Annotated in this window: 53 protein-coding genes and 1 riboswitch (2 of these 54 only partly in view); of the genes, 21 read left to right on the top strand and 32 right to left on the bottom strand. The window is 68.0% G+C overall.

The features are described from left to right. Window positions 1-344: the 5' portion of an FAD/NAD(P)-binding oxidoreductase gene (locus tag GC146_RS16170; protein ID WP_291841020.1), read on the bottom strand. It extends 865 nt beyond the left edge of the window; only the first 344 of its 1209 coding nucleotides appear in the window; it begins with the start codon at window positions 342-344; the stop codon falls past the left edge of the window. 84 nt (window positions 345-428) lie between these two features. On the opposite strand from GC146_RS16170, the gene GC146_RS16165 reads away from it, so the two are divergent. After that, entirely contained in the window at window positions 429-914 is a 486-nt protein-coding gene (locus tag GC146_RS16165; RefSeq protein WP_291841018.1) for a peroxiredoxin, read from the top strand. A gap of 93 nt (window positions 915-1007) precedes the next feature. Here GC146_RS16165 and GC146_RS16160 read toward each other — a convergent pair whose 3' ends face one another. The 8 genes from GC146_RS16160 to GC146_RS16125 form a co-directional block, all read right to left on the bottom strand. After that, the gene (locus GC146_RS16160; RefSeq protein WP_291841016.1) at window positions 1008-1502 is read right to left on the bottom strand and encodes a hypothetical protein; all 495 of its coding nucleotides are present in this window, start codon (window positions 1500-1502) and stop codon (window positions 1008-1010) included. 165 nt (window positions 1503-1667) lie between these two features. Next, window positions 1668-2513: a mechanosensitive ion channel domain-containing protein gene (locus GC146_RS16155; protein ID WP_291841014.1), complete on the bottom strand. Its 846-nt coding sequence runs from the start codon at window positions 2511-2513 to the stop codon at window positions 1668-1670. A 77-nt stretch (window positions 2514-2590) separates the two neighbouring features. After that, window positions 2591-2965, bottom strand: coding sequence for a 4a-hydroxytetrahydrobiopterin dehydratase (locus GC146_RS16150; protein WP_363241749.1), 375 nt, complete (start codon window positions 2963-2965; stop codon window positions 2591-2593). Then, on the bottom strand, window positions 2962-4143 hold the full coding sequence (locus GC146_RS16145; RefSeq protein WP_291841012.1) for a GNAT family N-acetyltransferase: 1182 nt from the start codon (window positions 4141-4143) through the stop codon (window positions 2962-2964). Before GC146_RS16145 ends, GC146_RS16150 begins: the two co-directional genes overlap by 4 nt. 31 nt (window positions 4144-4174) lie before the next feature. Next, a complete protein-coding gene (locus GC146_RS16140; RefSeq protein ID WP_291841010.1) occupies window positions 4175-4927 on the bottom strand; it encodes a glycerophosphodiester phosphodiesterase family protein in 753 nt (250 codons plus the stop codon). After that, complete coding sequence (locus GC146_RS16135; RefSeq protein WP_291841008.1) at window positions 4924-5388, bottom strand: RidA family protein; 465 nt, start codon at window positions 5386-5388, stop codon at window positions 4924-4926. The genes GC146_RS16140 and GC146_RS16135 overlap by 4 nt, the downstream gene beginning before the upstream one ends. 62 nt (window positions 5389-5450) lie before the next feature. After that, on the bottom strand, window positions 5451-6767 hold the full coding sequence (locus GC146_RS16130; protein ID WP_291841006.1) for an HlyD family type I secretion periplasmic adaptor subunit: 1317 nt from the start codon (window positions 6765-6767) through the stop codon (window positions 5451-5453). Then, complete coding sequence (locus GC146_RS16125) at window positions 6764-8512, bottom strand: type I secretion system permease/ATPase (RefSeq protein ID WP_291841004.1); 1749 nt, start codon at window positions 8510-8512, stop codon at window positions 6764-6766. The genes GC146_RS16130 and GC146_RS16125 overlap by 4 nt, the downstream gene beginning before the upstream one ends. A gap of 150 nt (window positions 8513-8662) precedes the next feature. Between GC146_RS16125 and GC146_RS16120 the strand changes: the two genes are divergently transcribed. Genes GC146_RS16120 through GC146_RS16110 form a run of 3 tightly spaced genes read left to right on the top strand, consistent with a single transcriptional unit; the run spans window position 8663 to window position 10457 of the window. Beyond that, on the top strand, window positions 8663-9406 hold the full coding sequence (locus GC146_RS16120; RefSeq protein WP_291841002.1) for a VacJ family lipoprotein: 744 nt from the start codon (window positions 8663-8665) through the stop codon (window positions 9404-9406). Window positions 9407-9434: 28 nt separating this feature from the next. Then, window positions 9435-10061 (top strand): ABC transporter substrate-binding protein, encoded by a 627-nt coding sequence (locus GC146_RS16115; protein ID WP_291841001.1) that lies wholly within the window; start codon window positions 9435-9437, stop codon window positions 10059-10061. A 3-nt stretch (window positions 10062-10064) separates the two neighbouring features. Beyond that, entirely contained in the window at window positions 10065-10457 is a 393-nt protein-coding gene (locus GC146_RS16110) for a hypothetical protein (RefSeq protein ID WP_363241745.1), read from the top strand. A gap of 7 nt (window positions 10458-10464) precedes the next feature. Here GC146_RS16110 and GC146_RS16105 read toward each other — a convergent pair whose 3' ends face one another. Beyond that, window positions 10465-12729 (bottom strand): PBP1A family penicillin-binding protein, encoded by a 2265-nt coding sequence (locus GC146_RS16105; RefSeq protein WP_291840999.1) that lies wholly within the window; start codon window positions 12727-12729, stop codon window positions 10465-10467. A gap of 267 nt (window positions 12730-12996) precedes the next feature. On the opposite strand from GC146_RS16105, the gene GC146_RS16100 reads away from it, so the two are divergent. The 3 genes from GC146_RS16100 to GC146_RS16090 all read left to right on the top strand — a co-directional run bounded on the left by GC146_RS16100 (window position 12997) and on the right by GC146_RS16090 (window position 15300). Next, window positions 12997-13335, top strand: coding sequence for a P-II family nitrogen regulator (locus tag GC146_RS16100; protein ID WP_291840998.1), 339 nt, complete (start codon window positions 12997-12999; stop codon window positions 13333-13335). A 32-nt stretch (window positions 13336-13367) separates the two neighbouring features. Further along, window positions 13368-14696, top strand: a complete 1329-nt coding sequence (locus tag GC146_RS16095) for an ammonium transporter (RefSeq protein ID WP_291840996.1) — start codon at window positions 13368-13370, stop codon at window positions 14694-14696. A 190-nt stretch (window positions 14697-14886) separates the two neighbouring features. Further along, the gene (locus tag GC146_RS16090; protein WP_291840994.1) at window positions 14887-15300 is read left to right on the top strand and encodes a hypothetical protein; all 414 of its coding nucleotides are present in this window, start codon (window positions 14887-14889) and stop codon (window positions 15298-15300) included. A gap of 15 nt (window positions 15301-15315) precedes the next feature. On the opposite strand, the gene GC146_RS16085 is transcribed toward GC146_RS16090, so the two are convergent. The 3 genes from GC146_RS16085 to smpB form a co-directional block, all read right to left on the bottom strand. Beyond that, window positions 15316-16500, bottom strand: a complete 1185-nt coding sequence (locus tag GC146_RS16085) for an amino acid aminotransferase (protein WP_291841299.1) — start codon at window positions 16498-16500, stop codon at window positions 15316-15318. Continuing rightward, window positions 16500-17360 carry a 3-mercaptopyruvate sulfurtransferase gene (gene sseA, locus GC146_RS16080; protein ID WP_291840992.1) on the bottom strand — a complete coding sequence of 287 codons (861 nt, stop codon included), beginning with the start codon at window positions 17358-17360 and terminating at the stop codon, window positions 16500-16502. Before sseA ends, GC146_RS16085 begins: the two co-directional genes overlap by 1 nt. 79 nt (window positions 17361-17439) lie before the next feature. Further along, complete coding sequence (gene smpB / locus GC146_RS16075; protein WP_291841298.1) at window positions 17440-17916, bottom strand: SsrA-binding protein SmpB; 477 nt, start codon at window positions 17914-17916, stop codon at window positions 17440-17442. 96 nt (window positions 17917-18012) lie between these two features. Here smpB and GC146_RS16070 point away from each other — a divergent pair, with 96 nt between their 5' ends. Genes GC146_RS16070 through GC146_RS16055 form a run of 4 tightly spaced genes read left to right on the top strand, consistent with a single transcriptional unit; the run spans window position 18013 to window position 21754 of the window. Next, entirely contained in the window at window positions 18013-19356 is a 1344-nt protein-coding gene (locus tag GC146_RS16070; protein ID WP_291840990.1) for a phospholipase D-like domain-containing protein, read from the top strand. Beyond that, complete coding sequence (locus GC146_RS16065) at window positions 19353-20078, top strand: endonuclease/exonuclease/phosphatase family protein (RefSeq protein ID WP_291840988.1); 726 nt, start codon at window positions 19353-19355, stop codon at window positions 20076-20078. Before GC146_RS16070 ends, GC146_RS16065 begins: the two co-directional genes overlap by 4 nt. A 33-nt stretch (window positions 20079-20111) precedes the next feature. Beyond that, on the top strand, window positions 20112-20555 hold the full coding sequence (locus tag GC146_RS16060) for an ion channel (protein WP_291840986.1): 444 nt from the start codon (window positions 20112-20114) through the stop codon (window positions 20553-20555). After that, window positions 20552-21754 (top strand): crosslink repair DNA glycosylase YcaQ family protein, encoded by a 1203-nt coding sequence (locus GC146_RS16055; RefSeq protein ID WP_291840984.1) that lies wholly within the window; start codon window positions 20552-20554, stop codon window positions 21752-21754. The genes GC146_RS16060 and GC146_RS16055 overlap by 4 nt, the downstream gene beginning before the upstream one ends. A 1-nt stretch (window position 21755) precedes the next feature. On the opposite strand, the gene GC146_RS16050 is transcribed toward GC146_RS16055, so the two are convergent. Further along, a complete protein-coding gene (locus GC146_RS16050; protein ID WP_291840982.1) occupies window positions 21756-23753 on the bottom strand; it encodes an MDR family MFS transporter in 1998 nt (665 codons plus the stop codon). A gap of 28 nt (window positions 23754-23781) precedes the next feature. Then, on the bottom strand, window positions 23782-24678 hold the full coding sequence (locus GC146_RS16045; RefSeq protein WP_291840981.1) for a DMT family transporter: 897 nt from the start codon (window positions 24676-24678) through the stop codon (window positions 23782-23784). A gap of 91 nt (window positions 24679-24769) precedes the next feature. On the opposite strand from GC146_RS16045, the gene GC146_RS16040 reads away from it, so the two are divergent. After that, window positions 24770-25567, top strand: a complete 798-nt coding sequence (locus GC146_RS16040; protein WP_291840979.1) for a hypothetical protein — start codon at window positions 24770-24772, stop codon at window positions 25565-25567. Here the strand turns inward: GC146_RS16040 and GC146_RS16035 are convergent. Beyond that, window positions 25564-27180 carry an amidohydrolase gene (locus GC146_RS16035; protein WP_363241796.1) on the bottom strand — a complete coding sequence of 539 codons (1617 nt, stop codon included), beginning with the start codon at window positions 27178-27180 and terminating at the stop codon, window positions 25564-25566. The two genes, GC146_RS16040 and GC146_RS16035, sit on opposite strands and share 4 nt — an antisense overlap. Before the next feature lie 44 nt (window positions 27181-27224). Further along, entirely contained in the window at window positions 27225-28097 is an 873-nt protein-coding gene (gene dapA, locus GC146_RS16030) for a 4-hydroxy-tetrahydrodipicolinate synthase (RefSeq protein WP_291840975.1), read from the bottom strand. A 161-nt stretch (window positions 28098-28258) separates the two neighbouring features. On the opposite strand from dapA, the gene GC146_RS16025 reads away from it, so the two are divergent. Then, complete coding sequence (locus GC146_RS16025; RefSeq protein WP_291840973.1) at window positions 28259-30442, top strand: lytic transglycosylase domain-containing protein; 2184 nt, start codon at window positions 28259-28261, stop codon at window positions 30440-30442. A 45-nt stretch (window positions 30443-30487) separates the two neighbouring features. Here GC146_RS16025 and GC146_RS16020 read toward each other — a convergent pair whose 3' ends face one another. Further along, window positions 30488-31366 (bottom strand): DMT family transporter, encoded by an 879-nt coding sequence (locus GC146_RS16020; RefSeq protein ID WP_291840971.1) that lies wholly within the window; start codon window positions 31364-31366, stop codon window positions 30488-30490. Next, window positions 31366-32040, bottom strand: coding sequence for a tRNA (5-methylaminomethyl-2-thiouridine)(34)-methyltransferase MnmD (gene mnmD, locus GC146_RS16015; RefSeq protein WP_291840969.1), 675 nt, complete (start codon window positions 32038-32040; stop codon window positions 31366-31368). The genes GC146_RS16020 and mnmD overlap by 1 nt, the downstream gene beginning before the upstream one ends. Before the next feature lie 48 nt (window positions 32041-32088). Here mnmD and GC146_RS16010 point away from each other — a divergent pair, with 48 nt between their 5' ends. Continuing rightward, entirely contained in the window at window positions 32089-33114 is a 1026-nt protein-coding gene (locus tag GC146_RS16010) for an FAD-binding oxidoreductase (protein WP_291840967.1), read from the top strand. Between the two features lie 43 nt (window positions 33115-33157). Here GC146_RS16010 and GC146_RS16005 read toward each other — a convergent pair whose 3' ends face one another. Then, a complete protein-coding gene (locus GC146_RS16005; protein WP_291840965.1) occupies window positions 33158-33949 on the bottom strand; it encodes a MaoC family dehydratase N-terminal domain-containing protein in 792 nt (263 codons plus the stop codon). A gap of 35 nt (window positions 33950-33984) precedes the next feature. Between GC146_RS16005 and GC146_RS16000 the strand changes: the two genes are divergently transcribed. Then, entirely contained in the window at window positions 33985-34377 is a 393-nt protein-coding gene (locus GC146_RS16000) for a VOC family protein (RefSeq protein ID WP_291840963.1), read from the top strand. On the opposite strand, the gene GC146_RS15995 is transcribed toward GC146_RS16000, so the two are convergent. After that, window positions 34368-34904, bottom strand: coding sequence for an NAD(P)H-dependent oxidoreductase (locus GC146_RS15995; RefSeq protein ID WP_291840961.1), 537 nt, complete (start codon window positions 34902-34904; stop codon window positions 34368-34370). The two genes, GC146_RS16000 and GC146_RS15995, sit on opposite strands and share 10 nt — an antisense overlap. A 122-nt stretch (window positions 34905-35026) precedes the next feature. Between GC146_RS15995 and GC146_RS15990 the strand changes: the two genes are divergently transcribed. Further along, window positions 35027-36688, top strand: a complete 1662-nt coding sequence (locus tag GC146_RS15990; protein WP_291840960.1) for a thiamine pyrophosphate-binding protein — start codon at window positions 35027-35029, stop codon at window positions 36686-36688. A gap of 60 nt (window positions 36689-36748) precedes the next feature. Here GC146_RS15990 and bluB read toward each other — a convergent pair whose 3' ends face one another. The 6 genes from bluB to cobN form a co-directional block, all read right to left on the bottom strand. Next, entirely contained in the window at window positions 36749-37372 is a 624-nt protein-coding gene (bluB, locus tag GC146_RS15985; protein ID WP_291840958.1) for a 5,6-dimethylbenzimidazole synthase, read from the bottom strand. Window positions 37373-37377: 5 nt separating this feature from the next. Then, complete coding sequence (cobO, locus tag GC146_RS15980; protein ID WP_291840957.1) at window positions 37378-37998, bottom strand: cob(I)yrinic acid a,c-diamide adenosyltransferase; 621 nt, start codon at window positions 37996-37998, stop codon at window positions 37378-37380. A 13-nt stretch (window positions 37999-38011) separates the two neighbouring features. Beyond that, complete coding sequence (locus GC146_RS15975) at window positions 38012-38743, bottom strand: LrgB family protein (protein WP_291840956.1); 732 nt, start codon at window positions 38741-38743, stop codon at window positions 38012-38014. Next, window positions 38740-39099 (bottom strand): CidA/LrgA family protein, encoded by a 360-nt coding sequence (locus GC146_RS15970; protein WP_291840955.1) that lies wholly within the window; start codon window positions 39097-39099, stop codon window positions 38740-38742. The genes GC146_RS15975 and GC146_RS15970 overlap by 4 nt, the downstream gene beginning before the upstream one ends. A 101-nt stretch (window positions 39100-39200) precedes the next feature. After that, window positions 39201-39749 carry an adenylate kinase gene (locus tag GC146_RS15965; RefSeq protein WP_291840954.1) on the bottom strand — a complete coding sequence of 183 codons (549 nt, stop codon included), beginning with the start codon at window positions 39747-39749 and terminating at the stop codon, window positions 39201-39203. A 322-nt stretch (window positions 39750-40071) separates the two neighbouring features. Beyond that, window positions 40072-43779 carry a cobaltochelatase subunit CobN gene (gene cobN, locus GC146_RS15960; RefSeq protein WP_291840952.1) on the bottom strand — a complete coding sequence of 1236 codons (3708 nt, stop codon included), beginning with the start codon at window positions 43777-43779 and terminating at the stop codon, window positions 40072-40074. A 70-nt stretch (window positions 43780-43849) separates the two neighbouring features. Between cobN and GC146_RS15955 the strand changes: the two genes are divergently transcribed. Further along, complete coding sequence (locus GC146_RS15955) at window positions 43850-44014, top strand: hypothetical protein (RefSeq protein WP_291840950.1); 165 nt, start codon at window positions 43850-43852, stop codon at window positions 44012-44014. 2 nt (window positions 44015-44016) lie between these two features. Here the strand turns inward: GC146_RS15955 and GC146_RS15950 are convergent, their stop codons facing one another. From GC146_RS15950 to GC146_RS15940, 3 genes are all read right to left on the bottom strand, one after another. Then, window positions 44017-44466 (bottom strand): GNAT family N-acetyltransferase, encoded by a 450-nt coding sequence (locus tag GC146_RS15950; RefSeq protein ID WP_291840948.1) that lies wholly within the window; start codon window positions 44464-44466, stop codon window positions 44017-44019. Continuing rightward, window positions 44463-45524, bottom strand: coding sequence for a cobalamin biosynthesis protein CobW (gene cobW / locus GC146_RS15945; protein ID WP_291840946.1), 1062 nt, complete (start codon window positions 45522-45524; stop codon window positions 44463-44465). The genes GC146_RS15950 and cobW overlap by 4 nt, the downstream gene beginning before the upstream one ends. Before the next feature lie 73 nt (window positions 45525-45597). After that, window positions 45598-46275, bottom strand: coding sequence for an energy-coupling factor ABC transporter permease (locus tag GC146_RS15940; RefSeq protein WP_291840944.1), 678 nt, complete (start codon window positions 46273-46275; stop codon window positions 45598-45600). A 35-nt stretch (window positions 46276-46310) separates the two neighbouring features. Then, window positions 46311-46528, bottom strand: a riboswitch (cobalamin riboswitch). A 188-nt stretch (window positions 46529-46716) separates the two neighbouring features. Here GC146_RS15940 and GC146_RS15935 point away from each other — a divergent pair. The 4 genes from GC146_RS15935 to GC146_RS15920 all read left to right on the top strand — a co-directional run bounded on the left by GC146_RS15935 (window position 46717) and on the right by GC146_RS15920 (window position 53125). Beyond that, on the top strand, window positions 46717-48399 hold the full coding sequence (locus GC146_RS15935; protein ID WP_291840942.1) for an aconitase X: 1683 nt from the start codon (window positions 46717-46719) through the stop codon (window positions 48397-48399). A gap of 146 nt (window positions 48400-48545) precedes the next feature. Then, window positions 48546-52001 carry an AAA family ATPase gene (locus GC146_RS15930; RefSeq protein WP_291840940.1) on the top strand — a complete coding sequence of 1152 codons (3456 nt, stop codon included), beginning with the start codon at window positions 48546-48548 and terminating at the stop codon, window positions 51999-52001. Between the two features lie 70 nt (window positions 52002-52071). Then, entirely contained in the window at window positions 52072-52542 is a 471-nt protein-coding gene (locus GC146_RS15925; RefSeq protein WP_291840939.1) for a YbjN domain-containing protein, read from the top strand. Between the two features lie 106 nt (window positions 52543-52648). Beyond that, the gene (locus GC146_RS15920) at window positions 52649-53125 is read left to right on the top strand and encodes a YbjN domain-containing protein (RefSeq protein ID WP_291840938.1); all 477 of its coding nucleotides are present in this window, start codon (window positions 52649-52651) and stop codon (window positions 53123-53125) included. 5 nt (window positions 53126-53130) lie between these two features. On the opposite strand, the gene GC146_RS15915 is transcribed toward GC146_RS15920, so the two are convergent. Beyond that, window positions 53131-54300 carry a lytic murein transglycosylase gene (locus GC146_RS15915; RefSeq protein WP_291840937.1) on the bottom strand — a complete coding sequence of 390 codons (1170 nt, stop codon included), beginning with the start codon at window positions 54298-54300 and terminating at the stop codon, window positions 53131-53133. Between the two features lie 108 nt (window positions 54301-54408). Continuing rightward, window positions 54409-54849, bottom strand: partial view of an adenosylcobinamide-phosphate synthase CbiB gene (gene cbiB / locus GC146_RS15910; RefSeq protein WP_291840935.1) — the end only. It continues 441 nt past the right edge of the window; 441 of the gene's 882 nt are visible here — the last part of the coding sequence; the start codon falls outside the window, past its right edge; it ends in the stop codon at window positions 54409-54411.

The following is a 54849-nucleotide window of genomic DNA, read 5'->3' as shown; positions in this document are numbered from 1 at the left end:
GGCAGGCTGCGCGGGTGCGAACCCGTGGTCAGCGCCAGTGCGTCGTAACGGATCACCTCGCCATCACCCAGCGTGATCTCGCGCTCGGCCGGGTCAAGCGCCACCACTTGTGTGTCAAGGCGCAGGGCGATGTCGTGGCTGGCGTAAAACTCCAGCGGGCGCAGGAACAGCCGGTCCAGCGTCATCTCGCCCAGCAGGTAGGCCTTCGACAGGGGCGGGCGCTGGTAGGGCGGCACATTCTCGGCACCGATCAGGGTGATCCGGCCGGCAAATCCTTCGGCCCTCAGCTTGGCGACCAGCGAGCAACCGGCCTGCCCGGCCCCGACGACGACGACATGTTCCATTCAATCTTGTTCCCGATGCTGGCAGTTGCGCAGGCGAAGCCTATATCCCTCGGAAGTTAGACCGCAATCAAGGACAGACCCGCGATGACCCTCTCCAAAGGACAAGTTTTCCCCGATGCGCAACTCAGCGTGATGGGCCCTGATGGCCCTGCACTGGTAAGCCTTGCCGACAAACTCAAGGGCCGCAAGGTGATCGTGTTCGGCCTGCCGGGGGCCTTCACCGGCACCTGCTCGACCACGCACCTGCCCAGCTTCATGCGCGTCTCCAAGGCGCTGGCCGAGAAGGGCGTCGAAGAGATCATCTGCGTCTCGGTCAACGATCCTTTCGTGCTGGATGCCTGGGACAAGGCGACCGGGGCCAGTGCGGGCGGCGTGACGCTGATGGGCGATGCCACCGGCGCGCTGACGCGCGAACTGGGCATGGCCTTCGATGCGCCTGCGATCGGCCTGACGGGGCGGTCCAACCGCTATGCCGCGCTGGTCGAGGATGGCGTGGTGACGCAGGTCAACATCGACGAACCCGGCGTTTGTGACATCTCGACGGGCGAGCGGTTTCTGGAAGCGATCTGACCGGCATTCATCGGCTTGATCCACAGGACCGGCGCGCCCCAACGGCGACAATGAAGGTCGGAAGTTCGAGAGTTCACTTGACGGGACCTCCCGTCAGGTTGCTTGAGGTTGCAACTTGGCAATGTTGGAGCGCGTCGCCGCGCGCAGTGCCCAGACAAGCAGCCAGCCGCCGAGGAACAAGCGCCCCGCAACCGAGGGCGCCCACTTCACCCCCCAGACGACGCGGGTCGCGGCTGGATTGCCCTCGACTGGCAGGAATCGCACGAAGCCGAGGAGCCGGCGCGTCGTGAAATTCTCGAACGTGTAGCTGATTGACGGCACGGCATTTTGCGGATCATTCGGGTCTGGCATTCCAGTGCCGACGATCTTTTCCGTCATGCGCATGGATGGCACCTCGCGCATGCTGCCCACGCGGCTGGGCTCTTGCCCATGATCACGCATGATGGCCCCGGTTTCGCCGTCCCAGACCCGCGCGAACCATTCGTGCCATGCAGCGGCCGGATCTCGGCCTACGACTTGCTCGACGGCGATTTCCCAGCCTTCGCGCGCCGTGTATTCCTGTAACCCGGCTTCGTCGATATATGCCATTTTTCGATCTCTTGGCCGACGTTCGCCAAGTGGCTCGCCGCCTGCGGTCGATCTTGCGTTATCCTGTCGCTGGATCAAGTGTTTTGCTCCGCCGGCCCGAAGCGCTGTCGCCAGTTTCGCCGCACATGGATGGAAGGGCCTTCATGCGGGCCCCTCCGGCGCGGTTCAGGCCGGGACTGTCAGGTGCGTCTGCGTCGGGAAAGGAATGTCGATGCCCTTGGCGTCGAAGGCTTCTTTCACCTTGCGCTTGATGTCTGCCTGAAACTGCCAGTAGTCGCTGCTGGTGCACCAGTAGCGCACGAGGAAATCCACCGAGTAATCACCAAGATTATTGACCTGCACGAAGGGTGCGGGTTCGGCCAATGCGCGCGGGTCAGCCTCGATCACCTCGCGAATGGTGTGCTCGACCAGTTTCAGGTCGCTGGAATAACTGACGCCGAACACCCATTCGGCGCGGCGCTGCTGATAGACGGAGTAATTGGTGATGACATCGCCCCAGACCTTGCCGTTGGGAACGATGACCTGAACATTGGCAAGCGTCGCCAACTCGATATTGTTGAGTGTGATGTCCTTGACGGTGCCCGACTGGCCTGCCACCTCGACGAAATCGCCCAGTTTGATCGGCCGGAACAGGATAATCATCACCCCCGCAGCGACATTCGCCAAGGTTCCCTGCAACGCCAGGCCTACGGCCAGGCCGGCCGCGCCGATCAGGGCGACGACGGATGTGGTCTGCACCCCGAAGGTGTTGAGAACGAAAATCGCCGTGTAGGCGAGGATGGCATAGCGCGAGAGGTTGCCGAGAAAGGTGAACAGCGTCTGGTCAAGGCGGCGATACTTCTGCCCCATCCGCACCAGCCGGCCGCGCACCAGCCCGGCGATGAAGAACCCCAGCACCACGATGGCGAGCGCGCCGAAGATTGACCCGGCAAGCGAGGCCAGCATGTCGAGCGTCAACAGATCGCCCAGCGTCTTGCCGTTCCAGATGACGGTGCCCAGCAGGTTGTCCATGCGTGTATCTCCTCTGTCGTCCGGGGCTCAGGTCTTGGACGCCCGGGCTTCCGAGGTCAACCCGATGGGCCCGGTCGTCAGTCCGGTGCGCCGCCCTTTGCATGCAGCTGGCAAAGGCATTCGACCGGCTCGGAATGGTCGCGCTGCACCTCGGCATTGCCGGCCATCGCATCCATCTTACGCGCCAGCTCCACGTCGAGCGCAGTCAGTCCATGCGCGTCATGCGTGGTCAGCGTGACGTCGACCACGTTGTAGACGTTCATCCATTCGGGGTGGTGGTTCATCTTCTCGGCAACCAGTGCAGCCCGCGCCATGAACCCCCAAGCTTCCGAGAAGTTGCGGAACTTCCAGATTTTGCGGATCGCGTCGCGGTCGGGAATTGCGCCCCAGCCGGATTGCCCAAGTGCAGGCAGGGCCGCGTCGCGTTCCGCCTTGGTCAGCGTCTCGGTCATTGTTGTTCCTCCTGATGGTGGCGTTTGAACGGGCCATATTGCGTCAACACCTCGATCTCGTGATCGACGGCGCGTTTTTCGGCCTCAAGATAGCGCGCGACAGCGTCGCGGAACCCTTCATCGCCGATCCAGTGCAGCGAGTGGGTTTCAACCGGCAGATAGCCGCGCGCCAGCTTGTGTTCGCCTTGCGCCCCGGCCTCAACCCGCAGGCCATGCGCGATGGCGTAGTCGATGGCCTGGTAATAGCACAGTTCGAAATGCAGGAAGGGGTGATGCTGGGTACAGCCCCAGTATCGGCCGAACAGCGTTTCCCGCCCGATGAAATTGAGGGCACCCGCGATCGGCCGCCCGTCGTCCAGCGCCAGCACCATCAGCATGTCGTCGCGCAGCCGTTCGTGGGCCAGATCGAAAAAGCGGCGGGTCAGGTAGGGGGTGCCCCATTTGCGGTTGCCGGTGTCCTGATAAAAGGCCCAGAACGCATCCCAATGCTCGGGGTGGATATCCTTTCCCGTCAACTGCACGATCTGCCCGCCAAAGCCCTGCGCCTCGGCGCGCTCCTTGCGGATCATCTTGCGCTTGCGGCTGGAAAGCTCGGCCAGAAAATCCTCAAAGCTGCCATAGCCGGGATTTTCCCAGTGAAACTGCTGGCCGGTACGGGCCAACAGGCCCATTTCGGCACCCGCCAGCGCCTCGGCCTCGGTGCAGAAGGTGACGTGCAGCGACGACAGCCGGTTCTCGGCCGCGATCTGCACCGCGCCTTGCAGCAGCGCGGCCATCCCGTGCACCTCTTCGCCGGGCGGCGTCAGAAAGCGGCGGCCCGTGGCCGGTGTGAAGGGCACCGCGATCTGAAGCTTGGGGTAATAGCGGCCGCCGGCCCGTTCCCATGCATCGGCCCAGCCGTGATCGAAGATGTATTCGCCCTGGCTGTGGCTCTTGGCAAAAAGGGGTGCCACGCCGATCAGCTTGCCCTCCGCCCGCGCGGCAAGGTAGCGCGGCTGCCAGCCCGAGCCGGTACCGACCGAGCCGCTATCCTCTAGTGCCTTGAGAAAGCGGTGGGTGGTGAACGGGTCGTGCGGGCGGCCGCCATCAGCCGTTTCAGGACAGGCACAGCCATCCCAATCGGCGGCGGAAATGTCGTCGATCCGGGTATGGGTGGTGATCTCGATCGTCGCGGTCATGGGCGTTGAGGTGGGTGCGGCAGCGCCCCGGTCAAGGCAGATAGCCCTCGAATGTGATGTTCTGCGCCACCTTTCGCGCCTCTGCCTCTTGCGCGGGCGTGCGGATCGTCCAGCACAATATCGCCGCGCCCGCTGCCTTCAGCTCTGCCACGCGCGGATTGCCGAGGTCGGCCGCTTCGTGGCTGATGAAGCACGCGCCGGTGCGGGCGTAGTCCGGAATGGCGGCCAGCCTCTCGCGGGTGGCGGGCGGGATCGTTAGCCAATCGGCCGCGGGAAAGGCGCAGGTCGTCAGGCCGCGCGGGATCGCGGGTGCAAGACTGGCCATTTCGCCCATCGAATGCGGGTTAAAGGACATCACCGCCACCGGGTCGTCATAACCCGCCAGCGCCTGCGCTGTCGCCTCTTCCAGCCGTCCCACGTCGGGGCCCAAGGCGCCGTCCTGGTCCTTGATCTCGATCAGCAGGGGCGCCCGGCCCGCCACCAGCGCCAGCACCTCGGCCAGCGTCGGGATACCCTCATCGCCGTGGCGCAGGCGGATCCGGCCCAGCTCGGCCGCCGTGCGGGTGGCCAGCGGGCCGGTCTCGCCTGTCAGGCGGGCAAGGTCGTAGTCGTGAAAGACCATCGGCACCCCATCGGCCGACAGTTGCAGGTCCATCTCGATGCCATAGCCCGCCGCGATGGCCGCGCGCATGGCCGCGCGGCTGTTCTCGGGGCGGCCCTCGGCCGTGTCGTGCAGCGCACGGTGGGCGAGGGGCCGGGCGAGAAAGGCAGGCGGCAGACTCATCTGATTTCGAAAATGCCTTCGATTTCAACCGCAACGCCAAGTGGCAGTGACGCCGCTGACACCGCCGAGCGGGCATGACGGCCAGCATCCCCCAGCGCAGCGACAAGGAAATCCGATGCGCCGTTGATCACCTTCGGCTGATCAGTGAAATCGGGGGTGGAGTTGACGAAGCCGGTCAGCTTGATCACCCGCGCCAGCCGGTCCAGATCGCCCCCGCAGGCGGCCTTGACCTGCGCCAGAAGGGTGATCGCGCAGGCGCGCGCCGCGGCCGCGCCCGCCTCGAGGCTCATGTCGGCGCCCAGCTTGCCGCAAATCAGTCCGTCGGGCCCGGAGGCGACCTGGCCCGACACCCAGACGGTGTTGCCGGTGACCACCCACGGCACGTAATTGGCGCGCGGGGCGGGCGCGTCGGGCAGGGTGACGCCAAGCTCCGCCAGTTTCGCTTCGAATTGTCCCGCCATCCTGCATCCTTTCCTGTCGTCGTGTTCGGCGCGACGCTACCCGCCTTGGCGGGCAGGGACAATCAGGTCTCGCGGAAGGCATGGGCGAAAAAATCGCCCAGCGGCTTTAGGAAATAGTCAAACAGCGTGCGGCTGGCCCCGCGCACCTGCACTTCGACGGGCATGCCGGGGATCAATCGCAGGCCTTCGGGCAGGGTTTTGGCCGCGCCCGGATCAAGTGCTACGGTCGCGCGGTAATAGGACGGCCCGCCGGGCTGGTCGCGGAAAGTATCTGCCGAGACGCGGGTGATCGTTCCGGCCACTTCCGGCGTGCGCCGCTGGTCGAAGGCGGTCAGCCGCAACAGCACCTCTTGGCCGGGGTGAACCTGGTCGATATCGCGCGGCGCGATCCGCGCGGTGATCTCCAGCGGGCGATCCCTTGGCACGAGGTAAAGCAGCGTCTCGCCCGGCCGGACCAGCGTCTGCGGCGCGGTGGCCACGAGGCCATAAACGGTGCCTGCGACCGGCGCGCGCACCGTGGCGCGGTCAATCTGCCGGATCAATTGCGCGCGCTTCTGGACCAGATCGGATTCGGCCGGGCCAAGATCGCGCAACTGACTGATGGCCTGTTCGCGGCGATCGTCGCCCAGTTTCAGCGCGGCCAGCGCAAGGCCTGCATCGCGCCCCTGCGCCTCGGCAATGGCGGCGGCGATAGCACCCTGTTGCCCGGCAAGATCGGCACGCTGGCGTTGCAGGGCGGTCAGCGTTGCGGCCTGTGCAAGGCCCCTGTCACGCAGGTCCTGCTGACTGGTGATCTGGGTATCGAGCAGCGCGATCTGCGCGGCTGCCCCCGCTGCCTGTGCCTGAAGTCCGCGAATTTGCGCGCCGACCTGTTCACGCTGGCGGGCCAGCTGTTCGGCCTCGTTGGCCTGCGCGGTGCGGCGTGCGTCGAAAAGGCGCCGCTGGCCGTCCATCAGCGTGGCGGCGACCGGATTGCTGGACGAGGTGAGGACCGGGTCGAACGTCAGGGTGTCCGCGCCGTCCTGCTCGGCCTCGTAGCGGGCGCGGCGGGCCATGATCTCGAATAACCGTCCTTCGATCGAGGCAAGATCCGAGCGGGCGGTTTCGGTATCGAACTCGAAAAGGACATCGCCCGCCTCAACCTGCTGGCCTTCCTCGGTTTGAACGGCCGCGATGACGCCACCATCCGCGTTCTGGACCGGCAGCCGATTGCGTTCGACCTCGATCTGGCCGGCGGCGATGACCGCACCGGTCAGGTCGGCAAAGGCGCCCCAGACACCAAGGAAAAGGGCAAGGGCCACCAGCGTCAGCAGCCCTGCCAGCACCGGCCCCCTTGCCCCGCGCCGGCGCATGGCGATCTCTGGCGCGGCCGCCGTCACGTGACACCACCGGGCATGGCTGCGCTGCGGATAATGCCGTGGTTCTGCACCATCTCGCGCAACACCTTGTCGCGCGGGCCAAAGGCGCGGCCAACTCCGCCTTCCAGCATCAACAAAATATCGCATTCCTGAATCGCAGCGGGGCGGTGCGCCATCACCACAACTGCACGACCATCGGCCTTTGCAGCGCGGATCGCGGCGTTCAGTGCCACTGTGCCGTCGTTGTCGAGGCTGGAATTGGGCTCGTCCAGCACCAGCAGAACCGGATTGCCGTAAAGCGCGCGGGCAAGGCCCAGCCGTTGCACCTGCCCGCCCGAAAGCGGCGCCCCACCGGGAGCCAGCACCGTGTCATAGCCCTGCGGCAGACGCAGGATCATCTCATGCGCGGCGGCGGCACGGGCGGCCGCGACCACGGTCGCATCGTCGGGTGCCGCTGAAAGGCGGGCGATATTGGCGCGCACTGTGCCTTCGAACACCGGTACGCGTTGGGGCAAATAGCCCACCAGCTCGCCCAGCGACGCCGGCCCGTATTGATCAAGCGTCGCGCCATCCAGCCGGATCGTCCCGGCAGCAGGCGGCAGCGCGCCGGTCAGCGCCTGAGCCAGCGTGGTCTTGCCTGCACCGGATGGGCCGATAACCCCCATGGCCTGTCCCGGCTGAATAACAAAGCCCACGCCGCGCACCACAGGCCGGGCGGTGCCCGGGGCCAGCAACGACAGCCCGTTGACCTCCAGCCGTGCAGCGGGACGCGGCAGCGCGGTGCGCACCGGCGTCGGCGGCAGGGCTGTCAGCAGCGCGGCAAGGTTGCGACGGCCCTCTGCTGCGCGCTGCAGCAGCGCCCACTGCGCAACCAGCGACTCGACCGGGGCAAGGGCGCGGCCCAACAGCACAGATCCCGCGATCATCGCACCCGGCGTGATCTCGCCCCGCAGTGCGACGAAGGCACCAAGCCCCAGCATTGCCGACTGAAGCCCCAGCCGCAGCGCCCGCGTGGTGGCCGAAAAGGCCCCGGCGGCATCGCCGGCGGCCAGCGATCGGTCCAGTGCCGATTGACGCACGGCCGTCCAGTGCGTCAACCCCGTCCCGGCCATGCCGAGCGCGGCCAGTGTCCCCGCCTCCGCGCGCAGATGCAGGCCCAGGGCCTCGGCCCGCTGCTGGGCCGCAACAGCCTCGGCACCGGGCCTGCGCGTCAGCGCCTGATTGGCCAGCGCGAGCGCCACAAGCGCCGCACCGCCCGCTACAGCCAGAAGGCCCAACAGCGGGTGGAACAGGAAGATCCCCGCAAGAAACAGCGGCGTGAAGGGCAGATCGAACAGCGCCGTCAGCGCGGGTGAGGAGAGAAATCGCTGCACCGCATCAAGGTCGCTGGCCCCGGTCGCGGCCTGCGCAGGCGCCGGGCCACCCGCGCCGGCAGCCAGCACCGCACCCAGAACGCGCCCTTCCAGCCGCGTCTGTACCCGAGCCGCGATGCGTGCCATGACCCGCGTTCGGGCGCCATCCAGCACCGCCATTGCGGCATAAAGCGTGACCATCAGCACTGAAAGCGCGATCAAGGTCTCGGCCGAGCGGGCCGGCAGGACCCGGTCATAGATGTTGAGCATGTAGATCGGCGCGGTCAGCATCAGTGCATTGACCACCGTGCTGAACACCCCCACAGCCCAGAGCAGGCCGCGGCTGTCGCGCAGCGCAGCGCGCAATTCTGCCGCCCCGCGCCCGGCCCTGTTGTCGGAAACGTGATGCGCCATCGTCGCCTGTCCGTCCCTGTCCACCGCGCCCAGCCGGGAATTTGCCGATTACATGGCTGGCCGGTTCTGTTACATATCCCTGAATCTATCCATCCGCTTAAGATCGGTCCATCTTTGTCATTGTTTTCGAAAAACCGGCTCGCGGCGGCGTTGGGACTTGCGGCTATCGTGGCCCTTACGGCCTGCACCCAGGCCCCGCCCGGGGCGGCCTTCAACGACCCGCACGAGGCGCGCAATCGGCGGGTTCACGATTTCAACGTCTCCTTCGACCGCAAGGTGTTGCGCCCGGTCGCAATGACGATCGCCAAGGCGCCGCCGGCCCTGACCGATCCGGTCGTGGCCTTCTCGCACAACCTTGCCCTGCCCGGAATGGTGGTGAACGGCGTGCTGCAGGGCAATGCCGGGATCGTGGTGACGAACACGGTGCGCTTCGTACTCAACAGCACACTGGGTATCGGCGGCCTTTTCGACCCGGCCAGTGCCGTCGGCCTGAACGAGCGCACGACCGATTTCGGAGAGACGCTGGCGGTCTGGGGATTTCCCGAAGGGGCCTATTCGGAAACGCCGATCCTTGGCCCCTCGACCCAGCGCGACAGCGTGGGCACCGTGGTGGACCTGCTGCTTGATCCGTTCAATTTCACAAGGCCCGCGTTGTCGTGGCGGTTGCAGTTGCCGTCATCGGCTGCCGCGCTGGTCATCCAGCGTGGCCGCTTCTCGGAAACGTTCGACTCAGTGCTTTACGACAGTGCCGACAGTTATGCGCAGACCCGGCTGATGTATCTGCAGAACCGGCGGTTCACCGCCGGCAATGCGACCAGTGCGTCTGGGCAAGACGCCGCCGATCCCTATGCTGACCCCTATGCAGATCCTTACGCAGACCCATATGCGAACTAGCCCCGCGCCGCTGAAGGAGACCAGGACCATGCCCCGGCCCGATACTCGCCTGCCCGCCAATCCCGGACGCCGCACCTTGCTGGCCGGTGCTGCCGGCCTTGCGCTTGTCGCCGGTCTTGGGCCTCGCGGCGCTTGGGCAATGACCACCGCGCAGGCCACCACGCTGGTCGATGCGCTGATCGTCGATATCAACAAGGTCATCGCCTCGGGCGAGAGCGAGGACCGGATGATCCGCGATTTCGAGGGCATCTTCGACCGCTACGCCGACGTGCCGGCGATTGCCCGCTACGCGCTGGGCGCGGATGCCCGCCGCGCCACCAGCAGCCAGATGGCGCGCTTCACCGCCGCCTTCCGCCTTTACATCACCCGCCGCTACGGCCGCCGCTTCCGTGAATTCATCGGTGGCCGGATCGAGATGACGGGCACCGTGCAACTGCCGCGCGGCGTGCAGGTCAAGACCAATGCCATCCTGCGCGGGCAGGCACCTTTCGAGGTTGATTTCAACGTTTCGGATGCCTCGGGCAAGGTGCTGTTCTACAACATCATCATCGAGGGCGTGGACATGCTTTTGTCCGAGCGGACCGAGATCGGCGCGATGCTTGACCAGCGGCGCGGCAATATCGACCAGCTTATCGCCGACCTCGCCAATACCTGAACCATGAGGATGATGCGCGGCATTGCGGCGCTGTTGTGTGTCTGGCCCGCCATCGTGGCTGCCTCTCCCTATGACGGCACCTACCGGCAGGCGACCGATTCGGACTGCGCGAAGATTGGCGAGCCGGGTGGAGCGCTGAAGATCGCCGACGGCGTCTTTACCGGCGTCGGCATGTCCTGCCAGATGACCCGGCCGGTCAACGTGGTGGACATGGACGCGACGCTTTACCAGATGGAATGCGGCGGTGGCGACGGCGCGTGGAGTGCCCGTGCGATGGTCATGAACACGCATGAGGGCGATGGCATCTTCATGGTCTGGGACGGCTACGTCTTCCGCTACGCGCGCTGTCCCGATCCGGAACCAAGCGGCGACGCTGCCCCCGCTGCCGGGGATTGAGCGCCGCTCAGTTGCCGCTGTTGGACGATCCGCCCAGAATGCCTTGCAACAACTGGTCGATGAAATTGCCGCCGCCCTGCTGTTGCGCCGTGCCGTCGATCACGTTGGTGCCCGGCACCATCTGTGGTTGGCCGTTACCCCCCGTCTGGTAATCGGCGGCAACAGGTGCCTGCATCGGCAGGGGCTTGGGCGTTTCGCCCTGCAGCACGCGCGTCATGGTGTCGTGCCAGATCTCGGCGGGCAGGCCGCCGCCGGTCACGCCGGTCAGCGGTCGGTTGTCGTCGTAGCCCATCCAGACGCCGGTGACGTAATCGGCGGTGAAGCCGATGAACCACGCGTCGCGCGCGGCCGAGGTTGTGCCGGTCTTGCCGGCGATCTGCCAGCCATCCAGCCGCGCCCTTGCTCCGGTACCGTCCTCGACGACCTTTGACATCATCCAGATCAGTTGCCGGTCGGCGGCCTCGCTGATCACCCGCTCGCCAATTCCGCCGGTGTTTGACATCAGCGGCGCATTGTCGCCCTTCAGCCGCAGGTCCGTGATGCCGTAGGGCGTGACCGAAGAGCCGCCGTTGAGGATGCCCGCGAAGGCGCCGGTCATCTCCAACAGCGTACTTTCAGAGGCGCCAAGTGCCAGCGCCGGGCCTTGCGCCAGATCGCTTTGCACGCCGAAGGCATGGGCGATGGCACGCACCCGGTCCAGCCCGACCATCTCGGACAGTTTCACCGCCGGGATGTTTCGGCTTTCGGTCAGCGCCTGCGTCAGCGTCATGGCGCCCTTGAACTGGTGATCGTAGTTTTGCGGGCTCCACGGCCCCGAACCGGGGATGTCGATGGTCAGCGGGCTGTCATCGATCATGTCGAGCGGCGACATGCCCAGATCCAGTGCACTGGCATAGACGAAGGGCTTAAAGAGCGATCCGGTTTGCCGCTTGGCTTGCGTGGCGCGGTTGAAGGCACCTGATAGCCCTGTCTGACGCCCGCCGACCATGGCGCGCACCGCGCCATCGGCTGACATCACCACGATCGCGGCCTGCGCGGTCGAGCCCTGTTTCACCCGCGTCTCGAATATCGACTTCAGCGCGTCTTCGGCGGCCTTCTGGATGCGCTGGTCCAGCGTGGTGCTGATGATCACGTCCTCGGTGGTATTGCGGGTGAAGAACTCGGGCCCCGAATCCATGGCCCAGTCGGCAAAATAGCCGCCGGCACGGGCCTGCGCCGCCTCTGACAGCTGGGCGGGATGGGTGCGCGCCTCGTTCGCCGCGGAGGTCGACAGATACCCCTGATCCTCCATCAGCCCGATCACGACATTGGCCCGGTCGATCGACCGGGCGATGTTGTTGGTGGGGGCATAGGTGGTCGGCGCCTTCAGCAGGCCGGCCAGCATCGCTGCCTCGGCCGGTGTAACCTCGGCTGCGGATTTGCCGAAATAACGTTGCGCGGCGGCCTCGAACCCCCGTGTGCCGGCGCCAAGATAGGCCCGGTTGAGGTAGATGGTCAGGATCTCGTCCTTGGAGTAGCGCACCTCCATCGCCATCGCGTAGACGGCTTCCTTGATCTTGCGCCAGAGCGTGGTCTGCCGGCAGTCGGATTCGTAATCCGCCTCGGTCTTCCAGATGTTCGCGTCATAGGGTTGGCCAAGGCACAGAAGCTTGGCCGTCTGCTGGGTAATGGTCGAGCCGCCATTGCCCGACAGCGGCCCACGCCCGGCGCGGATGTTGATCATCATCGCGCTGGCGATACCACGCGGGTCGATCCCGAAATGGTGGTAGAACCGCTTGTCCTCGGTCGCGACGACGGCGTTGCGCAGGTTCACCGAGACGTTCTTGGCGTCGATCACACCGCCAAACTGTTCGCCGCGCCACGCAAAAGTCTGACCATCGCGATCCATCAGCGTTACCGACCCGCGCGCACGCCCGTCCACAAGCGAGGATGCGGGTGGCAACATTGCCGCGTCATAGGCAACCGCCGCAGCAACCAGCAGCGTGGTGACCGCGCCGATCCGCCAGGCAAAAGCCCAGATCAGCCGGATGACGGACCGGATTGCCGCCCAGATTGTTCCCAGAAGCCAGCCGATGGGGCCGCGCCGGCGCCGCGGGGCCGCCTTGCGCGGCCTGCCGCCGTTACCCTTGCCGCCACTGGCGCCCTTGCCCCCGCGCGGGGGCTTGCGGCCGCCGTTGCCGCTACCATTGCCGCCTGTCCGGCCTCGTGCCGGGGCGCTTGCATAGCGCTTCTCGGCCACCAAAGGGGGCTTTCGTCCGCCTGTCCCGCTCATGCCTTGCCTTGGCTCTTCGCCTGCTCTTTGGTCCGACCATACAGGCCCGCGCTGCAAATGTGGAGCGGCATGAGCGGCGATCGCAATTTCATGTTCGCCCAATAATCAGGCAAATACACCAAATTGTGCAAAAGATGTGCAATCGCGCCATGGAATCGCCTGATCTGCTGCACTGCAGCGCTTGAGACTCGGGCCGTACCCCCTTCCTTCTGCCGTCGTGAGCGGTCCGCTGAGAGGCCGACGAAGGAAACTCGCAAGGGGATTAACGTGAAACTCATCATTGCAGCGATCAAGCCGTTCAAGCTCGAGGAGGTGCGCGAGGCGCTCACCACCATCGGGGTGCGCGGGATGATGGTGACCGAGATCAAAGGCTTTGGTGCCCAGTCCGGTCACACCGAAATCTACCGCGGCGCGGAATACGCCGTGAACTTCGTGCCCAAGGTCAAGATCGAGGTCGTCGTCACCGACGGCATGGCCGATCAGGTCGTCTCGACCATCGCCACCACTGCCAAGACCGACAAGATCGGCGACGGCAAGATTTTCGTTCTGGATGTGGACAGCGCCCTGCGCGTGCGCACCGGCGAAACCAACGACGACGCGCTTTGACCGCGACTTCCGACTGACAAGGGATAAACATGATGAAAAACCTGACAAGAATTTCGGGCCTCGCGGCGGGACTGGCAGTGCTTGCCACCGCTGCCTTGGCGCAAGATGCGCCGGCCGCGGCGCCGATGGTCGACAAGGGCGACGTGGCGTGGATGATGACGTCCTCGCTGCTGGTGCTGTTCATGATCGTTCCGGGCCTCGCGCTGTTCTACGGCGGGCTGGTTCGCACCAAGAACATGCTGAGCGTACTGATGCAGTGCACGCTTATCGCCGCGATGGTGATGGTGATCTGGATCCTCTGGGGCTACTCGATGGCCTTCGGCGGCGAGGGCACCTTCTGGGGCGGCCTGAGCAAGGTGTTCCTTGCCGGTGTCACGCCTGATTCACTCGCTGACACCTTCTCGGCAGACTACAAGTTGCCGGAATACGTGTTCATCGCCTTCCAGATGACCTTTGCCGCGATCACGCCTGCGCTGATCGTCGGGGCCTTCGTCGAGCGGATCAAGCTCTCGGCGGTGCTGCTCTTCGTGGCGCTGTGGGTCACCTTCATCTACTTCCCGATTGCCCACATGGTGTGGGGCGCGGGTGGTCTGGTCCTGAACTGGGGCGCGATCGACTTTGCCGGTGGCACCGTGGTGCACATCAATGCCGGTATCGCCGCTCTGATGTTTGCGCTGGTGATCGGGCCGCGTGTGGGCTTCGGCAAGGACAACATGGCGCCGCATTCGATGACGCTGACCATGGTCGGTGCCGCGATGCTGTGGGTCGGCTGGTTCGGCTTCAACGCGGGTTCCAACCTCGAGGCGACCTCGGGTGCGACGCTTGCGATGCTGAACACCTTCGTGGCGACCGCTGCCGCCGCCCTGAGCTGGTCGATCGTCGAGGCGATCACCCGTGGCAAGGCGTCCGGTCTTGGTGCCGCCTCTGGCATCGTTGCGGGCCTCGTTGCGATCACCCCGGCCTGTGGTACCACCGGCCCGGTTGGCGCGATCTTCCTCGGCCTCGTCGTCTCGCCGGTCTGCTACTTCTTCGTCACGACCGTGAAGTCGAAGTTTGGCTATGACGACAGCCTCGACGTCTTCGGTGTTCATGGTATCGGCGGCATCGTCGGCGCGGTCCTGACGGGTGTGCTCTGCGCCCCGTCGCTGGGCGGCACCGGCTACGTTGTCGAGGCCGGCACGATGGGCGCCCAGGTCATGGTGCAAATCCAGGCCGTGCTGGTCACCCTGGTGTGGTCGGGCGTCGGTTCGCTGATCCTGATCTACATCACCAAGGCGATCACCGGGCTGCGCGTCTCGACCGATGACGAGCGTCAGGGCCTTGACCTGACCTCGCATGGTGAAAGCGCCTACCACGCCTAAGAGATGTTCGACGGGGGCGGGTCCTCTTCCCACCCGCCCCTTTCACCTTCGCCCCGGGACCGCTGCGCGGCCCGGGGTTTTTCTTGTTCAGGTCGATGCGTGATTCGCGTTGCGTTGACCGGGCGCTGCCGGGATGCGATAAACCGGGTCAAGGCGGCCGCAAGTGCCGCCATCAGTCATGAGGCAAATGATGCGGTATCTGAAAACGATGGCCCTTGCGGGCCTGATGGTTGCTTGTGGTGGCATGGCGCAGGCTGGGCCGACGCTCTTCGCAGGGCTGGACTGGACGATTGGCGGCAATACCACGCTGCAAGGGGTTGTCGGGCTGGCCAGCAGTTCGATGGCATCGTCCGGGCGCGTAACCGGGGCTAAGGGCGCCGTGCATTTCGATCTGCTCGGGCGCGGCAACCAGCCGGAGTTCCGGCTGAGTGCTGTCTCTGGTAAAGGCGAAGTGCTGGGCGAGCTGGGCGTGGGCTACAGCCTTGGCACTGGCGTCTTCGGCGTTCTGGGCGCGACCGGCAACTACTTCGAATTTGGCGGCACGGCCAGTTTCCAGGGCGATGTGCAGGGCTACTTCGGCGTCAACAGCTACGGTAGCTTCTGAGAAAGCGCCGGGGTCTCAGACCCCGGCAGCCACGATTGCGCGGGCCAGGATCGGCACCGTCGTGGCATTCAGCCCGGCAATGTTCATCCGGCTGTCGCCCACCATGTAAATGCCAGCATCCGCGCGCATTGCCTCGACCTGTTCGGGTGTCGCGCCGATCCGGCTGAACATGCCGCGATGATGAGCGATGAAATCGAACCGGTCGGAATTGGTCAGCTTGCGCAACTCGTCCGCCAGTTGCTTGCGCAGGCCCAGCATCGAATTGCGCACCTCTTCCAGTTCCGCCTCCCAGTCGGCACGCAAAGCCGGGTCGGTCAGGATTGTCGTCACCACCCGCGCGCCATGATCAGGCGGGAACGAGAAGTTCTGCCGGTTGAGGAAGTTGAGGTTGGCCTGCGTGCGCTTGGCCTCGGTCCCGTCGCGCGCCACCGCCATCAGGATGCCGGTGCGTTCGCGGTAGATGCCGAAATTCTTCGAACAGGAGGCGGCGATCAGGCATTCGTCCAGCCCGCCGGCGACCTTGCGCGTGGCCGCGGCATCGGCACTCAGCCCGTCGCCGAAGCCCTGGTAGGCGAGATCCACCAGCGGCACCGCGCCGCGCGCCTTGAGAAGCGCGATCACCTCGTCCCACTGGGCAGCCTCAAGGTTCGCACCCGTCGGATTGTGGCAGCAGCCATGCAGCAGCACCACGTCGCCAGCCGCCACCTTGCCGAGATCTGCCATCATGCCGGCGAAATCGACCCCGCGCGTGGCGTCGTCGAAGTAACGGTAACTGGCCGTGGGGATGTTCAAGTACTTGATGATCGAGTTGTGATTGGGCCATGTCGGGTTCGAGACCCAGACGGTGGCCTGCGGGGCCGCCATGCGGATCAGCTCCAGCGCCTGTCGCACCGCGCCGGTGCCGCCCGGCGTGGCGATCGCCGCCACGCGCTCGGCCGCGACAGTATCTCCCAGCACCAGATCGCGCATCGCCGCGCCAAAGGCCGGGTCGCCGGCCAGACCGGTATAGGTCTTGGTGTCCTGCGTTTCCCACAGACGTTTCTCGGCAGCCTTGACGGCGCGCATCACCGGGGTCAGCCCGGTCGCGTCCTTGTAGACACCCACCCCAAGGTCGATCTTGTCCTTGCGCGGATCCTCGCGGAACGTCTGCATCAGCATCAGGATCTTGTCGGGGGCCTGGTCTTTCAGGGCGTCGAACATCATGCGTCTCCGGTGGCAATGGGCAGGTCGGCATATTGGCCCCATTCGGACCAGCTGCCGTCGTAAAGCGAATGATCGGACTTGCCCATGCGTTGCAGGGCAAGGTTGAGAATGGCGGCCGTTGTGCCCGACCCGCAGGTGGTGATGACCGGACGCGACAGGTCAACGCCGGCCGCTTCGAACACCGCGCGCAAATCTTCGGGTGCCTTCATCATGCCGTCCGGGTTCAGCAGATCGCGGAAGAACACGTTGCGCGAGCCGGGAATATGCCCCGACCGCAGGCCGGCGCGCGGCTCGGCCGCCTCGCCGCGAAATCGTGCAGGCGCACGGGCATCGACGATGACATGATCGCCCAGCTTTGCGGCGCGGGCCACCTGCGTGACATCCTTGATCAGCGCGTTCTGCCGCGTTGCCGTCATGTGCCGGTCACGCGGGATTGGCGGCATGTCCGACAGCGACCGCCCCTCTGCCACCCATTTCGGCAACCCACCATCCAGAACGGCGACATCGGTCTTGCCCATCAGGCGGAAGGTCCACCAGACGCGCGCGGCCGAAAAGAGGCCGGTCGAATCGTAGACCACCACCTGGTGCCCGTCGCCGACGCCCATCGCGCGCATCCGGCTGATGAACTTCTCGGGGGGCGGCGCCATGTGTGGCAGGTCCGAGCGCAGGTCGGCAATCTCGTCGATGTCGAAGAAGCGTGCGCCAGGGATATGACTGGCGGCATATTCCGCCGCGGCGTCGCGCCCCGCTCCGGGCATGTGCCACGACCCGTCAAGAATCCGCAGGTCCGGGTCCTTGAGGTGATCAGCCAGCCAAGCGGTGCTGACCAGCGTTCGGGGGTCGTCTTGCAGGGTCATGAGCGGCCTCGGGCAAAGGACATGGACCCTGATCTAGCCGTCCGCGGCGCGGGTGACAAGGCAAGCGGCCCGCGCGCCGTCACTCGTTATGGCGCAGCAGTCGGGCCTTCTGTCGGGCCCAGTCGCGCTTGGCGTCGCTGGCCCGCTTGTCGTAGGTCTTCTTGCCCTTGGCGACCGCGATCTTCAGCTTCACGATGCCGCGGTCGTTGAAATACATCACCAGCGGCACCAGCGTCATGCCTTCGCGCTGGGTGGCGTTCCACAGCCGCGACAGTTCCTTGGCCTTGCACAGCAGCTTGCGCCGGCGCCGTTCCTCGTGGCCCCAAGTCCGCGCGGGCTCGTAGGGGGCGATGTAGGCGTTGGTCAGCCACAATTCGCCATTCTCGACGCTGGCATAGCTTTCGGCGATGTTCGACTGGCCCGTGCGCAGCGATTTCACCTCTGACCCGGTCAGGATGATGCCGACCTCAAGATCGCTCTCGATGGCATAGTCGTAGCGCGCGCGCCGGTTCTCGGCGATTACCTTGTAGTTCTTGTTGTCGGACTTGCTGGCCATGATCGGGCCGAGATAGGCCAAGGCGCGCCCCTTCACAAGCGGCGGCGGGATGAACATCTCTGGCAGGTGCCCTCGCCAACCCTGTAGAACGGCCCCATGTTCTGGTTCGAAACCCATGTCGCGCTTGCCATCTGGACGGTGCTGGCTCTTGCGGCCACCATCATCATCCTGCAACAGCGCCGCACGCCGCAATCGACACTGGCCTGGCTGCTGGCGATCATCCTTGTGCCCTACGTCACGCTGCCGCTGTTTCTTATCTTCGGTGTCCGCCGGGGCGAGGGGCACGCCGACACGATCCGCTTCGGCCGGTCCGGCGCGCCGCCCGTGCAGGATGACGAGGCGGCGGTCTTTGCCGCGTTGGGTGCGCCGGGTGCGGCGGCGGGCCACAGGTTCCGCCTTTTGCCGACGGGTGAAGAATGCCACGCCGAATTGAGTGCGCTGATCGACGAGGCGCGCGAAAGTCTCGACGTCATGTTCTACATCGTCGCGGATGACGAGATCGGGCGCGGCATGGTCGACATGCTGGCCCGTCGCGCGGGCGAGGGCGTGAAGGTGCGCCTGATGATGGACCGTTTCGGCAGCCTGCGTGCGCCGCGTGGGGCGCTGGCCCGGCTGCGCGCTGCAGGGGGCGAGGTGCGCTTCACCCGGCCGTTCTGGCACAGCCTCGCCGTCAACCGGCTGAACCAGCGCAACCACCGCAAGTTGGTCATCGCCGATGGCGCGCGGGTTTTCGCGGGCGGCATGAACGTGGGCCGCGAATACATGGGACCGGCCCCCGATCCGGACCGCTGGACGGACCTGTCGTTTCGCCTGGACGGGCCGGTTGCGGCTGATTTCGCGGCGGTTTTCGCCGCCGACTGGGGTACGCCCGCGCCGCCCCCGCCCGTCGGGCTGGCGCCGGGGGGAACCTGTATCGCCCAGCTTGTACCGGCCGGTCCTGACATGACCAACGACGTGTTGCACGACGGACTGGTGCAGGCGCTGCATGCCGCGCGTCGGCGGATCTGGATCGCTACGCCGTATTTTCTGCCCACTGAACTGCTTGCCAATGCGCTGGACACCGCGGCGCGGCGCGGCGTCGATGTGCGCATCCTTGTCCCCGAAACGTCCAACCAGCGGATCGCGGATTTCGCCCGCGGGGCCTATTTGCGCAATCTGGCAGAGGCGGGCGCGCGGGTGCTGTTGTTCGAGGGCGGGATGATGCATGCCAAGATGGGCGTGATCGACGACATGGCCTGGGTCGGTTCGGCCAATTTCGACGTGCGCAGCATGTTGCTGAACTTCGAGACCTGCCTGTTCGTCCATGATGCTGGCGGTGTTGCCGTTCTGGCCCGCTGGTTCGAGGTGGCCGCGCGCCGCAGCCGCGAGGCGGCCCCCTCTGCCGGGCTGGGCCGACGCCTTTCGGAGGGTGCATTTCGGCTTTGGGCGCCGGTGCTATGACCGCACCGACCCGAATCATGAGCTACAACATCCGCAAGGGGCGCGGCCACGGCTTTGTCCACCGCCCTGACCGGGTGTTGCAGGTGATCGCGGGTCTGTCGCCCGACATCGCCCTGCTGCAAGAGGCCGATCACCGGCTGGGCGACCGGCCCGCCGCCCTGCCGCGCGCCGAGATCGAGGCGGAGACGGGCCTTGTGCCACTGCAATTCGGGCAAGGCGCGCCCAGTCTTGGCTGGCACGGCAACACGATGCTGCTGCGCCCCGACATCGACGTGACCGACATCGCCCGGCTGGACCTGCCGGGGCTGGAGCCGCGCGGCGCAGTCATGGCCGAACTGGCGCTGCCCGGCGGGCCGCTGCGGGTGGTGGGGCTGCACCTTGGCCTGCTGCGCCATTCCCGCCGCCGCCAGCTGACCGAGATCATCACCCGCCTTGCCGCGCGCGACCCGATGCCGACGCTGATCGCTGGCGATTTCAACGAATGGTCGGACGAGGTTGGCCTGGGCCGTCTGGCCCGCGCCTACGAGATCCTCAGCCCCGGCAAGACGTTCCACGCGCGCCGCCCTGTCGCGTCGCTCGACCGGTTCGCCTTCAACGACCTGTTGCACTGGCGCGATGCGGGCGTGGCCGACGACCTTGCCGCGCGCCGCGCCTCGGATCATCTGCCGATCTGGATCGACGTGGTCGCGGGCGCGCATGGACAAGGCCGGGCCGCCCGCTAGAATGGACGGACCCTTCCGGTTGCGGTGTTTTTCATGTTGATCCAGATCGCCCTCGGCTCTCTCCTGATGCTGATCAACATCCTGATCACCGGCCTCAGTTACTGGGGGATGGAGGTGGTGCTGGTCCGGATGCGCCACTGGCTCGCCCGCCGGCCGCACCGGCCGAAGCTGACGCTGATTCTCAGCGCCGCGGCGCTCTGGATCCTCGCGCAGGTGACCTTCGGCGTCTGGATCTGGGCGCTGACGCTCCGCGCGCTGGACATCTTCAGCACGCTCGAGGCGTCGGTCTATTTCGCGTTGACCGCCTATACCACGCTGGGCTTCGGCGACGTGCTGCTGCCCGAGCAATGGCGGCTTCTGGGCGGGATGGCGGCCACCAACGGCCTGCTCAGCATGGGCCTGCTGACCGCGATGATGGTCGAGGCGCTGCGGCAGGTGCGGATGATCCAGCTCAAAAGCCTTGAAAGCACGACGTGAGCCTGCCTGTTCTGCCCAATACGCCCGCTCGCCGGCTGTTTCTGGGCCGGCACGGGCTGGCCGAGGCGCCGACGGGGCCCGGCAAGGGCGCGGACCTGATGGGCGTGATCGCCGCGCTGGGCTTCGTTCAGGTCGACAGCGTCAACACGCTGGCGCGCGCGCATGACATGATCCTGTGGTCGCGGCGCCAGCGGTATCGCCCGCCCGCGCTGGGCCACCTGCTGCACCGCGACCGGCAGGTGTTCGAGCACTGGACGCATGACGCCTCGGTCATTCCCATCGCGCATTTTCCGCATTGGCGGCATCGTTTCGAACGTGATCGCGCGCGGCTGGCCGACCGCTGGCGCGACTGGCAGGGCGGCGATTTCCTGGCCGAGGTCGATGCCGTGCGCGACCGCATTGCGACGCGCGGCGCTTGCGGCAGCGGCGACGTGGGCGATGGCGAAGCGCGCGGGGCCTCGGGCGGTTGGTGGGACTGGCACCCGTCCAAGACCGCGCTGGAGTATCTCTGGCGAACCGGCGAGGTGGCGGTGCTACGGCGCGAAAGTTTCCGCAAGATCTACGACCTGACGGAGCGGGTGATCCCGCCCGAACATCTCAACCGCCATCATCCCGTGGAGGAAACCATTGACTGGGCCTGCACTGCCGCGCTCGACCGGCTGGGCTTTGCCACCTCGGGTGAGCTGGCGGCATTCTGGGCGCTGGTCAGCCCGGAGGAGGCGCGTGCGTGGTGCGCGGCGGCCCACTCAGCCGGCCGGATCGAGGAGATTGCGGTGGAATGCGTCGATGGCAGCCTGCGGCGGGCCTTCGCCTGGCCCGGAACACTGGCCGAGGCGCTGGATTTGACCGCGCCGGGCGCCCGTGTGCGGATCCTGTCACCTTTCGACCCGGTGCTGCGCGACCGCAAGCGCGCGGCGCGGCTCTTTGGCTTCGATTACCGGATCGAAATTTTCGTGCCCGAGGCGCAGCGGCGCTATGGCTACTACGTCTTTCCGGTGATGGAGGGCGACGCGATGATCGGCCGGATCGACGTGAAACGGCAGGGCGAGGTGCTGGCCGTCACCGCCTTCTGGCCCGAAGCGGGTGTGCGCATGGGCAAGGGACGGCGCGATCGTCTGGCGGCCGAGCTTGACCGCGCGGCAGTCTTTGCCGGCTGCACCCGGGTAGAATACGCGCCCGGATGGCTACGCGCAGGCTAAGCTATTCCGCACTTGCGCGCTGTACCGGCGCGGGCGGCAGGCCCTCGATCAGGCTGCGCGACAGCCGCGTCAGCATCGCGCGCACGTCGTCATGCTTGTCGGGCTCCCACCGCGCCACCAGTTCGGAAAGACGCGCGCGATAGCGCGTCGCCATTCCGTCAAAGGTGATGCGGCCTTGCGGTGTGGGCCGGGCGATGTCGTCGTCCTCGATGCTCAGCAGCCCCTTGTCCGCCAGCCGCGCGGCGATGGCCGCGATGCGCTGCCGCGTGGCGTGTTCGCCCTGCGCCAGATCGGCGATGCTGGCGGGCGCGCCTTCGCGGCAGATCGCGACCAGCAGCCAGATCTCGTCGGGTGCCAGCGTCAGGCCGAAATGCTCGGCTGCGCGCTCGAACACTGCCCATTGCTGCTCGGGCCGCTCCAGCCGGGTGACGATCTGCTCCAGTTCGTCCAGCGAGGTTGCCTCGTGCGGCATCGCGAAACTTTCGCCGATGGTCTCGGGGCCGCGGCTGCCCTTCAGCGGCACCTCGCGCAGGAACCACGTCATGCCGAACCCGAACGCCGCGATCAGCGCGGCAAGCGAGAAGATCGGGTGCAGCGCGTGGGCATAGGCCGACTGGTAGACCGCCCGCTGCGCCTCGGGCAGCGACAGGATCGCGACGGGATCGCTCAGCGCCACCGTTCCGGCGGGCAGGGCGTGGGCCAAAAGGCCGGCCAGGTTGGCGGCAAAGACCGCGCCGAAGATCGACACGCCGACCGACCCGCCGATCGCCCGGAAGAGCGTCGCGCCCGAGGTAGCGACGCCCAGGTTGCGGTATTCCACCGCGTTCTGCACGGCAAGGATCAGCACCTGCATCACCATGCCCAAGCCCAGCCCCAGCACCAGCATGTAGGCCGAAATTGCGAGGGTCGAGCTGTCGACCGTCAGCGTCGCCAGCAGCAACAGGCCCGCCGTCATCACCGCGGTGCCCGCAATCGGGAAGACCCGGTAGCGCCCGATCCGGCTGATGATCTGGCCCGACCCGATCGAGGTGGTCAGCACGCCCGCCATCATCGGCGTCAGGATCAGACCGGCAATCGACGGGCTGTCGCCTTTCACGACCTGCAGGAAAACCGGCATGTAGGTGACCGAACCGAACATCGCCACGCCCACGACAAGGCCGACAAGGCAGGCCACCACGAAGGTGCCGTTGCGAAAGAGGCCCAGCGGCAGCACCGGTTCGACCGCGAAACGTTCGGCCAACACGAATGCCAGCGTCGCCAGCACCGTCACGGCGATCATCCCGAGGATGGCAGGCGAATCCCACGGCAGGGTATGGCCGCCAAGGCTGGTGAACAGGATCAGCCCGGTCAGCGCCACCGCCAGCAGCCCCGCGCCAAGGTAGTCGATGCTGGGTGTGCGCCGCGTATCGGGCGCGGTGAAGGCCAGCCCGATCACCGCAAGCGAGACCAGCCCCAGCGGAATGTTGATGTAGAAGATCCAGCGCCAGCTGAGATGTTCGACGAAAAAGCCCCCGATCAGCGGCCCGATCACCGTGGCCAGCCCGTAGACCGCGCCGAAAAGGCCCTGGAACCGGCCGCGTTCGCGCGGCGGGATGATGTCGCCGATCACCGCCATCGCCGTCACCATCAGGCCCCCGCCGCCCAGCCCCTGCAGGGCGCGGAAGGCGATCAGCTCGGCCATGTTCTGGCTGACTCCGCAAAGCGCCGAGCCGCCGAGAAACAGCGCGATCGCCGCCTGAAGGACGATCTTGCGCCCGAAGAGATCGCCCAGCTTGCCGTAAAGCGGCGTGACCACCGTGGTCGCCAGCAGGTAGCCGGTGACGATCCACGACAGGTGTTCCAGCCCGCCCAGTTCGCCCACGATGGTGGGCAGGGCGGTGGAGACGATAGTCTGGTCGAGCGCGGCCAGCAGGATCACCAGCATCAGCGCGCCAAAGATGATGCGGACCTTGGGATCCAGCGCGGCGCGGGGCGCAGGCGCTGCGGAAGCAGTTGTCATGGGGCGGACCTCCTTCGGGGAGACGCCGTTAGATAGACCCGCTGGCGCGGATGTCCAAGGGGGCAGGGCGGCGTGCGCGGAGAAGCGCGAAGGTGCCGCTGCCCACCACCAGCAGGCTGCCCGCCCAGGTGAGCAGGTCTGGCCGCTCGCCGAAAACGGCCATCCCGAGGATCATCGCGAAGATCAGCCGGGTATAGCGAAACGGTGTGACCGCGCCCACGTCGCCCGTCCGCATCGCCACGGTCAGCGCGAAATAGGCAGCGACGCCGGCCGCGCCAGCGGCAGCGATCAGCGCGGCGGCGGCAGGTCCTGGAAAGGCGGGATGCCCCTCCACCAGCGCCAGACCGGCACCGACAAGGGCGAGAATCGCGAAGCCCGCGACGCCCAGCTGCATGTTGGTCAGTGCTGGAGGGGCCGCGCGGGTGGCAATATCGCGCCCGGCAAAGCCCACCATCCCCGCCACCGCGAGCAGCGACAACGCGTCCCAGCCCGCCACGCCCGGCCGCAGGATCAGCAGCACACCGGCAAAGCCGACGGCGACGGCGCTCCAGCGCCGCCAGCCTACGCGCTCGCCCAGAAACAGCGCGGCCCCTGCGACCACGACCAGAGGTGCCGCCTGCAGGATCGCCGAGGCGACCGTCAGCGGCGTCAGCACGAAGGCGAGTGCATAAAAGAGCCGCCCCATCGCCTCGAACCCCGACCGGATCAACAGCGTCCGGCCAAGATAGCCGCGCGTCCAGACCGGGCTGCCCTGCCTGCGGGTCATGACGGCGAAAGCCGCCAGCCCCAGCAGGCCGAAAAGCGCCAGTACCTCGCCCAGCGGCAGCGATTCGGCCGCGGCCTTCAGGCTCATGTCCTCGACGGCGAACCCCGCCATCGCTGCGGTCATCCACAGGCTGCCGCGCAAGTTTTCGGACAGGGCCATATCAGTGTCTTTCGTGGTTGAAAGGGGCCCGCGATTGACCGGCCCGGCGCTATCGACGACAGTCGCGGCCTAAGTTTGGACCTGCCACACCATGTCGCCAACACCGCCGGAATACATTCTGCATATCGGCCTGCACAAGACCGGAACGACGTCGTTCCAAGCGGTCATGCACAACCACCGCGCCGCCTTTCTTGCGCAGGGAATCGATCCGTTCCAGACCCCGCGCGGAATCTCGTCAGGCCGGGCGAAACACGGCGATCTGGCCTTTGCCGCGATGCGGTCCGGCGTGCTTGACCAGCGTCCAGGCGACCTGTTGCACGGGGTCGATCAGCAGGCGCTGTTCGAGAGTACCCGGGCCGCCATCGCTTCGCATGTCGCCGCCTCGACATGCACGCGGTTCCTGTTCAGCACAGAAGCGCTGTCGCTCTTGCGCACACCCGACGAACTGTCCCGGCTCAAGGCCCTGTTCCCGCCCGGCCCTGCGACCTTTTCCGCCGTGCTGGCACTGCGCGAAAAGGAGGCTTGGCTGGCGTCATATACCAATCACATGGTCAAGTCGGGGGTAACGCCAGCCACAGATCCAGCCTCGGCCTATTACCTGCGGGGTGACAACTGGCTGACTGATTTCGACGGGCTGGTCGCGACATGGCGCGCAGGTTGCGACAGCCTCGTCACGCTCCACTACGATCCCGAGGACATGGTCGGAAATCTGGCAGGGGCCATGGGCGTGACGCTCGATTTCAACACGCGTGCCTACCGGCGCAATGTCTCGCCACGAAATCCACATGTGATGCGCCTGCCGCGGCTTATCTTACGCCGGGTGCTGGGCAGCGAGGACGAAGGACTGCGCCGCCGTTTGCGCGCCATTCGCGAACGCTGGACTCTTTAGGCCCGGCGAACGGCCTCGTGGGTGATGCGCCCGCCGGCGATGGTGATGGTGACATGCAGCCGGTCGATCGCGTCGGGCGGGGTCGCCTCGATGTCGCCCGACAGGACGACGACATCCGCGGCCATGCCCTCGCGCAGCGAGCCGGAGAGATGATCCATGTGCGCCGCCCGCGCGCCGCCCGCGGTATAGGCGTGCAGCGTTTCCATCAAGCCCAGCCGCTGGTCGGAGCCGCCGGGATAGGCGGGCCGGGTCAGCGCGGCCCTGATCCCCCGCAGGACCGAGATGTCGGCCACCGGCCAGTCCGAGGCGAAGCAGACCGGCGCCCCGGCCTCGCACAAATCCCGGCAGAGATAGGCGCGCGGCAGCCGCTCCGGCCCCAGCACCTCCAGCGTGCCGTCAAGGCCGAAATCCATCGCGCCCGGTGCATGCACGGGTTGCAGCGAGGCGGTGACACCAAGGTCCGCCAGCCGGTGAATGTCGGCCCGGTCGATCACCTCGATATGCTCGATCCGGTGGCGGGCGTCGCGCGGGCCATTGGCTGCGCGCGCGGCGGCGTAGCCGTCAAGCGTGACGCGCACCGCCCTGTCGCCAATGGCATGAACGGCAACCTGCAATCCCCGCCGGTCGGCCTCGGTGGCGATGGCGGCGAAACGCGCGGGCGCGAACAGCAGCGCGCCGCGATGGCCCGGCGCATCGGGATAATCCTGCAGCATCGCCGCCGTGCGGCTGTCAACGACGCCGTCCATGAACAGCTTGACGAAGCCCGCCGAGAGCCAGTCATCGGCGAAATCGCGGGCCATGGCGCTTGCCTGCTCCAGCGCCTCCAGCTCCATGTGCGGCTTGAAATGGAAGGGCACCTTGACCCGCGCGGTCAGCCCGCCCGCGGCGCGCAACCCGGCCAGCAGGTCCAGCGTGTAGCGGTTGCCGTCCATCATCACCATCGACGTGATGCCATGCCGCGCGGCATGGGCCAGCCCCGCGGCGAAGGCGCGCCGGTCCTGCGCGCGGTCCTCGTCGGTGACGCTGGCCGGCTCTTCGCCCGTCGCGATGCCAAGGTTCAGCCGCGACTCGCCGCCGAGCGCGATGATCGGCGCGAAGGCCTCGAACTCGCGCAATTCGCCGGTGGCAAGGCCATCCTCCCCCATTACCACCTCGTGCCCCGGCGGGGTCGCGGCTCCGTGCAGCAGGCCCGCGGCGGCAAGGGCCGCGGTATTGGCCCAGACGGTGTGCAGGTCGGCCGCCGTCATCGCGATGGGCCTGTCGGGCAGGATCTCGTCCAGCGCCGCGCGCGGCAGTCCCGGGCCAAGCAACCCGTAATCGGCCCCCTGCGCCATCAGCAAGGGCCGGGCGGGATGCGCCGCGGCGAATGCGCGAAACGCCTGCGCCAGCGCCGAGGCGTCCGGCAGGCCCCCCACCTGCAGATGCCCCAGCTGCGCCCCGCCAAGGCCAAGGTGCAGGTGACTTTCGACAAACCCCGGCAGCACTGTCCCGCCGCCGCAATCGTGCAGCCGCGTGCCGGGGCCGGCCAGTGCCGCCACCTCGGCCCCGCCCACGGCGACGATCCGCTCGCCCGCCAGCGCGATCGCCGTCGCGCGGGGACGGGCCGGGTCCATCGTCAGGACGCGGGCATTGGTCAGGATCAGGTCGGGCGTCACGCTCAGTTCAGCAGGCCCGCATGGACCATCGCGGCGCGCACCGCGGCCTTGGTCGGCTCGGTCAGCCCGGTCAGGGGCGAGCGCACCTCGTCCGAGGCAAGCCCCAGCAGCGACAGGCCATACTTGGCCCCGGCCACGCCCGGCTCCATGAAGATCGCCTCGTGCAGCGGCATCAGCCGGTCGAGCAGCGCCAGTGCGGCGCGGTAGTCGTCGGCCAGCGTGGCATTCTGGAACTCGGCGCAGAGACGAGGCGCGACGTTCGCGGTGACCGAAATGCAGCCCACCCCGCCATGCGCATTGAAGCCCAGCGCGGTGGCATCCTCGCCCGAGAGCTGGATGAAATCGGTGCCGCAGGCGATGCGTTGCTTGGGCACGCGGCTGAGATCGCCGGTCGCGTCCTTCACGCCCACGATCATCGGCAGCTTGGCCAGTTCGCCCATCGTGGCGGGTGTCATGTCCACGACCGAGCGGCCGGGAATGTTGTAGATGATGATCGGCAGGCCACATTCGGCCGCGGCAGTGAAATGCGCGACCAGCCCGCGCTGCGTGGGCTTATTGTAGTAGGGGGTCACCACCAGCGCGGCATCGGCGCCCGCGGCCTTGGCGGCCTTGACCAGCCGAACCGTCTCGGTCGTGTTGTTCGACCCGGCCCCGGCGATGACGGGCACACGGCCTGCGGCGGTGCGCACGACGGTTTCGACAACGAGGTCATGTTCCTCGTGGCTCAGCGTCGGGCTTTCGCCGGTGGTGCCCACGGGGACAAGGCCGTGACTGCCCTGTTCGATATGCCACTCGACCAGCGCCTTGAGCGCTTCAAGGTCTACCTCGTGGTCGCGGAACGGCGTGACCAGGGCGGGAAGCGAGCCTTTGAACATCGGGACAAATCCTATCGGCAGGGCGCGCGGGCGGTTTTCCGCCGCGGCCGGGGGCGAAACGGGCGGACCCTAGACGCCTTTGCGCGCCTTGCCAAGTTTCGGCGTTGCGGTCGGGCTGCGGCAGGTTAGGTTTCTGACAGGCCCCGAACGAGAAGAGTTACATGCGCCGACTGGCCCTTGCCGCGATCATCGCGCTGACCATGCCGCTTGCTGCGCGCGCCCAGACCGGGGACGCGCCGCCCGATCCGCTGGCCGCGGCCTTTGCCGCCGCGGATGCGGGCAACTGGGCCATCGCCCAGGCGCTGGTGCCGCAGGGTGACAGGCTGGCGCGCGACCTGCTGACATGGACCCAGCTGCGCGCCGGGATCAGCACCGATCCTGCTGCGCCACCCAACCCCGTGACCTTCGCCGATTACGCGGCCTTCCTGAAGGCGCGGCCCGACTGGCCGGGCCTTGACCGGCTGCGCGCGCAGGGCGAGGCGACAATAACCCCCGAAATCCCGGCCCGCGATGTCATCGCCTATTTCGGCGACAATGCCCCGCAGACCGGGCAGGGCGCGGCAGCGCTGGCCAGCGCGCTGATCGCCACGCGGCAGGGCGAGAAGGCCGCGCAGGTGCTGCACGATGCCTGGCTGACCCTCAGCTTGACGGACGAGGGGCAGGCGGCACTTCTGACAAGCTTTGCCGCCCAGCTTGCGCCGCTTAACGCCGCGCGGGCGGATGCGATGCTCTGGCGCTGGCGTACCGACGATGCCGCGCGGATGCTGCCGCTGCTCAATGCCGATACCGCGGCACTGGTCAAGGCGCGACTGGCCTATATCCAGAACAGCCCTGACAGGGCGCGGCTTGTGGCCGCCGTGCCGGCGCTGCTGAAGGACGACGCGGGGCTGGCCTATGATCGCTACAGCTGGCTGGCCGCCCGCGGCAATCAGTCCGACGCCATCGCGCTCTTGCTGACGCGAACCGACAGCGCTGCGAAACTGGTGCAGCCGTTTCGCTGGTCGGGCTGGCGCCGGGTATTGGCGCGCTTTGACATGCGGCAAGGCAACTATGCCGAGGCCTATGCGCTGGCCAGCAAACATCACCTGACCCCCGATGATGGCGAGGCCTACGCCGATCTGGAATGGCTGTCAGGCTATATCTCGCTGCGATACCTCGACAGGCCGTCGCAGGCTTTGCACCATTTCCTCGCCGTCGAGGCCGCCGTCGACAGCCCCATCTCGGAGGGGCGGGCGGGCTACTGGGTGGGTGCGGCCGAAGAGGCGCTGGGCCAGCATGCGGCGGCCCGTGCCGCATGGACACGCGCGGCACGCAACCAGACCAGCTTTTACGGACTGCTCGCCGCCGAGAAGCTGGGTCAGTCACTCGACCCCGCACTTTTGGGGCGCGAGACCTTCCCCGACTGGCGCAGTGCGGCATTCATGCAGGATGATGTCACGCGCGGGGCCTTCTCCCTGCTGGCCGCAGGAGAGAGAACCGGGGCGGTGTTGTTCTTCGCGCAGTTGGGCAAGACGCTTGACCGCACCCAGATCGGACAGCTGGGTGCGCGGCTTGACCAGCTGAACGAGCCGTTCTTCGAGGTGCTGCTGGGCAAGGCCGCGGCGGCGCGCGGCATGATCCTGCCGGGGCTCTATTTTCCGCTGCATGACATCGCCCGCAAAGACCTGCCGGTGCCGTCGGAACTGGCCTTGGCCGTGGCCCGGCGCGAAAGCGAGTTCAACGAAAGCGTCGGCAGTCCCGCCGGCGCGCTGGGCCTGATGCAGGTGATGCCCGGCACCGCGCGCGACATGGCCAACGCGCTGGGCCTGCCCTACGACCGCGCCCGCCTGACCGCCGACTGGGATTACAATGCCACGCTTGGCGCGGCCTACCTTGCCGGCCTGATCGAACGTTACGGCTATTCGCCGGTGCTGGTCGCGGCGGGCTACAATGCCGGGCCGGGGCGACCCGACCAGTGGATCGCCGACCGGGGCGACCCGCGCGATCCGCAGGTCGACGTGATCGACTGGATCGAGAACATCCCCTTCCGCGAGACGCTGAACTACGTCCAGCGCGTCACCGAGGCGATCCCGATCTACAAGGCGCGCCTGACCGGCAGGGCAGGGCCGATCCGCTTCACGGCGCTGCTGAAGGGCGAGATGCCGGTGATGCGGCCTCAGGCACGGGCAGTGGCCGACGCAGCTCCAGAGCCGTCTGCGCCCGCTGCGCCGACTGCACCGGATATTACCGTCAGCATCGCGCCTGAGGCGCGCCCAGCCGCCGAAGCGGCCGCTCCGGCCCTGCCGTCATCCAACGGGTCGGACCTTGCGCCAACCAGCAGCATTCGTCCCAAGGCGCGCCAATAGTGGGCCGATGCCAAGTTGGACGATCTGCCCTTTGGGATTGCGGCGCTACGCGGCTGTTCGAAGTGCCGCGCGCCTCGCCCTCCAAAGGGTGAAGATGCCCGCGCCCACGATGATGGCTGCCCCCGCCGCGACATGCGGCTTCAGCGTCTCGCCAAAGACCAGCAGGCCGATGGTAGAGGCAAAGACGAGTTGCAGGTAGGCAAAGGGCTGCACCGCGCTGGCCTCGGCCACCTCGTAGCACTTGATCAGCAGGTAATGCCCGGTCGCCCCGGTGACGCAGAGCGCGGCCATCCAGGCCCAGTCCGGCGCCGTCATCGGCTGCCAGGCCCAAAGGCCCGGGCCGGTGATCGCCACCGCGCCCACAACCCCGGTCCAGAAGAACGACACCGCCGCCGAATCGCGCCGGGCGGCATAGCGGGTCAACAGCGCGTAAAGCGCGAACATCGTGGCCGAGAGGAACGGCAGTGCCGCCCAGGGCGAGAAGACCGCCAGCCCCGGTTCCAGCACGACCAGTACGCCGACGAAGCCGACACCGATCGCCGCCCAGCGCCGCCAGCCCACCGCCTCGCCCAGGATCGGCCCCGAAAGCGCCGCGACCAGCAGCGGGTAACAGGCGAAGATCGCGTGGCTTTCGACCAGCCCCAGCTTGACGAAGGCCACCACAAGTACGCAGATCTCGCCCACCAGCAGCACGCCGCGGAAGGTCTGGAGCAGCGGCTGCGTGGTAGCGGCTGCGGCGCGGACGGAACCGCTCTGGCGTATCGCCACGACTATGACGAAGGCCGCGAAGAACCAGTAGCGGATCATCACCACCATCAGCACGTTGTAGCTGCCCGCAAGGTGGCGCGAAATGCCGTCCTGGATGGCGAAGACGAAGGTCGTGGCGATCATCAGCCAGATGCCAAGGCGGGTATTGGTCTGCATCAGGCGGGCAACCTTGCGCGGGTCATGTGACGCTTGCGGCCATAGCCCGGCGCACGGGCCACGTCAAAGCCCGCCGCGGCCAGCGCCCGACGGACGTGGCCGGCCGCCGTGTAGGTCGCCGCCGTCCCGCCCGGCGCGGTGTGGCGGGCGACCTCGGCCATCAGACCTTCGCCCCACATCTCGGGGTTCTTGGCGGGCGAGAAGCCGTCGAGATACCAGGCATCGGCCCTGCCGGCCCAGCCGGGCAGCGTTTCGCGCACGTCGCCCGGCACGATGGTCAGGGTCAGGCCGCCGAAGTCGTAAGGCCCCGTCCCGGCGGCAAGCGCCGCGACAAGCGCATCAGCGGGCCCGACCAGCGCAGGGAAGGCCGCCAGCGCGCGGGCCATGTCGGCGGGGGCCATCGGGAACGCCTCGAACGTGGTGAAATGCAGCGGCGCGGGCGCGCCCGCCGCGCGCCACGCGGCCCAGGTGACGAGGAAGTTCAGCCCGGTGCCGAACCCCGTCTCGGCGATGTGAAAGGCGGGTGCGAAGCGCGCTGGCAGGTCGTTTCCGGCGAGAAAGACGTGGCGCGTCTCGTCCAGCCCGCCGGCCAGCGAGTAATACATATCGTCGAAGCGGCGCGAGACGGGGACGGTGCCGTCGCGCCAGTCGACCGGGGCGTGCTGGTCGTTCATCGGGGGCTGCCTTAGGGTGCGCCCGCAATTAGGACGCGGAGGCGGGCGATGGCAAGGATGGACGTGACGGTGCGCGGTGCGGGGGTGTTCGGCCTTGCCGTCGCCTGGGCCTGCGCGCGGCGCGGCGCGCGCGTGCAGGTGATCGACCCGGCCGGCGTGGCGGCGGGCGCGAGCGGCGGCGTGGTGGGCGCGCTGGCCCCGCATGTGCCCGAGCAATGGAACGAGAAGAAGGCGTTTCAACTGGAAAGCCTGCTGATGGCCGAGGCGTTCTGGGCCGACGTGGCTGAGGTGGGCGGGGGTGACCCGGGCTATGCCCGGCTGGGCCGGGTGCAGCCCCTGGCCGACGAGGCCGCGGTGCAGCTGGCCCGCGCGCGGGCAGAAGAGGCCAGCGCGCTGTGGCAGGGCCATGCGACGTGGGAGGTGGTGCCTGCGTCTGGCAATGGGTGGGAGCCGCCCAGCCCCTCAGGCTGGCTGGTGCGCGACAGCCTGAGCGCGCGTGTGCATCCCCGCCGCGCGACCAAGGCGCTGGCCGCGGCGGTGCTGGCGCGGGGCGGGCAGGTGTTGACCGAGGGCGCCGATGCTGGCGCGGTGGTCTGGGCCACCGGCTGGGCAGGACTGGCCGAACGGGGCCTGGGCAACGGAGTGAAGGGGCAGGCAGCCGTTCTGGCCTTGGACCGGCGCGACGCGCCGCAGCTTTTCGTGGGCGGTGTGCATGTCGTGCCGCATTCAGATGGCACCGTCGCCGTCGGCGCGACCAGCGAGCGCGACTGGGATGACGCCACGACTACGGATGACCGTCTGGACGTTTTGCTGACCCAAGTGCGCGCGGCGCTACCTGCGCTGGGCGACGTGACTGTGCTGGCACGCTGGGCCGGTGTGCGCCCACGCGCCGCCAGCCGGGCGCCGTTGCTGGGGCAACTGGCCGATGGCAGCTTCATCGCCAATGGCGGGTTCAAGATCGGTTTTGGCATGGCGCCGCTGGTGGGCGAGGTGATGGCCGACCTGCTGCTGGAGGGGCGTGACCGGATCCCGGAGGACTTTCGCCTGCCGGGTCAGGGTCGGGGTTTCGGATGAAACCCCGATGCCTTCGGCGAGAGTATTTGGGGCAAGATGAAGCCTAGCCCGCCGTGGCCGCCATGCAGAGCCGGTTGTCGGGGCCGCGCAGCCAGAGGTCGGCGCCCTTGACGCAGACCTGCGCCGCTTCGCCCGCGATCAGCGGCGCGGTGGCGCGGTAGCTGAAGCGAGTAAGCGGCGCGGGCGCGGCCAGCATCAGCAGTTGCGCCAGCAGCGGGCCATGCACGACAAGGCCGCCATGCCCCTCGACCTCGCGCGCATAGGCGGCGTCGTAGTGGATGCGATGGCCGTTGAAGGTCAGCGCCGAGTAGCGGAAGAGCAGGGTTGCATCGGCGGTGAAGGGCGTCGCGCGCTCCTCGTCCGCGGGGGCCTGCGGCGGGGGCGACGCTGGGCGGGCCGGGTCGGGATCGGGGCGATAGACGAGGTCCTGCCATTCGGTCAGGCAAACCTGGCCGTTCTGCGCGATCTCGTGCCGCAGGCGGACCAGCGCAAAGGCGCCACTGCGGCCCTCCTTCCGCGTGGCGCTGTCCAGCCTCGTGGTCTTCGTCGCGGGCACCCCGGCCAGAAGGGGCCGGTGAAAGGCCAGCTCGCCCCCCGCCCACATCCGCCGCGGCAGGCCCATGTCGGGGATCAGGCCGCCCACCCGAGGATGGCCGTCGCGGCCCAGGCCGTCGGGCGCAACCGGCTCCCAGAAATGGATGTGGTGGAAGAAGGGCGGCAGCGGGTCCCCCGGGCCGATGGTCTGCGCCAGCCCTAGCGTGGCCTGAAGGGCGCGGGCGCGGGCGGGGTCCATCACGTCGGTCAGCTGTTGCGCGGGGGCGGGGGATGCGGTCATGCTGGCAGCCTAGCGAAGGGCGCGACGGGGGCAAGATGCAGGTCACATCGCTTGATCACCTGGTGCTGACGGTGGCCGATATCGAGGCCACCGCGGCCTTTTACGCGCGCGTGCTGGGGATGACCCGGCAGGCGTTTCGCGCCGCCGATGGCAGCCTGCGGGTAGCGCTGAGCTTTGGCCGGCAGAAGATCAACCTGCACGCGGCGGGACGCGAGTTCGACCCCAAGGCGCGCCACCCCGTGCCGGGTTCGGCTGACCTGTGTTTCCTGACCGGGGCGCCGCTGGCCGACTGGCAGGCGCATTTCGCCGCCTGCGGGGTGCCGGTAGAGGCGGGGCCGGTGGCACGGACGGGGGCGACGGGACCGATCACCTCGCTTTACATCCGCGACCCGGACGGCAACCTGGTGGAGGTGTCGGTTCAGGGCTGAGCCAGCGCGCGCAGCTGGTCCATCAGCTCGGTCAGTTGCGCGATGTAGCGCGGGCTGGTCAGCCGCCCCGCAGCGTCGAACTGGGTGCGGGCGTCGGCCACCATCACCTCGGGGCCGGGCAGCACGCGGGCGCGGAACGGCACCAGGCAGAGGCGCAGCGAGAATTGCGCGCGGTCGCCGCCGCCGCGCCCGTCGGCGGCCGACATGATCGCCACCGGCTTGTCCCGCCAGGGACCGCCCTTGGTGCGGCTGACCCAGTCGAGCGCGTTCTTCAGCACACCCGAAAGTGCCTTGTTGTATTCGGGGGTGGAGATGACGACGGCGTCGGCGGCGCGGATCTGGTCGGCCAGGCGCTGCACGGCGGAAGGAATCCCTTCGCCCGTCTCGATATCCTCGTCGAAGAGCGGCAGGCGCAGGTCGGCCAGCGTAAAGGCCGAGGGCGCGAAAAGGCGGGCGGCCTCGTGCACGAGAGCGGTGTTGGTCGAGCCCTGACGCAGCGCGCCGGACAGGCCGAGAAGCGTGCGCATGGGCAGGTCTTTCGCAATGACGGGCAGATCGCACCGTAGAGCCATGCGCGCGAGGCGCAATAGCGCGCCTTGTGCCTGCCAGCGCGCTGCCGCAGGATGCGGCCCGACAAGGGGGACACGCGATGCGGCACGGCGGCAAGATACTGGCGGATCAACTGGCGATCTTCGGGGTCAGGCGGGTGTTTTCCGTGCCCGGCGAAAGCTTCCTTGCCGCGCTTGACGGGCTTTACGACAGCGCCATCGCCAATGTTGTCTGCCGGCAGGAGGGCGGGGCCGCCATGATGGCCGAAGCCTATGGCAAGATGACAGGCCAGCCCGGCGTGGCCTTCGTCACGCGCGGGCCGGGGGCCACCAATGCCAGCGCCGGCATCCACATCGCGCGGCAGGATTCGACGCCGATGATCCTGTTCGTGGGCCAGATCGACACCGCGCATCGCGACCGCGAGGCGTTCCAGGAGGTGGATTACCGCGCGGTCTTTGGCGGGCTGGCGAAATGGGTGGCCGAGGTCGACCGGGTGGAGCGGTTGCCGGAATACATCGGCCGGGCGTTTCACGTGGCGACGTCGGGGCGGCCGGGGCCGGTGGTGCTGGCGCTGCCCGAGGACATGCTGAGCGCCGCGGCCGACGTGGCCGATCATCCGGGGCCGGGCGCGGCGCTGCGGGGCGACCTTGCCCCGGCCGCGGCGGCGATCATGGACCGGCTGGCGCAGGCGGCGCGCCCGATGGTGGTGGTGGGCGGGCCGCACTGGTCGGCGCAGGCGGCGGCGGACCTGGCGCGGTTCGCCGAAGCGCAGGGCCTGCCGGTGGCGGCGGGGTTCCGGCGGCAGGACTACCTCGACAACCGGCATGGCCATTACGCGGGCGACCTGAACGTCGGCGTCAACCCGCGGCTAGCCAGGCGGATGGCCGAGGCCGATTGCCTGCTGGTGCTGGGCTCGCGCCTGGGCGACATCGAAACGCAGGGCTACATGAACCCAGACCCCGCCCAGCCCGGCAAGACCATCCTTCACGTCCATGCCGACCCGGACGAGCCGGGCCGCGTCTATGCCCCGGCGCTGAGCGTGACCGCCACCGCGCCGGAAATGGTGGCGGCACTCGCCGCGCTGCCGCCCAAAGGCGCGGACCGGGGCGAGTGGACCTGCGCCGCGCGGGCCGATTACGAGGCCTGGGTCGCGCCGCTGGAAAGCCCCGGCGCGGTGAAGCTGGAAGAGGTCGTGCGCTGGCTGTCCGACAGCCTGCCGCAGGATGCGATCCTGACCAATGGCGCGGGCAACTACGCGGCCTGGCTGCACCGCTATTTCACCTACAAGGAGTATCGCACGCAGCTGGCGCCGACCTCTGGCTCGATGGGTTATGGCTTTCCGGCGGCCGTTTCGGCGGCGCTGGAATACCCCGACCGCACGGTGGTCTGCCTGGCCGGGGACGGCTGTTTCCAGATGACGTTGAACGAGATGTCGACGGCGGTGCAGCACGGCGCGAAACCGATCGTGGTGGTGGTCAACAACGGCCGCTACGGCACGATCCGCATGCACCAGGAACGCCACTATCCCGGCCGTGTCAGCGGCACGATGCTGGCCAATCCCGATTTCGCGGCGCTGGCGCGGGCCTATGGCGGCTACGGCGAGGTGGTGGAGCGGACCGGCGACTTCCCCGGTGCCTTCGCCCGCGCGCAGGTGGCGGGCACGGTGGCAGTGATCGAGCTGAAGGTCGATCCCGAGGCCCTTTCGACCGGCCAGACGCTGAGCGGCGCGCGCGCGGCGGGGATGGCGGCGCAGGGTGGTTGAGTGCGCGGGGGGCTGTCTGCCCCCCGCGACCCCCCGAGAGTATTTGCCGCCAGAAGAAGGTTAAAGAACCTTCCAGTCGGTCGGGGCGTTTTCCTGCCAGCCCACGCGGTGCAGCAGCGGCGTGTCGTCGGTTTCCGCCGGGTGGCCCAGGCAGAGGTAGCCGGTCAGCTGCCAGTCGTCGGGCACATCCAGCGCGGCGCAGATCGCGGCGGGATCGAGGATCGAGACCCAGCCGAGCCCGATATTCTCGGCCCTTGCGGCCAGCCACAGCGTGTGGATGGCCGAGACGGTGGAAAAGGCCAGCGTTTCGGGCATCGTCTGGCGGCCCAGGCCGTGGCCGGCCTCCGGCGCGGTGTCGGTGAAAACCGCCAGATGCACCGGTGCCTCACGCAGACCCGCCAGTTTCAGCGCGTCATAGGCGGCGCGGGTGGTGTCGTCATAGATCGCGGCGGCGGCGTGATTGGCAGCCTCGAAGATGGCGCAGACCTGCGCGCGCAGGGCGGGGCTTTCCACCTGCCGCACCCGCCATGGCCGCGAATTGCCGACCGAGGGGGCAAGGTCCATCGCCGCGCGGAGCCGTTCCAGCACGTCGGGCGCAACCGGATCTGGCCGGAAATGGCGCACGTCGCGGCGCCATGTCAGGATATCGCGCAGCGCTTCGCGGTGAGCTTTGGTCAGCTTCATAGCGCCTAGTATTCCACCCCGATCTGCGCCTTGATGCCGGAGCGGAACGGGTGCTTGACCAGTTCCATCTCGGTCACCAGATCGGCCAGTTCGATCAGGTCCTCGTGTGCGTTGCGCCCGGTCAGCACGACATGGGTCATCGGCGGCTTTTCATCGCGCAGGAATGCCACGACCTCGGCAATGTCGACATAGCCGTAGCGGATCGCGATGTTGATCTCGTCGAGCAGGACCATCCGGTTCGCAGGGTCGCGGATCAGCTCCTTGGCCTTGGCCCAGGCGGCCTGGGACATCTCGGTGTCGCGGGTCTTGTCCTGGGTTTCCCAGGTAAAGCCCTCGCCCATCGTGTAGAACGGGCACTCGGCGGAGAACTGGCGCAGGATCAGGTCACGCTCGCCGGTGGACATGCCGCCCTTGATGAACTGCACCACCGCGCAGGGCAGGCCATGCGCGATGCAGCGGAAGATCATCCCGAAGGCGGCCGAGGACTTGCCCTTGCCCTTGCCGGTATGGACGATGACCAGCCCCTTCTCGCCAGTCTTGGTGGCCATGATCTTGTCGCGCGCGGCCTTCTTCTTGGCCATCTTGGCGGCGTGGCGGGCGGTGTCATCGGGGGTGTCTTCGGTCATCTCGTGCCTCGTTTCAATGTGTCAGAAGGGCGATCAGCGGCGGGGCCAGCAATGGTGCGACCAGGGCGGTCAGCAGCGCGTTTAGGCCCATGCCGATGCCGGCGAAAGCGCCAGCTGTTTCGTTGACCTGGAATGCGCGGGCGGTGCCGATGCCGTGGCTGGCGACACCCACGGCAAAGCCGCGCGCGCGCCAGTCCTTGACGCCCAGCGCGTTCAGAAGCGGGGTGGCGATGATGGCCCCGGTGATGCCGGTCAGGATCACCAGCACCGCCGTCAGTGTGGGCGATCCGCCAATCGCCTCGGACACGCCCAGCGCGACCGGCGCCGTGACCGACTTTGGCGCCAGCGACAACAGGGTCTGGCCCGTCACCCCCATCGCTGCGGCGATCAGCACCGCACTGACCATGCCCGTGAGCGCGCCGGCGACAAGGGCCGCGGCCATCGGCAGGGCCGAGGCGCGGATACGCGGGAGGTTGGCATGCAGCGGAACGGCCAGCGCCACCGTGGCGGGCCCGAGCATGAAATGGACGAACTGCGCGCCGGCGAAATAGGTTTGGTAGGGCGTGCCGGTCAGCCGCAGCACCACGGCCAGGATCGCCACCGCCAGCAGCACCGGGTTGACCAGCGGGCGGCGGCCAGAGGCGACGAAGGCCGCGTCGCCAATCAGGTAGGCCACCAGCGTCAGCGTCAGCCACAGCAGCGGGTCGGCCGAAAGATAGGTCCAGATGCGGGTGACGTCGCTCATCCCGCGTCTCCGGCGCCGCCGGTCAGCCGCACGACCGCCAGGAAGGCCCCGACGCCCGCCATGATCGCCAGCGCGGTCGAGCCGACGATGGCCAGCGCCAGCCCCGCACCATCGGCCTGCATCTCGCCCAGGTGGCCGACGATGCCGACCCCTGCCGGCACGAAAAGCAGCGACAGGTGCCCCAGGAGCCCCCGCGCGGTATCGGTGATGCGCGCGGCCAGACGCGGCCATGCGGTCAGCGCCAGGAACAGGAAGGCCATGCCCAGCACGGGGCCGGGCAGGGGCAGGCCGAAGCCCCGCGCGGTGATCTCGCCCAGAAGCTGAAAGCCGAGGAGGATGGCAAGCGGCAGGATCATGGGCAGCTCCGGTCAGGTGGCGGACAGCCTAACCCTGCGCGGCGACCGGGGCCAGAGGCAGCGCGCGGGCAGGGGACAACGGACGGCTCTTTTGACGGGTGCTAGCGGCCCTGCTGCCAAGCCGTGATGGCCGCGACAAGCGCCGCGGGTGGCGCGGCGCTGTCGAGCGTCAGGGTGGGGCAGGGCAGGGTTGCCAGCCAGCGCCGGTGCACAGCAAGGCTGCGGCCGGTGAAGGCGGGATCGTCATAGCGCGCGGCCCAGTCCCGGAAGGCCAGGTGCGCGGCATGACGCGGGCCGCCGGGCGCAATGGCGGCGCCCCACCGGGCCGCCTCGCGCGCCTCCAGCCGGGCCATCCGCGTGGCAGGGTCGAGGACCAGCAGCACCACCGCGTCGAAGAACGGAACGAGCGGGTCACCCCAGCTGAGGCAAGACCCCGACAGCACCCAGGCCGGGCGCGGCAGGAACAGGCGCTCCATCAGCTCCAGCCGCTCGGGCACCGGGCGTTTGGCGGCAAAGGGCGGATCGGTCGGTTGCCAGTAATAGTCGTCGGTATCTTGCGCGGGCACGGCCCAGGTCTGGGCAAGGGCCCTGCCCAGCGTGGTGACCCCGGCGCCACTGGCGCCGGTGATATGGACCCGGCAAGGTGTCATGGCGCGATTGATGGAACCGCGCCCAGTTTCCGTCAAGCGCCACGCGCCGCACCCTCCGACAACGCCGGCAAGGGGGCGCTGCCCCCCGGCCGCTGCCGCGGCCTCCCCCCGGAGTTTTTCGGACCAAAGAAGGGCAACGACGAATGACCCCCCGGACAGGTCACCAAGTGCCGCCGGGGGGCTTCTTCGGTCATGGCGTTCGCTCTCCAGCTTCGCCACGGGGGCAGGATGCGCCGTTAACCTTAACGATCCGTTACCGGCTTCTTTGGTCTGGAAAACTCCGGGGGTGAGGGCCGCAGGCCCGAGGGGGCAGCGCCCCCTGTCAGCGCCGCGGCAGCAGCGCCTCGATCCGCGCCCGGGCGGAATTGCTGCGCGGGGTCCAGAGGCCGCGGTCGATCGCTTCTTGCAGGCGTTCGGCGATCTCGGCCAGCGCGGGCGGGTTGTGTTCGGCGATGAATTCGCGCGTGGCCTCGTCCTCGAGAAAGGCCGATTCCACCAGGTCGAAATGGTGGTTGCGCACGGCGCCCGTGGTGGCGGCGAAGGCGAAGAGGTAATCGACCGTCGCGGCAATCTCGAAGGCGCCCTTGTAGCCGTGCCGCTTGACCCCGTCGATCCACTTGGGGTTGACCACGCGGGAGCGCACGACGCGGCCGATCTCGTCTTCCAGCGTGCGGATGACGGGGCGTTCGGGGCGCGAATGGTCGTTGTGATAGACCGGGCGCGCCTGTCCCTGCAGGCTGGCCACCGCAGCTGCCGCGCCGCCCTCGAACTGGTAGTAGTCGTCGCTGTCGAGCAGGTCGTGCTCGCGGTTGTCCTGGTTCTGGACGATCGCCTCGACCTGTCCCAGCCGCGCGGCAAAGCCCGCGCGGTCGGCCTGCCCCTCGGCCCCCGCGCCATAGGCGTAGCCGCCCCATTCCAGGTAGGCATTGCCAAGGTCTGCCGTGTCGGACCAGATCCGTTCGTCAATCAGCGCCTGCAAGCCCGCGCCGTAGGCGCCGGGCTTCGACCCGTAGACGCGCGTGGTGGCTTCACCCGCGCGGGCGCGGGCGGCGGCGGGGTTGAGATCGGCCGGTTCGTCGAGGTCCTGCACAGCGCGGGCGGCACTGTCGACCAGCGCGATGAGTTGCGGGAAGGCGTCGCGGAAAAAGCCCGAGATGCGCAGGGTTACGTCCACGCGGGGGCGGCCCAGCACGCCCTGTGGCAGCACCTCGAACCCAGTCACGCGGCGGTTGGCGGCGTCCCAGGTAGGCTTGACCCCCATCAGCGCAAGGGCCTGCGCGATGTCGTCGCCGCCGGTGCGCATGTTGGCGGTGCCCCAGGCAGTGACCAGCATCGTGCGCGGCCAGTCGCCGTGGTCCTGCAGGTGCTTCTCGATCAGCAGGTTGGCCGATTTCCAGCCCAGCGCCCAGGCGGTGGGGGTGGGCACGGCGCGGCTGTCAACCGAGTAGAAGTTGCGCCCCGTCGGCAGCACGTCGAGCCGCCCGCGTGTCGGTGCGCCCGAGGGGCCGGGGGCCACCGCGCGGCCATCGAGCGCGGCCAGAAGCGCCGCCATCTCGGCCGGGCCGCAGGCGGCAACGGTGGGGCGGATTGTGCCGGTGATCTGGTCCAGAACGGCCGCCGTGGCCGGGCCGGGGGGTGGTGCCGCGCCCTCCACCAGCGCCTGCGCCAGCAGTTCCAGCCGTTCCACCGTGTCGCCGTTGCTGCGCCACGGCGCGGGCGTGAGCGGCGCCAGCGCGCGCGGTTTTGCGGCCACCGGCGCGGCCATGTCGCAATCCAGCGGGTCGAGGCCCAGGCCCAGGTCCGCGGTCATCGCCCGCAGGAGCGAGGCATTGGTCCCCTTGCCGTCGCCGCGCGGCACGCGGGACAGCGCGATGGCAAGGTCGCGTTCCTGCCGCCCCTCGGGCGAGGCGCCGAAAACGTGCAGCCCGTCGCGGATCTGCGCCTCTTTCAACTCGCAGAGATAGGCGTCGAGGCGGGCGAGGTCAGTCTCGCCCGCGGCCAGCCCCGAATCCGCAGCCAGTCCAGTTGCCTCGGCCAGCGACAGGATCTGATCCCGCAGGCGGTTCACGCGGCGGGGGTCCAGCCCTGCGGCCTCGTAATATTCGTCCACCAGCGCCTCGAGGTCGCGCAGCGGTCCGTAGCTTTCGGCGCGGGTCAGCGGCGGGGTGAGGTGATCGACGATCACCGCGCTTGCGCGCCGCTTGGCCTGGCTGCCCTCGCCGGGATCGTTGACGATGAAGGGATAGACCAGCGGCGTGGGGCCCAGCGTCACCTCGGGCCAGCAGGCGGCCGACAGCGCCAGCGCCTTGCCCGGCAGCCATTCGAGGTTGCCATGCTTGCCCATCATCACCACCGCGTCGGCGCCCCAGGCATGGCGCAGCCAGACGTGGAAGGCGAGGTAATGGTGCGGCGGGACGAGGTCGGGCGCGTGGTAGGTCTCGGTCGGGTCGACGTTGTAGCCGCGCGCGGGCTGGATCGCCACGACGACATTGCCGAAGCGGTGGACCGCAAGGGCGAAGCCGGGCCCCGCGGCATCGGCCGGGGCCTCCGGCGGGAGTATTTGGGGCAAGACGAAGGGGTCGTCTTCCGGCGCCCCCCATCGTGCGGTGATTTGCTCTTTGACCTCCCAGGGGAGGCTTTCAAAGTGTTTCTTGTAGATGTCGAGTGGCAGGACGATGCCGCCTTCGCGCGTGGCGCGGTCGGTCAGCCAGTTGGTGGGACCGGCCATCAGGCGGTCCATCAGTGCCTGCGCATCGCCCGGCGCGCCTGCCACGCCATAGCCCGCGTCCTGCATCGCCCGCAGCGCGGCGACGGTGCCCGCGGGTGTGTCGAGGCCCACGCCATTGGCCAGCCGGCCGTCCTTGTTGGGATAATTGGCGAGGACCAGCGCGACCTTGCGATCGGCCTGCGCGGTCTGCCGCAGCCGCGCCCAGTTGGCGGCCAGTTGCGCGACGAAGTCGATCCGGTCGCCCTGCGCCTGGTAGGTGGCGATGGGGCACTGGGTGGCATCGTCGAAGAACGCCTCGCCCTTGAAGGAAATCGCGCGGGTCAGGATGCGGCCGTCAACCTCGGGCAGGGCCACGTTCATCGCGATGTCGCGTGCCGACAGGCCCGCCTTGCCTTCGGCCCAGGCGGCCTCGGTCCCGCCCGAGAGCACGACCTGGAACACCGGGGCGTCATTGGCCGCCAGCGGGTTTTCCGGGCTGTCGTCGCCGTCATGCGGGCTGCCCACCGCGAAAGCGGTGCAGTTGAGGATGACCGCGGGGGGATGGTCGGCAAAAAGCTGGTCCAGCGTCGCGGCGCTGAGCGGGTCCTTCAGCGAGGCCACGAAAACCGGCAGCGGGTTCAGCCCGGCGCGCATCAGGCTGCGCGTCAGCCGGTTGATCGGCGCTAGCCCGCCGCCCTGCACCAGCGCGCGGTAAAAGACCACCGGGACCACCGGCGCGCCCTCCGTCCAGGCCGCCCGCGCGGCGGCAAGGCCGCCACCGCCCGGCCAGTGGACGCCCGCGCGCAGCAGCGGGGCGGGCGCCGCGGGTTTCTCGGCCCCCGTCAGCATCACCTGTCCGTAGCGCAGGAAATTCGTGGCATTCTGGGGCCCGCCCTCGACGAGGTAGGACCAGAGCGCGTCGTAATCAGCCCCGTTGACGGTGGAAAGCGCGCGCAGTTCGGGGTCGGGCTTGTCGTCGCCGGGCAGCGCGGCAAAGGGCACGCCGGCCTCGTGCAGGCGGGCGGCATATTGCGTCAGCCCATAGCGCCAGTAGCCCGCCCCGCCGAGGATGCGGGCGATGACAAGGCGGGATTTCGTCGCGCAGGCATCGAGGTGCAGGTCCACCGACATCGGGTGTGCCAGGTGCATCAGGTTGGCCAGCCGCAGCGCGGGTGGCGCGTCCATCTCGGCGCGCGCCTCGGCCAGCGCGGCCAGTTCGGTATCGGCCGCCGAGATCACCACGATATCGGCGGGTGTCTGGCCAGGGTCGACCGGATCGGTCCCGTCGGCGATGGCGCCGGGGCTTGCGGCCAGCAGATGCATCTCAGGCCCCCGCTTGTGCGCCGGCCCGGTTCCGTGCAAGGGGAAGGGCCAGCATGGAAAGGGCCACGCGATGGATTACAGTAAGTCCGGCAATCCCAAGACCGGCGGGCGCAAACCCCGCCATGCCGAGCATAACGCGCCCGGGTCGCGCAAGAACCCGTTCGGCCAGAGGCCAGACAAGGCGGAACTTGTCGCGCGGCTGAAGGCGGCCGCCGAGAAGAAGAAGGACGCCTGAGGTCACAGCGGCTTTTCCATGAAGATGCTGGAGGGCGCGTCGGGATAATCGCCGAAGGGCCCGCAGCGCATGAAGCCGTGGCGGGCGTAGAGACGATGTGCCGCGTGCAGCGTGTTGCCGGTTTCCAGCCGCAGCCAGGGCAGGCCCGCCGCGCGTGCCTCGTCCATGATCCGGGTCAGGATGGCATCGGCCACGCCGCGCCCGCGCGCCGCCTCGGCGGTGAACATGGATTTCACCTCGCCATAGCCGTCTTTCAGCGCCAGCGCGCCGGTGCCCAGCGTCTGGTCCCCCTCGGTGGCGACGAAGAAGCGGATGCCGGGCGCGGCCAGCGCGTCTACCGGCAGGAAGAAGTTGTCCTCGGGCGGGAACAGGGCCTGCATCAGCGCATGGCTTTGTTCCAGCAGGGCGCGCGCGGCGGGCGCGCGCGGGTCGCCGGGGACGACGACAATCATGCCGACAGCGCTGCCATGATCGCGGCGCGGTCCAGCCCGGCTTCGCCGATGACGACAAGGCGGGTTTCGCGCGGGCCGGCGAAGGGCTGGTCGAAATAGGTATCCACCCGCGGGCCGACGGCCTGAAGCGTCAAGCGCATGGGCTTGCCCGTGACGGCGACAAAGCCCTTCAGCCGCAGGATATCGTGTTCGCGGATCACGTCCGATACGTGAGCGGCAAACGCCGCGGGGTCGGCAACCTCGCCACGGGTCACGACGAAACTTTCAAACTCGTCATGGCCGTGCTCGTGGTGATCGTCGTGGTCGTCGTCCTCGTCATCGTCGTGGTGGTGATGATGGTGGACCTCGCCGCGTGCGTCCATGTCGGCCTCGGCACCGATGCCTTGCCCCAACAGCACATCGACCGGAAGCACGCCCATCGCCGCGCGCAGCACCTGCACGCCGGGGCGGCTTTCGGCCTTCAGCTGCGTGGCCAGCGCATCTGCCTCGGCCTCGGACATCAGGTCGGCCTTGTTGACGACGATCATGTCGGCACAGGCGATCTGGTCGTCGAAAAGCTCCGACAGCGGGGTTTCGTGATCGAGGTTCTCGTCCATCGCGCGCTGGGCATCGACGGCGGCCACGTCATGGGCAAAGCGGCCCTCGGCCACGGCCTTGCCGTCGACCACGGTGACCACGCCATCGACGGTCACGCGGGTGGAAATGCCCGGCCAGTTGAAGGCGCGCACCAGCGGCTGCGGCAGGGCAAGGCCCGAGGTTTCGATCACGATGTGATCGGGGCGCACGTCGCGCTCCAGCAGCTTTTCCAGCGTCGGGATGAAATCCTCGGCCACGGTGCAGCAGATGCAGCCGTTCGACAGCTCGACGATGTCATCCTCGCTGCACACCTCCGAGCCGCAGCCCTTCAGGATGTCGCCATCGACGCCGAGGTCGCCGAATTCGTTGATGATCAGGGCAATGCGCTTGCCTTGTGCGTTTTGCAGCATGTGGCGGATCAGCGTGGTCTTGCCGGCGCCGAGAAAGCCGGTGACGACGGTAGCGGGGATCTTGGCGGGCATGGCAGACTCCGGGCTTTGAAAACGGCAATGACGGCCCCCGAGGGGGCCGCCAAGGTCAGACGTGTCAGGCAGGTCAGGCCGCGGCGAAGAGGCGCGGCGTCACAAGACCGGATTGTTCAAGCCCGGCAAGCCGTTTGGCCAGCGCCAGCACACCAAGGTCGATCAGCGGTTCGACCAGAACGACGGTCATGTAGGCCGCGCCGAAGGTGGCGACATGCGCGATGTTGGTCGCGGTAAAGCCCTGGCCGTAGAAGGCCCAGAAGCCGACCCAAGCCACGATGCCGCCCTGATAGGCGACAGACAGCTTCATCGCCTGACCGTAGCGCAGGTCGACATAGGCGGTGCCCGGCTTGATCACGTGACGCGCCAGCATCGCCAGGCCGAAGAGCGGGACCAGCAGCGTGGTGACGTTCATGCCGTATTGCGGCAGATCGAAGGGGGTGAAGAACAGCCCCTGCGCCAGCAGGCCCAGCGCCAGGCCCAGTGCCGCCGGCGCCGCGCCGAAGATCAGGAACAGCGTCGAGCCGAGGATCAGGTGCACTTCCGACACGCCGACCGGCTGGTGCGGCAGAAGCTGGAAGAAGCTGAAGACAAGGCCCGTGGTCATCGCCGAACGGGCGGCAAGGCTGGCAAGGCCCTTTTCCTGAACCGTGCTCAGCGCCTCGCGCGCGGTGTAGGTCAGTGCGCCAGCCGCAGTGGCATAGCTGAGCAGCAGTTTTGCGCCAGTCACGACGCCGGGATTGATATGCATGTTTCTCTCTCCTGTCCCGTCCACCCGACGGGAGTTTGGGTTACATCATGCAAGGCCGGTCTCCTGGCTTGCGGGTCATCGCACCTCGTCGCCTTCCCGGTTTCCCAGTGGCCAACTGACGGGCGCTCTCCGCATACAGTCGCGGGGGCGGCTGCGGCTTCGGGTCTCCGTCAGGATCGGCCCTACCGCATTCCCATTTCATCCCCTGACGCTTTGCGCCGTCGGTCGGGGAACCATGCAGGGACTGTTGTGCGCCCCTGACAGGGCAGGCGTCAAGGCGGATTGCGACAGATGGCGCGCCCGGACCGGCGCGCAGCATGGGCGACAGTGCCGGGCAGAGGTGCCATGATGGCCGCGGTTTCCGGTCGGGCGCGGACGACGGGAATCGGCGGGCCGGGTCCGCCCGTCCCCGCGCCACCGGCAGAAGGATGGGTGCGGGGGATGACCGGCCAGACAATCATTGCAGGGCGCGCGGCGGGACAGGTCCTGTCCTGCGACGAAGGGCTCAGCTTTTGGGGCGGGGTCGATCCGCTGACGGGGCGGGTGATCGACGCGCATCACCCGCTGCATGGCCAGTCGATCGCCGGCAAGGTGCTTGTGATGCCGACGACGCGCGGCTCGTGCAGCGGCAGCGGCGTGATGCTGGACCTTGCGCTGAACGACCTTGCCCCCGCCGCCTTCGTCTTTCGCGAGGATGAAGACGTGGTCACCCTTGGCGCAATGATCGCCGCGCGGATGTTCGGCCGCCCTGTGCCGGTGCTGCGGCTGGGCGCGGCAGATTTTGTCAGGGCCGCCGCCGCCGAAACCGTCAGCCTGAGCGAAACGGTGCTGGAGCTTGACGGCACCGCGCTGCCGCTCGCCCCGCTGCCAGTGACCGCGCTTGAGCTGACCGCGCAGGACAGGGCGATGCTGGCGGGCGAAGACGGCCCGGCCCGGCGCATCGCGATGGAGGTCATCTGCGCGATGGCGGCACTACAGGGCGCGGAGCGGCTGGTCGATGTCACGCAGGGCCATATCGACGGCTGCATCCTCGCCAATACCGCCAACCTGCGGTTCGCCGAGAAGATGGCCGCGATGGGCGGGCAGGTCTGTATTCCGACCACGATGAACGCGATCTCGGTTGATCATGGCAACTGGCGCAGCCAGGGCGTGCCGCCGGATTTCGGCCTGCGCGCGGCGCGGCTGGCCGATGCCTATCTTGCGATGGGTGCGCGCCCCACCTTCACCTGCGCGCCCTACCTGCTCGATTCGGCGCCACAGGCGGGCGAGGCGATTGGCTGGTCGGAATCGAACGCGGTGATCTACGCCAATTCGGTGCTGGCGGCGCGCACGGTCAAGCACCCCGATTACCTCGATCTTTTCATCGCGATGACCGGGCGTGCGCCCTGCGCGGGCGTCTACCTGACCGCCAACAGGGCGCCGCGCCGCACCCTGCGGGTCGAGGTGCCGGCGGGCCATGACGAGGCGCTGTGGCCGATGCTGGGCTACCTTGCCGGGCGGCTGGCGCCCGACCGCATCCCGCTGCTGACCGGGCTGGAGGGCTGCGCGGCCTCGCCCGACGACCTCAAGGCGCTTTGCGCAGCTTTCGGCACCACGTCGGCCGCGCCAATGCTGCACGTCGCGGGCCACACGCCCGAGGCGGCCGATTTTCCCGTGCCGGAGGACAGCGTGACCATCACCCGCGCGATGCTGGCGCAGGTCTGGGCCGACCTGAACCCCGGTCCGGCCGCGATCGACCTTGTCGCCTTTGGCAGTCCGCATTTCTCGCTGTCGGAATGCCGCGCTCTGGCGGCGTTGCTGGAGGGCCACGGCCGGGCCGCAGGGACCGAGGTGATCGTCACGGTCGGCCGCAATGTGCTGGCGCAGACAGAGGCTGACGGCACGCGCGCACGGCTGGAAGGCTTCGGCGCGCGGATGATCCCGGACATCTGCTGGTGCTCCATCACCGAGCCGCTGCTGCCGCCACAGGCGCGCAACCTGATGACGAATTCGGGGAAATATGCCCACTACGCGCCGGGGCTGTCTGGCCGGGCGGTGCGGTTCGGCTCGCTGGCCGACTGTGCGATGGCGGCGCGGACGGGCCTCGCCCCCGCGGGCCCGCCCGACTGGTTGGCGCCCGGCTAAGGCCGCCGCCATCTGCGGGCACAGCGTGTCAACATCTTGTGGAAAAGGCATCTGGCCTGTGCATATCCGGTGGCGTCTTGTTGACTCGTGCCATCTCGCGCCTGTTATCATCGCGGACCACGGGAATCAGCGGGGGCGCGGCGCGCATGCGCTTTACCAGACTTCGCCTCAACGGCTTCAAAAGCTTCGTCGACCCCACCGATCTGGTGATCGCCGAGGGGCTGACCGGCGTTGTCGGCCCCAATGGTTGCGGCAAGTCCAACCTGCTGGAGGCGCTGCGCTGGGTGATGGGCGAAAATCGCCCCACCGCGATGCGTGGCGGCGGGATGGAGGACGTGATCTTTGCCGGGGCCTCGTCCCGGCCGGCCCGCAACTTTGCCGAGGTCGCGCTGCATATCGACAACTCCGAACGCCTCGCGCCTGCCGGTTTCAACGATGCCGACACGCTGGAGATTGTCCGGCGCATCACCCGTGATGCCGGCTCCGCCTACAAGGTCGGCGCCAAGGAGGTGCGCGCGCGCGACGTACAGATGCTGTTCGCCGATGCCTCGACGGGGGCGCATTCGCCCGCGCTGGTGCGGCAAGGCATGATCTCGGAACTGATCAATGCCCGTCCGCAGGCGCGGCGGCGGATCTTGGAAGAGGCGGCCGGTATTTCGGGCCTCTACCAGCGCCGGCACGAGGCCGAGCTGAAATTGAACGCCGCCGAAACCAACCTTGCCCGCGTCGATGACGTGATCGAGCAGTTGGCGCAGCAGCTGGCGCAACTGGCCCGGCAGGCCCGCGCCGCCGCGCGCTATCGCGAGATCGGCGAGGCGTTGCGGCAGGCCGAGGGCGTGCTGTTTTATCGCCGCTGGCGCGAGGCCGAAACGGCGCAGGCAGCCGCTATCGGCGCGCTGCGCGAACGCTCGGTCGCCTCGGCGCAGGCGGAAACAGCGGCGCGGACTGCCGCCAAGGCCCGTGCTGCTGCCGAAGAAGCGCTGCCGCCCCTGCGCGAGGAGGAGGCGATTGCGGGTGCCGTGCTACAGCGCCTGCATGTGCAGCGCGATACGTTGGCCGAGGAGGAAACTCGCGCGCGGGAAGCCATTTCCGGGCTGAAGGCGCGCATTGCGCAACTGGGCCGTGATATCGAACGGGAAAGCGCGCTGAACCGCGACGCCGACGACACCATCGCCCGGCTGCAGGCCGAGGCCGAAGATCTGGAAGCGGCCGCCGAGGGCGAGGCTGAACGGCTGGCCGCTGCCGAAGAGGCCGCACATGATGCCAGCGCCGATCTGCAGCGGCACGAAGGTGCGTTAAGCGCGTTGACCGAGGACGCCGCGCGGCTTTCGGCCCGGCACCAGTCGGCGCAGCGGCTTGTCGAAGATCATACCCGGATGCTGGCCCGGTCAGAGACCGAGGCGGAAAATGCCCGCGCCGGACAGACCGCCGCCGCACAGGCGCTGGAACAGGCCGAGGCCGATTTCGCTGCAGCGGGCGAGGCAGAGGCGCAGGCGGCGGCCACCTCCGCCCGCGCCGAAGAGACGCTGCGCGCCGCAGAGGCCGCCCGCGCCGAGACGCAGGCGCGCGAACAAGAGGCGCGCGCACAACGCTCCGAGGCCGAGGGCGAGGCGGGCGCGCTGCGTGCCGAAGTGGCCGCTCTGGCGCGACTGGTCGAGCGCGATACGCGCGAAGGTGGCCAGGTTCTTGACCTGCTGACGGTCACAAGCGGATTTGAAAAAGCGTTGGGCGCGGCACTGGCCGACGACCTGCGCGCGCCGCCTGTCGGGCCCGAGGGGCGCTCGGGTTGGGCGCTTATGCCCGGCTATGACGCGACGCAACCTTTGCCCGCGGGGGTCACGCCGCTGGCCGACGTCGTTGATGCACCACCGATTCTGGCGCGTCGGATCGGGCAGGTGGGGCTTGTCGATGCCGCCGAGGGCGCGCGGCTGCAGGCGGCGCTTCAGCCCGGTCAGCGGCTGGTCAGCCGCGAGGGCGACCTGTGGCGCTGGGACGGGTTCCGCACCGGGGCCGAAGACGCGCCATCGGCTGCCGCGCTGCGGCTGCAACAACTCAACCGGCTGGTCGAGCTGAAGCGTGATCTGGAAGAGGCCAACGCGCGCGCGCAATGCGCGGCGCAGGCGCATGACATGCTGTCGCGGCAGCTGGTCGACCTGACGCAGGCCGATCAGGCCGCGCGCAAGGCCCGGCGCGAGGCCGACCAGATGGTGGCGGATGCCGCGCGGGCCCTGTCGCGCGCCGAGGCCGACCGCAACCTTGCGGGCGGGCGGCGCGAATCGGCCGCGCTGGCGCTGGCCCGGCACGAGGAAGAGGCCGAGGGCCAGCGTACCGCGCTGGCCGATGCGCGCACGGCGCTTGACGAACTTCCGGACCTTGACGCGGCGCGCGCCGAACTGGAGGCGGCCAAGACCGACGTGGCAACGGCGCGGGCCGGAATGCTGGCCGCGCGCTCTGCTCTGGACGAATTGCGCCGCGCCGCGGAGGCGCGCAGCCGTCGCAGCAAGGAGATCGCGCGCGATCTGACCGGCTGGCGCGAGCGCAAGGCGACGGCTGGCAGCCGCGCCGCTGATCTGGCGACCCGGCAGGAGGCCGCCGAGGCAGAGCTGGCCACGGCAGATGCCGCGCCCGCCGCAATCGCCGCACGGGGTGCCGAACTGGACGCCGCGATTTCCGATGCAGAGGCGCGCCGCCGTGCCGCCGCCGATGCGCTTGCCGCCGCCGAGACCGTTCTGCGCGAGGCGATGCAGGCCGAGCGTGATGCCGAACGTGCCGCCTCCGAGGCGCGCGAGGACCGCGCCCGCGCCGATGCCCGCGCTGAAGCCGCGCGCGAGGCGACCACCGCAGCGGCCGAGCGCATCTTCGAGGCGCTGGAGATGACGCCCGATGCGCTTTTGGCGCAGCTTGGCGTCGATCCCGACCAGATGCCCGACACCCATGTTGCCGAAACGCAGGTCGCGACGCTGAAGCGTCAGCGCGAGGCGCTGGGCGCGGTCAACTTGCGCGCCGAAGAGGACGCCCGCGAAGTGCAGACCGAGCATGATACGCTGGTGGGCGAAAAGGCAGATCTTGAAGGGGCGATCAAGGTGCTGCGCAACGGCATTGCCGGCCTCAACCGCGAAGGGCGCGAACGCCTTCTGACCGCCTTCGAACAGGTGAACACCAATTTCGCCATGCTTTTCAGCCACCTCTTTGGCGGTGGCGAGGCGCGGCTGGTGCTGGTGGAAAGCGACGACCCGCTTGAGGCTGGATTGGAAATCATGTGCCAGCCGCCGGGTAAGAAGCTCAGCACGCTCAGCCTCTTGTCGGGGGGCGAACAGACGCTGACCGCGCTGGCGCTGATCTTTGCCGTCTTTCTCGCCAACCCGGCACCGATCTGCGTCCTCGACGAGGTCGACGCGCCGCTGGATGACGCCAACGTGACGCGGTTCTGCGATCTGCTGGACGAGATGTGCCGCCGCACCGAAACGCGCTTTCTGATCATCACCCACCACGCGGTGACCATGTCACGGATGGATCGCCTCTTTGGTGTGACGATGGGCGAGCAGGGCGTCAGCCAGCTTGTCAGCGTCGATCTGAAGAAGGCCGCCGCACTGGTTGCCTGACCCCAAAGTCTTGACCGACAATGATTTTGTTGCGAGCCTTCCAGCATTGATTTGTGCGAAGGAGATTTCGATGAGGTATTTCATCACCGCGGCAGCTTTGGCCGCAACGACATGGGCGGGATCGGCCGCGGCCCAGAACCTTGTGGCGGCGGAACCGGCGAGCATTCTTGCGGCGATGCAAAATGCGGGATTCGTGGCCACGCTGGGCGAATCGTCCGCGACGGGCAATCCCAAGATCAGTTCGCGCATCTCGCGCACCAATTTTTCGGTCTACTTCTACGGCTGCCGCAACCACGTCGACTGCACGTCGATCCAGTTCAGCGCGGGCTATAACCTGTCGACCCCGATGACCCCGGCGCGCGCAAATGAGTGGAACCGCAACCAGCGTTTCGCCAAGGTCTATGTCAACGATGACGGAGACCCGATCCTTCGGATGGACATGACCATGGAAGGCGACGGCACCGGACCGCGCAACTTTGGCTATTCGCTGGATTTCTGGCGGCTTCAGGCCGAGAATTTCGAAAAGTTCATCGACTGGTAGGACGCATGGGCGGGCCCGGCCCGGGGCCCCTGTCGCCCAAGTAAGGTTTGACAGGGGCCCGCGCGGGACGGAGATTTGAAGAATAATGACAACCAGGGTGGCAAAGATGATCAAGACTATTCTTCGGCCGGTTCTGGTCTCTGCCGCGACGGTCATCGTCGCCACGCAGGCCAGTGCCGAGATTCGCGGCGCGGACCCCAACGGCGTGCTTCGGGCGATGCAGAACGTGGGCTACGTGGCCAAGATGGAAACCGACAGCCAAGGTGCGCCGATGATTTCCTCGGCGGTCTCGTCGTCGAAGTTCCGCGTGTTCTTCCACGGCTGTGACAGCAGCGGCATGGGCTGCACGGCACTGGAATTCTCGTCGAGCTATGACAACACCAACAAATACGGTGCTGACAAGATGAACGAGTGGAACACCAACCACGTCCGCTCGGCAGCTTACCTGCAATCGGATGGCGGCATCGCGGTCTACATGTACGTGAATATCGACAAGGACGGCGTGAGCGATTCGAACTTCGCCGATACGCTGGACGGCTGGCGTCAGGACGTCGAAGGGTTCGAGAGCTTCATCGGCTGGTAAGCCGCCTAAAGCCGTGACAGCAGTGCTGTGGTCGGCCAGGCATCCGCCGGCAGGCCAAGCCGCTCTTGCTCGCGCTGCACCGCCTCGCGCGTCTTTTCGCCGAGGATGCCGTCAACGCCGCCCACGTCATAGCCGCGCGCCTGCAATTTGCGCTGCAACTCCTGCATCTGTGGCCCGGTCAGGCCCGGATCGGGGTTGCCCGCCGTGTAAACCGGCGCGCCCATCAGCCGTGTCGCGAAATAAGCGGCGGTGGTGACGTAGACGAGGCTTTGGTTCCATTCGAGATAGACGTTGAAATTCGGGTAGGCGAGGAAGGCCGGCCCGCCTTGGCCCATCGGAAGCAGGACCGAGGCCTGCAGTGCCCCCGGCCCCAGATCGCCGGTGCGGGCCTGCACGCCGGCGGCCTGCCACTGCCGCACGGTCAGCGTGTGGTTCAGGCCAGTCTGCCGCAGGTCGAGGCCCGGAGGCACGATGATTTCCTGCAGCCATGGCTCGTTCGGTCGCCAGCCAAAACGCGACAGCATCGCCGCGCCTGACAGCAGCGCATCGGGCGCCGAGGTTTTTAACCGGACGTGGCCGTCGCCGTCGCCGTCCTGTCCGCTGGCAAGGATATCGGCCGGCAGCATCTGGACCTGCCCGATCTCGCCCGCCCATGCGCCCGTCGTGGTCGCCGGGTCGAAATCGCCGCGCTTGTAAAGCTCCAGCGCGGCCATGACTTGCGGCAGGAACAGCTGCGGTCGGCGGCAGTCATGCGCCAGAGTCACCAGCGCGTCGCGCGTGTTAACGTCGCCCTGCACCTGCCCGAAATCCGTCTCGAAAGCCCAGAAGGCCAGCAGCACGCCCGAAGGAATGCCATAGCGGCTTTCGATCGTGGCGAAGGTCTGAGCGTAGCGCTGGCCGTAGCGGCGGCCGTTATCCAGCCGGTTCTGCGAGATCAGGCTGCGCGAGAAGGCAATGAAATCTTTCTGGAAAAACCCCTGCCGCCGGTCGGCGGCCAGCACGTTCTGGTCATTCCTGACCCCGGCGAAGAAGCCATCGACCAGCGCAGGGGCATAGCCCTGTGCGACGGCCTGTCGTTTCAGTGCCGCCACGAAATCGCCGAAAGGCCCGCCGCAGGTCTGTGCCGTGGCACCGCTGGCGGCAAGGCAGGCGATCAGGGTCAGGGCAACGCGCATCGGGAACCTCCACCGGACAGGATGGGCGGAGCCTAGCAGGGGAGGGTCAGCGCGCAAGGGGGGCGGCAGGACGCCTGCGGCGGGCGAGTATTTGGGGCAAGATGAAGCCTAGCCGAGCGCCAGCAGAAGCGCCGCGACAAGCGCGAGGGCCCAGCTGCGCCAGAGCATCCGCACCGCCCCGTCGATCTCGGTCACGCCGATGTCGCGGCGGCCGTCCGGGTTGACGAAGGGAAAGTCGCGCGTCTCGCCGTGGTAGCTGCGCGGACCGGCCAGTGCCACGTCCAGCGCGCGCGCCATCGCCGCCTCGGGCCAGCCCGCGTTGGGCGAGCGGTGCAGGCGGGCATCCGCACGGATCGCGCCCCAGCCGCCGCGCAGCCCGCCCGCCAGCCAGATCAGCAGCGCCGTCAGCCGCGCGGGCACCCAGTTCAGCACGTCGTCGGCCCGCGCCGCCGCCCAGCCGAATTGCAGGTGGCGCGGCGTGCGGTAGCCGATCATGCTGTCAGCGGTATTGGTGATCTTGTAGATCATAAGCCCTGGCAGCCCAGCCAG

The sequence above is a fragment of the Limimaricola sp. genome (assembly GCF_016125575.1).
Lineage (GTDB): Bacteria > Pseudomonadota > Alphaproteobacteria > Rhodobacterales > Rhodobacteraceae > WGLM01.
This window is presented reverse-complemented; position numbering and strand designations above follow the sequence as displayed.

Bases quoted from the DNA above. Each gene is read 5' to 3' on its own strand.
- GC146_RS16165 (WP_291841018.1), top strand. From the start codon at position 429: ATGACCCTCTCCAAAGGACAAGTTTTCCCCGATGCGCAACTCAGCGTG.
- GC146_RS16160 (WP_291841016.1), bottom strand. From the start codon at position 1,502: ATGGCATATATCGACGAAGCCGGGTTACAGGAATACACGGCGCGCGAA.
- GC146_RS16155 (WP_291841014.1), bottom strand. From the start codon at position 2,513: ATGGACAACCTGCTGGGCACCGTCATCTGGAACGGCAAGACGCTGGGC.
- GC146_RS16150 (WP_363241749.1), bottom strand. From the start codon at position 2,965: ATGACCGAGACGCTGACCAAGGCGGAACGCGACGCGGCCCTGCCTGCA.
- GC146_RS16145 (WP_291841012.1), bottom strand. From the start codon at position 4,143: ATGACCGCGACGATCGAGATCACCACCCATACCCGGATCGACGACATT.
- GC146_RS16140 (WP_291841010.1), bottom strand. From the start codon at position 4,927: ATGAGTCTGCCGCCTGCCTTTCTCGCCCGGCCCCTCGCCCACCGTGCG.
- GC146_RS16135 (WP_291841008.1), bottom strand. From the start codon at position 5,388: ATGGCGGGACAATTCGAAGCGAAACTGGCGGAGCTTGGCGTCACCCTG.
- GC146_RS16125 (WP_291841004.1), bottom strand. From the start codon at position 8,512: ATGGCGCATCACGTTTCCGACAACAGGGCCGGGCGCGGGGCGGCAGAA.
- GC146_RS16115 (WP_291841001.1), top strand. From the start codon at position 9,435: ATGCCCCGGCCCGATACTCGCCTGCCCGCCAATCCCGGACGCCGCACC.
- GC146_RS16110 (WP_363241745.1), top strand. From the start codon at position 10,065: ATGAGGATGATGCGCGGCATTGCGGCGCTGTTGTGTGTCTGGCCCGCC.
- GC146_RS16105 (WP_291840999.1), bottom strand. From the start codon at position 12,729: ATGAGCGGGACAGGCGGACGAAAGCCCCCTTTGGTGGCCGAGAAGCGC.
- GC146_RS16095 (WP_291840996.1), top strand. From the start codon at position 13,368: ATGAAAAACCTGACAAGAATTTCGGGCCTCGCGGCGGGACTGGCAGTG.
- GC146_RS16090 (WP_291840994.1), top strand. From the start codon at position 14,887: ATGCGGTATCTGAAAACGATGGCCCTTGCGGGCCTGATGGTTGCTTGT.
- GC146_RS16085 (WP_291841299.1), bottom strand. From the start codon at position 16,500: ATGTTCGACGCCCTGAAAGACCAGGCCCCCGACAAGATCCTGATGCTG.
- sseA (WP_291840992.1), bottom strand. From the start codon at position 17,360: ATGACCCTGCAAGACGACCCCCGAACGCTGGTCAGCACCGCTTGGCTG.
- smpB (WP_291841298.1), bottom strand. From the start codon at position 17,916: ATGGCCAGCAAGTCCGACAACAAGAACTACAAGGTAATCGCCGAGAAC.
- GC146_RS16070 (WP_291840990.1), top strand. From the start codon at position 18,013: ATGTTCTGGTTCGAAACCCATGTCGCGCTTGCCATCTGGACGGTGCTG.
- GC146_RS16065 (WP_291840988.1), top strand. From the start codon at position 19,353: ATGACCGCACCGACCCGAATCATGAGCTACAACATCCGCAAGGGGCGC.
- GC146_RS16060 (WP_291840986.1), top strand. From the start codon at position 20,112: ATGTTGATCCAGATCGCCCTCGGCTCTCTCCTGATGCTGATCAACATC.
- GC146_RS16050 (WP_291840982.1), bottom strand. From the start codon at position 23,753: ATGACAACTGCTTCCGCAGCGCCTGCGCCCCGCGCCGCGCTGGATCCC.
- GC146_RS16045 (WP_291840981.1), bottom strand. From the start codon at position 24,678: ATGGCCCTGTCCGAAAACTTGCGCGGCAGCCTGTGGATGACCGCAGCG.
- GC146_RS16040 (WP_291840979.1), top strand. From the start codon at position 24,770: ATGTCGCCAACACCGCCGGAATACATTCTGCATATCGGCCTGCACAAG.
- GC146_RS16035 (WP_363241796.1), bottom strand. From the start codon at position 27,180: ATGGACCCGGCCCGTCCCCGCGCGACGGCGATCGCGCTGGCGGGCGAG.
- dapA (WP_291840975.1), bottom strand. From the start codon at position 28,097: ATGTTCAAAGGCTCGCTTCCCGCCCTGGTCACGCCGTTCCGCGACCAC.
- GC146_RS16025 (WP_291840973.1), top strand. From the start codon at position 28,259: ATGCGCCGACTGGCCCTTGCCGCGATCATCGCGCTGACCATGCCGCTT.
- GC146_RS16020 (WP_291840971.1), bottom strand. From the start codon at position 31,366: ATGCAGACCAATACCCGCCTTGGCATCTGGCTGATGATCGCCACGACC.
- mnmD (WP_291840969.1), bottom strand. From the start codon at position 32,040: ATGAACGACCAGCACGCCCCGGTCGACTGGCGCGACGGCACCGTCCCC.
- GC146_RS16010 (WP_291840967.1), top strand. From the start codon at position 32,089: ATGGCAAGGATGGACGTGACGGTGCGCGGTGCGGGGGTGTTCGGCCTT.
- GC146_RS16005 (WP_291840965.1), bottom strand. From the start codon at position 33,949: ATGACCGCATCCCCCGCCCCCGCGCAACAGCTGACCGACGTGATGGAC.
- GC146_RS16000 (WP_291840963.1), top strand. From the start codon at position 33,985: ATGCAGGTCACATCGCTTGATCACCTGGTGCTGACGGTGGCCGATATC.
- GC146_RS15995 (WP_291840961.1), bottom strand. From the start codon at position 34,904: ATGCGCACGCTTCTCGGCCTGTCCGGCGCGCTGCGTCAGGGCTCGACC.
- GC146_RS15990 (WP_291840960.1), top strand. From the start codon at position 35,027: ATGCGGCACGGCGGCAAGATACTGGCGGATCAACTGGCGATCTTCGGG.
- bluB (WP_291840958.1), bottom strand. From the start codon at position 37,372: ATGAAGCTGACCAAAGCTCACCGCGAAGCGCTGCGCGATATCCTGACA.
- cobO (WP_291840957.1), bottom strand. From the start codon at position 37,998: ATGACCGAAGACACCCCCGATGACACCGCCCGCCACGCCGCCAAGATG.
- GC146_RS15975 (WP_291840956.1), bottom strand. From the start codon at position 38,743: ATGAGCGACGTCACCCGCATCTGGACCTATCTTTCGGCCGACCCGCTG.
- GC146_RS15970 (WP_291840955.1), bottom strand. From the start codon at position 39,099: ATGATCCTGCCGCTTGCCATCCTCCTCGGCTTTCAGCTTCTGGGCGAG.
- GC146_RS15965 (WP_291840954.1), bottom strand. From the start codon at position 39,749: ATGACACCTTGCCGGGTCCATATCACCGGCGCCAGTGGCGCCGGGGTC.
- cobN (WP_291840952.1), bottom strand. From the start codon at position 43,779: ATGCATCTGCTGGCCGCAAGCCCCGGCGCCATCGCCGACGGGACCGAT.
- GC146_RS15955 (WP_291840950.1), top strand. From the start codon at position 43,850: ATGGATTACAGTAAGTCCGGCAATCCCAAGACCGGCGGGCGCAAACCC.
- GC146_RS15950 (WP_291840948.1), bottom strand. From the start codon at position 44,466: ATGATTGTCGTCGTCCCCGGCGACCCGCGCGCGCCCGCCGCGCGCGCC.
- cobW (WP_291840946.1), bottom strand. From the start codon at position 45,524: ATGCCCGCCAAGATCCCCGCTACCGTCGTCACCGGCTTTCTCGGCGCC.
- GC146_RS15940 (WP_291840944.1), bottom strand. From the start codon at position 46,275: ATGCATATCAATCCCGGCGTCGTGACTGGCGCAAAACTGCTGCTCAGC.
- GC146_RS15935 (WP_291840942.1), top strand. From the start codon at position 46,717: ATGACCGGCCAGACAATCATTGCAGGGCGCGCGGCGGGACAGGTCCTG.
- GC146_RS15930 (WP_291840940.1), top strand. From the start codon at position 48,546: ATGCGCTTTACCAGACTTCGCCTCAACGGCTTCAAAAGCTTCGTCGAC.
- GC146_RS15925 (WP_291840939.1), top strand. From the start codon at position 52,072: ATGAGGTATTTCATCACCGCGGCAGCTTTGGCCGCAACGACATGGGCG.
- GC146_RS15920 (WP_291840938.1), top strand. From the start codon at position 52,649: ATGATCAAGACTATTCTTCGGCCGGTTCTGGTCTCTGCCGCGACGGTC.
- GC146_RS15915 (WP_291840937.1), bottom strand. From the start codon at position 54,300: ATGCGCGTTGCCCTGACCCTGATCGCCTGCCTTGCCGCCAGCGGTGCC.